Origin of the sequence: Olsenella sp. SW781, assembly GCF_012027725.1 — a bacterium.
Taxonomy (GTDB): domain Bacteria; phylum Actinomycetota; class Coriobacteriia; order Coriobacteriales; family Atopobiaceae; genus Thermophilibacter.
Window position 1 is genome coordinate 1 of record NZ_SJOU01000017.1, and the last position, 54,385, is coordinate 54,385.

Below are 54,385 nucleotides of genomic sequence, written 5' to 3' on the forward strand. Positions count from 1 at the left end.
TACTCACTCCAGAGTGTCGGCAGCCCGCCGAGGCACTCACGCGTCGGACCGCCGGCAGCGTCAGGTGTGTCTAAGAGACGGGTGTCTGGGGGGGGGTTCCAAGGGGGTGCGGACATTTTCTTGTACACATCCTACAGCGGGACCCCCAGCCGCCTGCGCCTCCCCGAGATCGTCTCGTAGCGGCGCCCTCCGCCGGGCTCCTCGAAGCGCTTGAGCCTCCCGTCCCCGTACCACTCCATGTAGCCGTCGATCGCCTCCCTCAGCTCCTCGAGGCCGACGCCCGCCCGGTCGAGGGGCTCGAGGAACTCGGTCCTGAACGTGCCGAAGAGGCCCTCGGCCGGGGCGTTGTCGCCGCTTCGCCCCGGCCGCGACATCGACCGCGTCACGCCGCGCTCCGAGCACAGCGCCTTCCAGGCCGCCGAGCGGTAGGGCCCGCCGCCGTCGGTGTGCACGGTCGGCGCCGACCCGGACGACAGCGAGTCGAGGCAGGAGCGCAGGGACGACGAGCAGAGGGCCGAGTCGGGGTGGAGCGACAGGGACCACGCCGCCGGCATCCCGTCGAAGCAGTCGACCACGGGGCTCAGGTAGCACTTGTAGACGTCCATGGCGAGCTCGGTGACGTCAGTCACGGCCAGCACGCCGGGCGCCGCCGCGGAGAAGTCGTGGTCGGGCGCGTAGCCTTCGCCCGCCGCCCTCCTCGCCTCCGCGCGCTCGCGCGGCAGGTTCGGCGGTCTCTCGTCGGTCTCCCCCTCGTAGGAGCCGAGGCGCCGCCGCCGGGGCCGGCGGGCCTCCAGGCCCTCCTCGCGCATCAGGCGCCGGACCACCTTCTCCGAGACCCTCGTGCCGCGGCGGCGCAGCTCCGCGTGGACGCGGCGGTAGCCGTAGCAGCCCCGCCCCGCCTCGAAGGCGTCCCTCACCTCGGCCCTCAGCGCCGCGTGGCGGTCGCGCCCGAGGCGCGCCCGGCGGCACTCATAGGAGCTCCTCGATATCCTCAAGAAACCGGTGATCGAGCGGAGGGGCAGGCCGGTCGCCAGCCTCAATCTCTCGCCGAGCTCGCACTTGCTCCTGCTCGAGATCGAACCCGGCCCCCAGCCGCCCGCTTTTAGGTCGGCCAACACCGCCCTGAGCAGGATGTTCTCCATCTGCGTCGGCTCCAGGCCGGCGAGCGGCCCCACCGCCGGCGGGTCGTAGACGCCCCTCGGGCACATGCGCGCTCCCTCCGGCCGCCCCACGCCCCCGATTCTAGGCGAGGGGAGGCACGAGTGCGGGAGCCTGCCGGCCGCCCAGTTGCGCACCGCGGTCTCCCCGCAGCCCACCAGCTCGGCGGCCTCCCGCCTGCTCATGCCCTCCCCGACGACGAGGAGGGCGAGCTCGACGTCGTCCTTAGAGTACATGCGGACCTCCAGTCCGGACCCGATGGTCCAACTTTTCGTCCGCACCTCCTGACGCTATGCATTTCTATAATGCGCGCATGTCAGCGCGATTGCTCCATGGCGAGGAAGTGCTCGTAGGCGCCGATGAGGTTGGCGTCGTTGAAGAACCGGCACGCCACGATGTCCGCCTCGGGGAAGGCGTTGTCGAACGAGGCGTTGAAGCGGCGGTGCGCGTCCCGTACGCCCTCCACGAAGAGCGGGTTCTGGCTGATGCCGCCGCCGAGGCAGATGCGCTCTGGGTCGAGCCAGCACTGGATGTTGTGAATCTGCAGGGCAATCTCGTCGCACACCCGACGGAACACGCCGGCAACGACTTCGTCCCCGTCCTCAAGCCAGCCGAACAGCTGCCGCCCGTCGCAGCCGTCAATCCCCTTCGCTCGGGCAACGCGCTCGCACAGGGACTTCGTCGAGCAGGCAGACGACCAGAGCTGATCACTTGTGATGGGGTTCCTGGGGTTCTCGGGCCAGGAGGTGAGGACCTTCGATGCCTCACCGGCAAAGAGGTGCGCCCCCCGCAGGACCTTGCCGCCGGCGATAACCCCGCCACCGATTCCCGTCCCGAACGCGAGCACCACGCCGCAGTCGACGCCCTGAAGGTTGCCACGAGAGAGCTCGGCAATCGCCGAGCAGCGCGCGTCGTTCTCGACCTCGATCGAGACACCGAAGCGCCTCTCCCACTCCGTCACGTCGACGCCGTAGTTGTAGAGAAGCGCCCCGCCCGTCCGAATGTACTTCTGGCGCGCATCGATCTCCCCGGGCATGGAGAGGGCCAGGCCCTCGACGTCTCCCATGCGCTCAAGGATGCCCTCGATGGTCTCGAGGAATGCCTCGGGGTCGTGACTCTCCCCGTCGGGGGTGGGCACCTCCCCCTTGCCCTCGATATCCGTACCGCACATGGTGCAGTACTTGATCGCGGAGCCACCTACGTCGAGAACCGCCAGCTTCTTCATGTCCTTCTCCTGTCCCTGCCTGCTGCCTATATGACGTTCACGTCGCGCAGCTCGGAGCGCATGCCGTTGCTGCGTGCGACGGAGAACTCGAAGGGCGTTCCGTCGTCGAGGAAGCCGACCTGGGAGATCTCGAGCAGGGGGGCGCCCGCGTCGAGCCGCAGGCGCCCGGCCTCCTCCTCGGTCGCGCCCACGGCGCGGATGATGCGGTGGAAGCTCGAGATCTTGAGCCCGAGCGTGTCCTGGACGAACGAGTAGACGGAGTGGTAGAGCTGGTCGCGCTTGAGGCCGGGCGTTACGTCGATCGGCATGTACGTGTACTCGATCGTGATTGGCTCGCCCTCGAGGCAGCGCACCCGGCAGAAGTAGTAGGTGAAGTCGTCGGGGGAGATGCTCAGGTGCCGCGCGACGCTCTCGGGCGGGTTCGTGACCGAGAAGTCATAGACCACCGAGCTCACGCTCCTCCCGCGCGCGCTGTGCGAGGCGGTGAAGCCGATCGGCTGGTCGGACCTGGTGAACCCGAACGTGTCCTCCCGCGTGCCGTCCTCGCCCACGAACAGCGGGTCGACGCTCCCCGTGTCAAAGAGCTCGGTGGTGTTCTTCACGTAGGTGCCCGACCCGCGCTTGCTGGCGATGAGGCCCTTCTCGGTGAGGATCTCGAAGGCGCGCTTGACGGTGATCTTGCTCACGCCGTAGCGGTCGCAGAGGTCGACGACCGTCGGCAGCTTGTCGTTGGGGGCGAGGTCGCCGCTCTCGATGCGGCTCTGGATGTTCTTGGCAATCGTCTCGTACTTGAGCATGGCGGCCTCCCTCGTGCTTCCCGCGGTCCTCGACGCGCTCCGCGAACGGTCTTGTTTCGCCCGCGAGCGGTTTGATTTTACGGTCAGGCAAGAGGGTGCGGGTTCGTGCGCGTTGCGCCCCGTCGGGCTGGTCGGCTGTAAAACCCCAGCTCATCGACGTGGTTCTCGTCTGACGTAATCCATTATCTTCCTTTGTCCCCGTCTTTGTCGGCAATAAATCCGCTACATAGAGAAAATAAAAGCGCTACAATTAAATCAACAAAGCGCGACAAATGGCCGCGCAGGACGACCAAGGAAACGGAGGCGTTATGGCAGAACTGACCCTGCCCGAGAACTTCTTCTTCGGGGCGGCGATGTCCGGTCCGCAGACGGAGGGAGGCTGGAACGTAGGCGGCAAGCTTGAGAACGTGTGGGACACCTGGTCCAACGAGGACATCGAGGCGTTCTACAACCGCGTGGGCTCCTACGTGGGCAACGACTTCATGCACCACTACAAGGAGGACCTTGCCATCCTCAAGGGCCTCGGGCTTGACAGCTTTCGCACGTCGATCCAGTGGAGCCGCCTGCTCGATGCCGACGGCAGCATCAACCCCGAGGGCGCGGCCTGGTACCACGAGCTCTTCCGCGCGGCGCGCGAGGAGGGGCTCGAGCCCTTCGTGACCCTCTACCACTTCGACCTCCCCACCTATCTCTTCCGCCGCGGCGGCTGGGAGAGCCGCGAGACCTGCGAGGCGTACGCGAACTACGTCGAGAAGGCGCTCCACGAGTTCGGCAAGGAGGTCCGGTACTGGTTCACGTTCAACGAGCCGAGCGTCGAGCCCGAGAACCGCTACTGGCACGGTGGCTGGTACCCGCAGCACCACAGCTTCCGCGAGGCCGTGGTGGCGCAGTACAACATCTCGATCGCGCACGCGCTCGGCGTCGCCCGCTACCGCGCGGCGCGCGAGGAGGGCGCGCTCCGTCCGGACGCGCGGATCGGCATCGTGTGCAACTTCAGCCCCTCCTACACCAAGGAGGACCCGAGCGAGGCCGACCTCGAGGCGCTGCGCATGAACGACGGCCTCACCACGCGCTGGTGGCTCGACCTCGCGACCAAGGGCAGCCTGCCTGCGGACGTGCTCGAGACCCTCGCCCGCCTCGGGACGCCCGTCCCGGCGCGCCCCGGCGACGAGGAGGTCCTGCGCTCGGGCGTCGTGGACTGGCTCGGCTGCAACTACTACCAGCCCTGCCGCGTGCAGGCGCCGAGCCGCGACCGCGACGAGTGGGGCAACCCGCTCTTCGCCGAGCCCTACGTCTGGCCCGATCGCGTCATGAACGAGAGCCGCGGCTGGGAGATCTACCCCAAGGGCATCTACGACTTCGGCATGAAGTGCCGCGACGAGTACCCCGACCTCGAGTGGTTCGTGTCCGAGAACGGCATCGGCATCGAGGGCGAGTACAAGAACCGCGACGAGAGCGGCCAGATCCAGGACGACTACCGCGTCGACTTCGTGCGCGACCACCTCGCCTGGATCGCCCGCGCGATCGACGACGGCGCCAAGTGCAAGGGCTACCACTACTGGGGCCTCATCGACAACTGGTCCTGGGCGAACGCCTTCAAGAACCGCTACGGCTTCGTCGAGGTCGACCTCATGGAGAACTACGACCGCAGGCCCAAGAAGTCCGCGGCGTGGCTCAGGGAGGTTGTCGCGACACACGTGGTGAAGTAGGTCCTTGGGCCGGACCGGGGGGAACGGTCCCGGGCTCCCTCCCCTCGGTCCGGCCATCGGATACGCGTCCCCTGGAGAGGGGCGCGATGGCACGGCTAATGTTTCCAACAGTTCAGTTAGGAGTGAAAGACATGGCCAACGGACAAAGCTTCCTCGACAAGTTCGCGGAAGTCTCCGCCAAGGTCGGCAACCAGGTGCACCTGCGCAGCCTGCGCGATGGCTTCGCCACCATCATGCCGATCTTCATCCTCGCCGGCATCGCAGCGCTGCTCAACAACGTTGTCTTCACGTTCCTGTGGAGCGCGGACCCGAGCAGCCCCGGGCTCTTCCCGAACGCCGACGTGCTCGCCACGGCCCAGTACTGGGGCAACTCGCTCACGCAGGGCGCGCTCTCCATCTCGGCCATCCTGCTGTGCGCCATGGTGGGCTACAGCTTCGCGAACAACAAGCGCTTCGACAACCCCGTCTCGTGCGTGGTGGTGGCGCTCGCGGTCTTCTTCATCATGATGCCGCAGACGGTGGCTGCCAACCTTGCTGCGTCATCGCCGCTCTACGTGGCCGAAGAGGTGACCACCGCTCAGGTCTCGAGCGCGTTCATCACCAACTACACGGGCACCAACGGCATGTTCACCGCCATCATCATCGGCCTGTTTGCGCCCACGCTCTTCATCAAGGTCTCGGGCGTCGAGAAGCTGCGCATCAAGATGCCCGAGGGCGTGCCGCCCGCGGTCGAGAAGTCCTTCAACGTCCTGATCCCGATGCTGCTCACCCTGGGCGCCTTCGGCGTGCTCTCGATGGTTCTCCACGCAGGCTTCCAGACTGACGTCACTGCTCTCATCAACACCTTCATCCAGACCCCGCTGCGAGCCCTCACCACCAACCCGATCGGCCTCGTGGTGATCTACTCGCTCGGTGTGTTCCTGTTCACCCTCGGCATCCACCAGTCCACCATCAACGGCGTTCTCGTCGAGCCCGTCCTCACGGTCGTGCTCGTCGAGGCCACGAGCGTGTACAGCTCCGGCGGCATCGACGCCGTGATCGCCCGTCCGGACCTGTGGCTCAACATGAACACCATCAACGTCTACGCGCTCATGGGAGGCTCGGGCTGCACGCTGGCGCTGCTCATCGCAACGTTCATCTGGGGCAAGTGGCGCCCCTCCCGCGAGGTTGCCAAGCTCGGCATCCTGCCCGCCATCTTCAACATCAACGAGCCGGTCATCTACGGCTACCCGATCGTGTTCAACATCCCGCTCATGGTTCCGTTCGTGCTCAACACCATCATCGGCATCCTCGTCGGCTACTTCGCCACGGTCATCGGCCTCGTCAGCCCCACCTGCATCCAGGTGCCCTGGACCACCCCGATCATCGCCTCGGGCATCCTGTCCACGGGCGGCGACATCCGCGCGGGCATTCTCCAGATCGTGCTGCTGGTAATCTTCACGCTGATCTACCTGCCCTTCATGAAGGCATCGGAGACCGCGCAGCGCAAGCAGTTCGAGATAGCTCAGGAGTAGTCGCGTAGTTCCCCCTGCTCTCTGCGGACGGGCCATACCAGCTCGTCCGCAGAGGGTGCCCCCCGGAGGGGTCCCATGTCAAGAAGCGGTGACCGTCATCTGGCGGTCGTCGGATGCAACGGACCGGTATGCCGGTCGGAAAGGACAGATCATGAAGATTATGCTGTGCTGCAACGCGGGCATGTCCACGAGCCTGCTCGTCCAGAAGATGCAGAAGGAGGCCGCGAGCCGCGGCGAGGAGGTCGCAATCGAGGCGCGCCCGATGAACGAGGCCATGGACCACATCAACGAGGCCGACGTCATCCTCCTTGGGCCCCAGATCGGCTACGCGAAGGGCGACTTCGAGAAGGCCGTCGAGGGGCGCATCCCCGTCGCCGTCATCCCGATGGTCGACTACGGTCGCATGAACGCCGCCAAGATTCTCGACGACGTCAAGAAGATGCTCGGCTAGCCAGCGAGGAGGCTGAGATGGAAGACATGGACGAGCTCGAGCAGATCTGCTTCGAGATCATCAGCTACGTGGGCACCGCCAAGTCCTGCTACGTCAACTCGATCGCCAAGGCCAAGGAGGGCGACTTCGACGCGGCGGCCGACCTGGTCAAGCAGGGCGACGAGGCGTACAACGGCGGCCACGAGGTTCACATGAGGCTGCTCCAGGCCGAGGCGTCCGGCGCGGGCAAGAAGACGCTGCCGCTGCTCCTCCTCCACGCCGAGGACCAGATGGCGAGCGCCGAGACCTGCAAGCTCATGGCGCTGAACTTCGCCGACACCTATCGTGAGCTGCTCTCCCTTAAGGAGAAGCTCAACGCGTAGACGCGGCGGGGCGTGACTGACGGGCCGGGGTCGCCGAAGACGGTGCCCCGGCCTATTTCTGTCTGGTAGCCTTTGGCAGGGCAATCCGTTTCCCTGATTGGGGGCCGCCATGGACTTTGCGAATGTCGACAAGCGCCTGCTCTCGCTCGCCGGCGCCACCAAGGCGCTTCACGAGAAGTGGGGCTGGATGGTGTACTGGGTGGGTGGCCGGCAGTTTGCCTGCGAGCTCATGGTCGCGCCCGACGCCAAGGCTCCCTATGCCGGGCGTCACCTGCTCTCGCTCAAGTGCGATCCCGACCGCATCCTGGAGCTGCGTGCCGAGTGGCCGGACGCGGTCCTGCCCGGCTACTACTCCGACGGGCGCACGTGGATCTCGGTGGACCTCGACGCCGACCTGCCTGAGGGGCTCGTGCTCGACCTCTGCGACCTGAGCTACAGGCTCGTTGTTGCCAAGCTGCCCAAGCGCGTGCAGCGTGAGCTTGCCAGGGGGTAGTCCGCGCAACGATCTGTTGCTTGGCTCTTGCGCCGCCCCCCGGACAATGGGGGAGAAGAATCCGGATGAGAGGAGACGTCCCATGCTCATGCTCAAGGACGTGCTGTCCCGCCTGCGGCGCGAGCGAGGGCTCACGCAGGAGGAGCTGGCGCGAAGGCTCTACATCACCCGCCAGGCAGTCAGTCGCTGGGAGACCGGTGCCACTGAGCCCGGCATCGACATGATCAAGCTCATCGCCCGCGAGCTCGACGTGCCCGTGAGCGCCCTTCTGGACATGCCCGAGCACTACTGCCAGAGCTGCGGCATGATGTTCACCGCGCCCGACCAGCACGGCCACGAGGCGGACGGCTCCGAGGTGGGGGACCTCTGCCGGTGGTGCTACGATGACGGCGCATACGTCGAGGACGTCACAATGGACGAGATGATCGAGGACTGCGCCCCGCGCATGGCCAAGGCGATGGGCTGGACGACGGACGAGGCGGCGTCGCTGCTCGGCGCGGTGCTGCCCACGCTGCGCCGCTGGTATGGGGGCGAGGCGCGCTAAGAGGAGGAGCGGGTGGCCCACAGTCGTACCCTCTACATTGACGCCGACGCGTGCCCGGTCACGCGCGAGGCCCTCGCCTGCGCGCGACGGGCGCGGGTGCCGGTGGTCATTGTGGGAAACACCACGCAGAACCTTGAACGGCACGTCCGACGGGATGACCAGCGCGGCCCCGAGCGGGCCCGTGGCCGCGACGCCACGCACGGCGGCTTCTGGGTGGACGTGCTCGACGTGTCCATCGGTGCGGACAGCGCGGACTTTGCCATCGTGGAGCGCCTGCAGCCGGACGACGTGGTGGTCACGCAGGACATCGGCCTCGCGAGCATGGTGCTGGGGCGCGGAGCGGCGGCCATTGGCGTGCGCGGGCGCGTCTACACCAAAGCGACGATCGACATGGACCTCTTCATCCGCCACGAGGAGAAGAAGGTGCGCCGCGCCGGCGGCCGCACGCGCGGGCCGGCGGCCTTCACGGACGACGACCGCGAGCGGTTCACCCGCAACCTCGCCGATCTTCTCGGCAGATGATACGAAGGGACCGTCCCTTCGTATCACGCCACGACGACGCTCTTCTCGCCGTGCGGGACGGCGCGGCCGATGACCGCGGCGGGGAGGCCCTCGCCGCGCAGGGCGGAGACGAGCCGCTCCGCGTCCGACTCGCCCAGCGCGAGGAGCAGGCCGCCTGAGGTCTGCGGGTCAAAGAGCACGTCGGCGAGGTCGAGCGGAAGCGCGTTGTCGAGCGCCACGCGCGGGCCGAAGAAGTCCCTGTTGCGGTAGGCACCGGCGGGGATGAGGCCGAGCGCCGCCATCTCGCGGGCGCGGGCCATGACGGGCACGGCGGCGGCGTCGATCTGGAGCGTGGCGCCCGAGGCCTCGGCCATCTCGCAGGAGTGCCCCATGAGCGAGAAGCCCGTGACGTCGGTGGCCGCGTGCGGCCAGCATCCCAGCTCGCGCGCCAGGCGAATCGGCGCCTCGTTGAGCGTGGTCATGGAGTCCGTTGCCACGCGCACGCCGGCGTCGTCGAGGAGCCCCCCCTTGTGCGCGGTGGTGAGGACGCCCGTGCCAAGCGCCTTGGTGAGAACGAGCGCGTCGCCGACCTGCGCGCCGCCGTTCTCAAGGCGCTCGTCCAGCGCGACGAACCCCGTCACGGCGAGGCCGTACTTGGGCTCGTGGTCGTTGATCGAGTGCCCTCCCGCGACCACGCACCCGGCGCGACGGCACGTCTCGGCGCCGCCGGCCAGAATCTGCCCGGCGACCTCGATGCCCAGGCAGTTGGGGAAGCACAGGAGGTTGAGCGCCATCGCGGGCCGGCCGCCCATCGCATAGACGTCCGAAAGCGCGTTGGTGGCCGCGACCTGGCCAAACAGGAACGGGTCGTCCACCATGGGCGGGAAGAAGTCCGTCGTGGCGATGAGCCCGCGGCCGTCGCCGAGGTCCCACACGCACGCGTCGTCGGAGGCGTCAAAGCCCACCACGAGCTCCGGCGCGTCCAGGTGCGGCAACCCCGCCAGCACGCCCGCAAGCTCGCCCGGCGCGATCTTGGCCGCGCACCCGGCGGCCTCCACGAGCTCCGTGAGCCTCACGCCCGTCATGTCCATCGCAGCCCCCATCCGCTGAAAGCCTGTCCCAAAATCTCTGAGAGAAAAAACACGTCCCCAATTGACAGACGCCCCCGGGAGCGTAGGTCCCGGGGGCGTGCCGAGTCAACGTTCTTATCGCCAGCCGTTAGTTCTCGTCGGCGGCGAGGGAGGAGTCGCACTCCGCGCGCGTGCGCTCGATGCGGCGCAGCAGGGACTCCTTGAGCTCATAGGTGTGCGAGCGCGCGATGTCGCCCGCCTCGTGCGTGATGAAGCGGAAGAAGAAGTGGCCGTCGAAGTCCTCGTAGATGCGGAACTTGGGCGTGGGCTCGCGATCGAAGGCGTCAACGGTGCTGTCCTCGATCTCGGCGTCGGCGGCGGAGGCGCGCACGCACTCGATTCCGTGCAGGCACTCGTCCTTGGACGGGAAGATGATCGAAGACATGAGGATGTGCCCGTTGCTGGCGCAGAGGTTGAAGCAGTAGCGGCCCTCGTTCTCAACCACGACGTACTGACCCATGGAAATCACCACCTAAGTCGGTTTACTTGCGGATTACAAAAGCCTACCCCGCGCGAGCCCCTGCGGGAGCGGCGCGTTCGCGGACGGTCGGATTTGTTCGGGGAGAAGGGCATGACGCAGCGTCGGTGCGGGCGGCAAACGAGTCGTGGGGGAATACGGGCAGGAAAATGGGGTATGATTGCTTTACATCCCCCGAACGCAATGGGTTGGCGTGGTCGGGGGACGCGCCAGCCCACCAGACGAAAAGGGCCCCGGCCTCCCATGCGGGCGGCCGGGGCCACGTCGTTTCTGGCGCCGAGAAGGGCGGGCGCCGAGAAGGGCGGGCGCCGAGAAGGGCGGGCTGCCCCTCCCTCGCTAGCGCGCCTCGCCGCGAAGCGCGGCGTCGCGGCCGGCGTCGAAGGCCGCGAGGTTGGCCTCCACCGTCCTGGGCGGTACGCACGCGCGCACGGCGTCGCACCAGAGCTCGGCGTCGAAGGGCAGCGCCGTCGAGAGCGCGCCCACGAGCACCACGTTGGTGGAGCAGGGGGCGCCGAGGCCGCGCGCGATCACGCCGGCGTCCAGCAGGTGGGCGCCCAGCTCGCGCAGGCGATCGTCCACGCGCTCGGGCATCGTGAAGTTGCCGATGTTCACGGAGACGGGCGTGATCTCCTCGTCGTTGACGAACATCGTGCCGCCCTCGGCGAGGTAGTGCTGGGCGCGCAGGGCCTCCACGGCCTCGAAGGCCACCACCACGTCGGCGCAGCCGTCGTCGCAGACCATGGTGGAGACGTGCTCGCCCAGGCGGATGACCGTGCTCACCGAGCCGCCGCGCTGGCTCATGCCGTGGATCTCGGAGACCTTGACGTCGAGCCCGGCGCCGGCGGCGACCGTCGCCAGCAGCTTGCCCGCGAGGATCGTGCCCTGGCCGCCCACGCCCACAAGGAGGATGGTCTTGGTGCCGTGCAAAAGTGTCTGTCCCCTTTGCACGCTCTTCTCGGTATCAGCCATTGCTTACTCCTTCGTGATGCAGCCGAACGGGCAGGACTGGACGCACTGGTCGCACCCGACGCACTGCGTGGGGTCGATCGCGGCGGTGCCGTCCTTGGCGCGCCCGAGGGCGGGGCAGCCGATCTTGATGCACTGGCCGCACGCGCGGCAGTTGCGGATGGTGGGCAGCTTGCCGCGGCTGCGGTCGATGAGGCGGCACGGCGCCTTGAAGACGATGACGGAGAGGCGGTCGGTCGCGGACGTGGCGGCCTTGAGAGCGGAGCGCACGGCAGCCAGGTCCTGCGCGTTAACCTCGACGACGTCCTCCACGCCCATCGCGCGGCACAGGGCGAGAAGGTCGAGCGCCTTGCCGGTGGGGTTGTCCAGCGGGCCTATTCTGTGCGAGCTGTCCGTGAGGGTGACGCCGTTCACGGGGTTGCCCTGCGTGCCGGTCATGGCCGTGGTGCGGTTGTCCAGGATGCAGAGGGTGCCGGTGCCGCCGTTGTAGATGGTGCCGAGCATGCTCGTAATGCCGGAGTGCGCGAAGGTGGAGTCGCCGATGACGCCCACGACGGGGCGGCCGGTGCGCTCGGGCGCGCCGGCGAGCTCCATGCCGTGCGCCATGGAGAGCGAGGCGCCCATGTCGATGACCGTGTGGCACGCGCCGTAGGGCGCGACGGCGCCGAGCGTGTAGCAGCCGATGTCGCCGGTGACGATGGCCTTGAGCCGGCGCAGCTCGCAGAAGACGAGGCGGTGCGGGCAGCCGGGGCAAAACGCCGGCGGGCGCGGCGGGAGGTCGGTGGCGGGGTCGAGGTGCGCGGGCTGCTCCACGCCGAAGGCGGCGCGGATGAGCTGCGGCTTGAGCTCGCCGGCAACGGGGAGCGGCGCGGCGGGCGGCTCGGCGAGTGCGATGCCGAGGGCGCGGACGCGCGAGGAGAAGTAGTCGCTCGCCTCCTCGATGACGTAGCACGCGTCGACGGACGCGGCAAAGTCCGCGAGCGCGCGGGCGGGCAGCGGCCAGGCGAGGCCGAGCTTGAACGTGGAGGCCTCGGGCAGCGCCTCGCGGACGTGCTGGTAGACGGCACCGGCGCAGATGACGCCGATCTTCTCGTCACGCATCTCCACGTGGTTGAACGGGCAGGTCTCGGCGTACTCCTCGAGTGCCGCCTGGCGCTCGTCCACGACCACGCGGCGCTTGACCGCGTTGGCGGGCATCATGACGTACTTGGGGATGTCGTCCGCGTAGTCGCGCGGGGCCACGGCCTCGCGCGCGCCGTCGGCGGAGACGAGCGTGCGGGTGTGCGCGATGCGCATGGTCTCGTGCAGCATGACCGGCGTGTCAAAGCGTTCGGAGAGCTCGAAGGCCGCGCGGGCCATCTCGTAGCAGTCCTGCGAGTCGGCCACATCGAGGCAGGGGATGCGGCCGAAGGCGGCGTAGAAGCGCGAGTCCTGCTCGTTCTGAGACGAGTAGCAGGACGGGTCGTCCGCGGCCAGGAGCACGAGGCCGGCGTTCACGCCGGTGGACGCGGCAGCCATGAAGGGGTCGGCGGCAACGTTCACGCCCACGTGCTTCATCGTGACGAGCGAGCGCGCGCCGGCGATGGCGGCGCCGAGGCCCACCTCGAAGGCGACCTTCTCGTTGGGGGACCACTCGCAGTAGACGTCGTCCTTGCGCACGAGGGCCTCGAGCGTCTCGGTGGACGGCGTGCCGGGGTAGCCCACGCCCACGGCCACGCCCGCCTCCCAGGCGCCCTGGGCGATGGCCTCGTTCCCGGACATGAGGTGCTTGTCCATGTCTCTCCTTTCCTGCGGATGTGCGGGGGCAGCGGCGTGCAAAGGGCGTGCAAAGGGGACAGTCACTTTTGCACGCTTTCGGTCCTAGCGTGCAAAAGTGACTGTCCCCTTTGCACGCCCTTTGCACGCCGCCGCCCCCCCTGCACGCCTAGTGGCGGGTCTCGCGGGCGACGAGGGCGTCGGCCCCGTACTTCGCGCGAAGCGCCGGCTTCTCTATCTTGCCCGTGGGGTTTCTCGGCACGGGGGCAAAGATGACCCTACGGGGCCGCTTGTAGCGCGGCAGCCCCTTGCAGAACCGGTCGACGTCCTCCTCCGTGAGGGGCGCGGCGTCCGGCTTGAGCTCGATGATGGCGGCGGCGATCTCTCCCAGGCGCTCGTCGGGCAGGCCGATCACGGCCACGTCCTTGATCGCGGGATGGCCCATGAGGTAGTCCTCGATCTGCACCGGGTAGAGGTTCTCGCCGCCCGTGATGATGACGTCCTTCTTGCGGTCGACGAGCCAGTAGAACCCCTCCTCGTCGCGCCGGGCCATGTCGCCGGTGTGGAGCCAGCCGTCGATGAGCGTCTCCGCCGTGGCCTCGGGGTCCTTGTAGTAGCACTCCATGAGGCCGGGCCCCTTGACGCAGAGCTCGCCGACCTCGCCTGCCGCCACCTCGGCGCCGCGCTCGTCCACGATCTTGCACTCCCAGCGGTAGCCGGGCACGCCGATGGCGCCCACGTGGTCGATGTTCTCCACGCCCAGGTGCACGCAGCCGGGGCCCATCGACTCCGAGAGGCCGTAGTTGGTGTCGTAGTCGTGGTGCGGGAAGACCGCGCGCCAGCGCTGGATGAGGCTCGCGGGGACCGGCTGCGCGCCGATGTGCATGAGGCGCCACTGGTCGAGGTGGTAGTCCTCCAGCCTCACCGTCCCCTCCTCGATGGCCACGAGGATGTCCTGCGCCCACGGCACGAGCAGCCACACGATGGTGCACCCCTCGCTGGACGCGGTCTCCAGCACCGTCTTGGGCGAGACGCCGCGCAGCAGCACGCCGCGCCCGCCCACGAGCAGGCTTCCCATCCAGTGCATGCACGCGCCCGTGTGGTAGAGCGGCGGGATGCACAGGAACACGTCGTCGTGGGTCTGGCCGTGGTGGCGCTGCTCCATCTCGGCGGCCTGCGTGAGGCTCTCGTGGTTGTGGAGGATCGCCTTGGGGAAGCCGGTGGTGCCGGAGGAGAAGTAGATGGCCGCGTCCTCGTGCTCGGAGAGGGGCACGCGGGGGTCGGCCGAGGAGCATAAGGAAGCCAGCTCGCGGTAGCTCTCGGCCCAGGTGGGGCAGTCGTCGCCCACGTAGAAGAGCAGGCGACCGGCGTGGATGCGGTCCACGATCTCCTCCACGCGACCGATGAACTCCGGGCCAAAGACGAGGATGTTCACGTCCGCCTTGTCAAGGCAGTACTCGATCTCGTCGGCGGAGTAGCGGAAGTTCAGCGGCACCACCGTGGCGCCCGACTTGAGGACGCCAAAGTAGAGCGGCAGCCACTCGATGCAGTTGTAGAGCAGGATCGCCACCTTGTCGTCCTTGCGCACGCCGCGGCTGAGCAGCAGGTTGGCAAAGCGGTTGGCCTTCTCGTCAAAGACGGACCACGTCATCTCGCGGCGGAACGGCTCGTCGTCGGTGGTCTCCACGAGGTCGTAGTCGCGCCAGGTGATGTGGCGGTTCTCGCGCCGCTCGGGGTTGACCTCCACGAGGGCGACCTCGCTCGGGTACTTCTCGGCGTTGGCGCGCAGCATGTCGACGATGGTCATACGGGGCCTTTCCGGTCTTGTCACACGTAGGGGACATGATAGACGCGGACGCGCCGGGAGGGGCGCGCGACTCCGCGACCGGTAACGTTCATGTGACGTTGCGTTGCGATTTCGGGGGTCGTGGCAGTTTGGGGCGGACGGGCGTTGCGCGGACGGGGGTTATGGCAGCGGCGCGGCTGCCATAACCCCGAAAAGCGCGGCGGGGCGAGAAGAACGCGCAGTTGGCGTCCTGGACCGATTGCCATAACCCCTCTTCCGGCAACGCGCTAGGCGCCGGGATTGCCATAACCCCCGCTCACGCAACGCCCGCCGTCCGCACCTCCGTCCTTCTCGCCGCGCCGTGCCGCTGTGCTACCCTCGTGGCGAGAAGAACCTGCGGACAGGAGGCCCCATGAGACGCCTTTTGGTGGTTGAGGACGACGCTCGGCTGCGCGACGAGCTCTGCGTCCTTCTCGGGCGCAACGGCTACGAGGCCGTGGCGCTCACGGACTTCGCGGACACCGCCGGCCAGATCCTCTCCGTCGCGCCCGACCTCGTGCTCCTGGACCTCAACCTTCCCGGCGTGGACGGCCAGTACGTCTGCCGCGAGGTGCGCCGCAAGAGCGACGTCCCCATCATCGTGGTGACGAGCCGCGACAACGACATGGACGAGCTGCTCACGCTCTCCCTCGGCGCGGACGACTTCGTTCCCAAGCCCTACAACGACCAGGTCCTCCTCGCCCATGTGGCGACGGTCCTCAAGCGCAGCTACGGCGAGGGCGCGGCGGCCGCGGAGATATGCCACGGCGGCGTGACGCTGGACACGGCGCGCTGCCGCGTGAGCGCGGGCGGCCGCACCGCCGAGCTCACGAAGAACGAGCTGCGCATCCTGGCGCTGCTCATGCGCAACGCGGGCGCGGTGGTGAGCCGCCAGCGCATCCAGGAGGAGCTGTGGGCGTCCGACGAGTTCGTCGACGACAACACGCTCACGGTGAACGTCAGCCACCTGCGCTCGACGCTCGCGAAGATCGGCGTGGAGAACTTCGTGCTCACCAAGCGCGGCATGGGGTATCTGGTGGAGTGAGGCAACGTGCCGCCGGCGTCTGCCACTGGCACGCGAGGGAGGACACATGGGCTTTGGCGCGTACATCGCCGACCGGCTGGTCCCGCTGGTCGTAGGCACGGCGGCGCTCGCGTTCGCCGCGCTCGTCATGGGCGTCTACGGCCTCGACCCGGCCGCCGTGGCGTTTGTCTGCGGCGTGCTTGTGCTCGCCGCCGCCGTGGCCCTGCTGCTCGACTGGCTGCACCGCCGCACGTTCTACCAGCGGCTCTCCGACATGCTCGACTCGCTCGACGAGACGTACCTCGCCACGGAGCTCGTCGGGCGGCCGGACTTCCTCGAGGGCGAGCTCTTCTACGACGCGCTCGACCGCGAGTCCCGGGCCATGCGCGACCGCATCGCCGCCGCGCGCCGCCGGCAGCGCGAGTACCGCGAGTACGTGGAGACCTGGGTGCACGAGATCAAGACGCCCATAGCCGCGGCGCACCTCATCGCGAAGAACAACCCCTCTCCCGAGGTGGACGCCCTGGACGCCGAGGTCGACGCCATCGAGGGCTACGTCGAGCAGGCGCTCTACTACTCGCGCGGCACCTCGCTCGAGCGCGACTTCCAGATTCGCGAGGTCCTCCTCGCCGACGTGGTGCGCGACGCGCTGCGCCACAAGGCCCGCACGCTGATTGGCGCCCGCGTGACGCCGGAGCTGGAGGGGCTCGACCTCACGGTGCGCGCCGACCCCAAGTGGCTCTCCTTCGTGATCGGCCAGGTGCTCGTGAACAGCGCGAAGTACCGCAGCGAGAAGGACGGTCGGGGTCGCGTGCGCATCACGGCCACGCGGCGGGAGACGGGCCTCGACGCGTGGGAGACGGTGCTCGCGATCGCCGACGACGGCGTGGGCATGCCGGCCTCCGACGTGGGCCGCGCGTTTGACAAGGGCTTCACGGGCGAGAACGGCCGGCGCTTCGCCCGCTCCACCGGCATGGGCCTCTACCTCGTGCGCGAGCTCTGCGAGAAGATGGGCGTCCGCGCCGCGCTGGAGTCCGAGGAGGGCTCGGGCACCACCGTGTACCTGAGCTTCCCCGACATGGTCGACCGCGCGTGACACAAAGGGGCCGTGCAAAGGGGACCGTGCAAAGGGGACAGTCACTTTTGCACGGTGTTCGCGTGCAAAAGTGACTGTCCCCTTTGCACGGTCCCCTTTGCACGACCGCCCCTTGTCTCACCCTTACGAAACCATAAGGAAGCGATAAGCCCCGCCGATGGCACCGTCCTTCTCGCCGGGCGAGTATGGTCTTGTACCAGAACGCCACACGAGAGGAGCCCCCCATGGCACCCGCTCACATCCGATCCGCCCAGCCTGCCCAGCCGGTCCTTGTCTGCCAGGACGTGGAGAAGCTCTACGGCACCCGCTCCAACGTCACGCGCGCCCTCGACGGCGTGTCCTTCGACGTTGCCGCCGGCGAGTACATCGCCATCATGGGTCCGTCCGGCTCGGGCAAGACCACGCTCCTGAACTGCATCTCCACGATCGACCGGCCTACCTCCGGCCACATCCTCGTGGACGGCCAGGACATCACCGCCCTGCGCCCCGGGCAGCTCTCCCGCTTCCGCCGCGAGCGCCTGGGCTTTGTCTTCCAGGACTCCAACCTGCTGGACACCCTCACCGCGCGCGAGAACATCGCACTTGCGCTCACGATCAACCACGCCCCCGCCAAGGAGGTCGTCGCGCGCGTGACCGGCGTGGCGGAGCGCCTCGGCGTCGCGGACGTCCTCGACAAGTTCCCGCACGAGATGTCCGGCGGCCAGAAGCAGCGCGTGGCCGCGGCCCGCGCCATCGTGACCGACCCCTCGCTCGTGCTCGCCGACGAGCCCACGGGCGCCCTCGACTCCAAGAACTCCCGCCGCCTGCTCGAGAGCCTCGAGGCCCTGAACGCCGACGGCGCCACGATCATCATGGTCACGCACGACTCCTTCGCCGCGAGCTACGCTCGCCGCGCCCTCTTCCTCAAGGACGGCCGCGTCTGGAACGAGATCGTCCGCGGCGACAAGACGCGCAAGGCCTTCTTCGACGAGATCATGGACGTCGTGTCCTTCCTGGGAGGGGAGGGGGCAGATGTACGCTAAGATCGCGCTCGGCAACGTCCGCAAGTCCTTCCGGGACTTCTCGGTCTTCTTCCTGACGCTCGCCGTCGGCGTCTGCGTGTTCTACGCCTTCGGCTCGATCACCGACCAGACTGCCGTCATCCAGATGGCGGCCGACCAGCGCCGCATGGTCCAGGGCCTCGCGGACATCCTCTCCGGCCTCTCCGTGTTCGTCGTCATCATCCTCGGGTTTCTCGTCGTCTATGCCAACCGCTTCCTCATCCGGCGGCGCAAGCGCGAGTTTGGCATCTACCTCACGCTGGGCATGGACATCCGGCACGTCTCGTGGATCGTCGTCATAGAGACGCTCGTCGTGGGCGTGGTCGCGCTGGCGGTGGGCCTGCTGCTGGGCATCGGCCTCTCGCAGGTCATGATGTACGTCACAGCCGGGCTCTTCGAGGCCACGATCAAGGGCTTCGTCTTTGCCTTCTCGCCGTCCGCGTGCCTCTCCACGATGGCGTGCTTCGCGGGCATCTTCCTCGTGACGCTCGTCTTCAACGTGACCACGGTCAGCCGCTACAAGCTCATCGACCTCATCAACGCGGACAAGGTGAGCGAGAAGGTCCGCCTGCGCAGCCTGCCGCTCTCCGTGGTGCTCTTCCTCGTGTCGCTCGCGCTCATCGGCGTGGCGTACAAGGTCCTGCTCGAGCACGGCATGATGGAGGAGGGCCCGTACTTCGCCATCGCCACGGGCCTGGTCACGGTGGGCACCCTGCTCTTCTTCTTCTCGATCTCCGGATTTGCCCTCCGCGCGCTCCAGGCGAGCCCGCGCGCCTACCTCTCTGGCCTCAACATGTTCGTGATGCGCCAGCTCAACAGCCGCATCAACACCGCGTGGCTCTCCGTCTCCCTGGTGTGCGCGATGCTCTTCCTCGCCATCTGCGGCGTGTGCACGGGCTTCTCGGTTGCCACGGGCATGAACGAGAGCCTCAAGGTGGGCACGCGCTACGACATGTCGCTCGTGAGCTACCCCATGGGCATGGCCTCGGCGCTCGTCTCCGCCGACCCCGAGGAGGGCCCCGCCGCTGCGGACGGCTACGACGCCATCGCCCGCCTGCGCGCGGACATCCCCGACTACGACGAGATCTTCTCGGACGCCGTCCAGGTCAACCAGTACACCTACGACGCCGAGGGCAACCTGCTCGTGGACACCACGGTGGAGGAGCTCTTCGCCAACACGGACTTCACGGGCAACGCCACCATGCAGACCATGATGCAGGGCAACACGGACCAGCACCTCGTCATCGTGCCGGTCTCGCAGTACAACGCCCTGGCCCAGATGCTGGGCGAGAAGAACGTGGAGCTCGCGGCCGACGAGTGCCTGCTCTGGAACGACATGTCGTCCCTTGACGAGCTCTGGGAGGCCGTGGTCGCGCAGAACCCCGAGGTCGAGGTCCAGGGTCGGACGCTGCGCTTCGCCGCGGAGCCGCTCGCGCGCCTGCCCTTCTCGGACTCGAGCGCCGGCGGCACGGTGTCGGGCGCGCTCGTCGTCCCCGACGACCTGATTCCGGCTGACGCCGGTCCCACCTCGACCGGGGTGAACCTCATGTACGCGGGCGAGCGCGCGGAGGTTGAGCCCGCTGCCGTCACCGCGATTGACGAGGCCTACGGCGACATCATGGGCCAGGGCTCCACGCTCGACGCCTGGCCGGTCTGGATGCGCACGACCGCCCAAGGCCTGCTCGACCAGGCCTCCGGCACCACCGTCGTGGTCACCTACCTGGCCATCTACATCGGCGTGGTCCTGCTCGTGAGCTGTGCCACGGTGCTCGCCCTGCAGCAGCTCTCCGAGGCGGCGGACAACGTGGGCCGCTACCGCGTCCTCGCCGAGCTCGGCGCCGAGCGGCGCATGATCAACCGCGCGCTTCTCGCCCAGGTGGGGGTGTACTTCCTCTTCCCGCTGGTCGTGGCCGTGGCGCACGCGGCCGTGGCGCTCAGCGTGGTGAACGACATCGTGGCGCTGCTCACGGGCTTTCAGATCGGCACGGCGCTCGTGGGCACGGTGGCCTTCGTGGTGGCGCTCTACGGCGGCTACTTCCTCGTGACCTACCTCACCTCGCGCAGCCTCATCGTGCGGTAGCGCAAAAGGGGGACGGTGAGACAAGGGGGACGGGTTCATTTGTCTCATCGAATTCATGAGACAAATGAACCCGTCCCCCTTGTCTCACCGCGCCCCCCTTGTCTCACCGCCCCCCCTGTCTCGCCCGTCCCCTTTTGCGCCGCTGGCCGAATGAACCTGAAACACGCATGCAACATCGGTACCATGAAGCAATGGAAGGGAAGAGACAGGAGGTACCCATGGGACTGTTCGATAAGATCAAGAGCAAGTTCGTCTCTGACGACGGCACGTTCACGCCCCCCGAGGCGTCGTTCGCCACCCGCCCGGACACCGTGTATGCCCCCGTCTCGGGCGTGCTCATCCCGCTCGAGGAGGTCAACGACGAGATCATCTCCGCCGGCCTCATCGGCAACGGCTACGGGATCCTCCCCACCGGCAACGGCGTGCTCTACTCGCCGGTCAACGGCCGCATCGGGGCCACCACGGTGACCAACCACTCCATCGGCATCGCCACGCACGAGGGCATCGAGGTCCTCATCCACATCGGCATCGGCACGGTCAACATGAAGGGCAAGGGCTTCAAGCGCCTGGTCGAGGCCAACGACGAGGTCCACGCCGGCCAGCCGATCATGCTCTTCGACGTCGACGCCATCAAGCTCGCCGGCTACGACGAGGTCATCGCCTGCGTCATCTCCAACCCGGACGCCTTTGCCAAGATCCGCCACGTCGGCGCGTCGGGCACGCTCATCGGCGACCGCCCGCTCGTCAAGATCGGAGACCCGCTCCTCGTAGCGAAGAAGTAGCGCTACAATCACGCGGTCACGAGGCCCCGCATTCGTGCGGGGCCTCTTTCACGAAGAGAGAGGATCTGGCACATGGCACGTATCTTCATCAGCCCCAGCAAGTACGTTCAGGGCCCCGGCGAGCTGACCCGCCTCGGCGAGTACGTCAAGGCCTACGGCGCCCACGCGCTCGTGGTCATCTCCGAGGGCGGCCTGCGCCGCTCCGGCGACGTCATCACCGCGAGCCTCGAGGCCGCCGGCGTGGCGCGCACCTACGACAACTTCAACGGCGAGTGCTCCCAGGCCGAGATCGACCGCCTTGTCGAGGTCCTGCGCTCGTCCGGCGCCGACGTGGTCGTGGGCGTGGGCGGCGGCAAGATCTTCGACACCGCCAAGGCCGTGGCCGCTGCCGTCGACGTGCCCGTGGTCATCGTGCCCACCATTGCCGCCACGGACGCCCCGTGCTCCGCGCTCTCCGTCATCTACACCGACGACGGTCAGTTCAAGGAGTACCAGTTCTTCAAGCAGAACCCCAACCTCGTCCTCATGGACACCGACGTCATCTCCAAGAGCCCGGTGCGCCTGACGGTCTCTGGCATGGGCGACGCCCTGGCCACCTACTTCGAGGCCCGCGCCTGCAAGCGCTCCGACGCCACCACCTGCGCCGGCGGCCACGTGACCGAGGCCGCCATGGCGCTCGCCCGCCTGTGCTACGAGACGCTCATCTCCGACGGCCTCAAGGCTAAGCTCGCGCTGGAGGCCGGCGCCTGCACCGAGTCCGTCGAGAAGATCATCGAGGCCAACACGCTGCTCTCCGGCCTGGGCTTCGAGTCCGCGGGCCTTGCCGGCGCGCACGCCATCCACAACGGCATGACCGCCATGCCCGAGACCCACGCGTTCTACCACGGCGAGAAGGTCGCCTTCGGCACGCTCACGCAGCTCGTCCTGGAGAACGCCGAGGAGCTCTACGAGGTGCTCGACTTCTGCGTGGAGATCGGCCTGCCGGTGACGTTCGCGCAGCTCGGCGTCGAGGACGCGAGCTGGGAGCGCGTGCTCGAGGTGGCCAAGCTCGCCTGCGCGCCCACCGACACTCTCGGCAACATGCCCTTCGAGGTCACGCCCGAGAAGGTCGCCTCCGCCATGCTCGCGGCCGACGCCTACGGTCGCGCCGCCCTCGGCGAGGAGTAGCTCGACGGCCCGAGGTTCTTCTCGCCCCGGCGTCCGGATGTGCGGAGTCCCGGCTTTCGGCCCCTCCGGCTCCCGGCTTCCGGCTCCGCCGCTCAGGCGTTGGCCTTTCCGGGGTTATGGCAATTAACCCGTCGCCCGCGTTGTCCGATCGGGGGTTGTGGCAGTTTTCGACCTGCCACAACCCCCGATTCCGCAACAGGGCGAGAAGAACGCCCAGTTGACGCTCCGCCGCGACTGCCATAACCCCCATCTCCGCAGCGCGTCGGAGCCCCAAATTGCCATAACCCCCGAACCCGCAACGCGCTCCGCGGCACGTCCCCGCGGCACGTCCCCTCGGCGCAGAAACGGGGCCGGAACCCTGAGGCTCCGGCCCCGTCGCAGGTGCGGGTGACGATTGGTGAGGCGTCAGTCCTTCTCGCCGGAGATGGAGGCGTAGAAGGTCGCGTGATCGAAGACGTCCTTGATGGTCTTGCCGTGGATGAAGGGGAGGGCGAGGAACTCGTCAACGGTGGGGACGAGCTCGGAGCAGTCGACGAAGTGGTCCTTCTCGTTGCGGCGGCTCGTGTCCTGCGCGCGCCAGGACTCGAAGTTGCAGTCAGTCAGGTAATAGATGGCGGAGCCGGTCTTCATGTAGACCGAGTGGTTGCAATGCAGGTACTCGGCCAGCTCGTCGTAGTTGATGTCGAGGGCCTCTGCTGCCTTCTTTCCCATGGCGGTTCCTTTCTCCGGAATACCAAATGGACGATAGACAAACTATAACCCGTCTCGCCGCCTGTTATGCGTCTGTTCCCGAAATGTTAGGTGAGCGTAGCCTCTGCGGTCACTGAGCGCTGGCGAGAAGAACGCGCTCCAGCTCGTCAGGCGTGTCCACGAAGGCGGTCGCCCCCGCCGCCACGAGCTCGTCTCGCCCGCGGAATCCCCACGTACATGAAATGCAGCTGCACCCGACGGCCTCGGCGGTCTGCACGTCGACCTCGGAGTCGCCCACGTACGCCATGCCCTCGTGTGTGACGCCCATGCGCCCGAGCGCGGCCTCAACCATGTCCGGGGAGGGCTTCTTGCGGATGCCGGCCGCCTCGTTCTCCCCGAGCACCGCGTCGAAGGCGCCCGGGAACTGCCGCGCAATCAGCTCCTGCACGGCGAAGTCGCCCTTGTTGGAGACCACGGCCAGGCGCACGCCTGCGGCGCGCAGGTGAGCCAGGAGCTCGGGGATGCCGGGGTAGGGGCCGGTGTGGTCCTCGCAGTGGGCGGCGTAGTGAGCGCAGAAGTCCTCGTAGACGGCCTCCTCCGTGGCGGCGTCCGTGCCGGCGGGCACGGCACGGTGGATGAGCAAGCGAATGCCGTTGCCCACGAAGCGGCGCACGTCGTCGATGGAGTGCGGCGGCATGTCGTGCGTCGCGAGCGCCGCGTTGGTGGAGAGGTGCAGGTCCTCGAGGGTGTTCAGGAGGGTTCCGTCAAGGTCGAAGACGACGGTCTGGTATGCGGGCATGTGCGCTCCTTCGGTTGGCCGGCGCTAGGGTAGCACGTTCGACGGGGGAGCGTCTGAAAACTCCGGGTATTAGGGTACGTTTTCCGCATCCCTACAGCTGCGAGTCCTCGTTGTCATAGTCGATTTTGAGCGATCCAAAGTATTCGAATTCTGTTCTCAAGGAGCAGAAGGAGCGACACGAGTTCTCGGCGCATGTTATCACGCGCTTCTTCATGACGCCGATGAGCATCGAGGAGCGATGGGATCTCATCGAGGAGTACTTCCTTGGAAACGACGACTATGTCGCCGCGCGGCTTGGGCCTGAACCTACTACTGGAGGTTTGCCTGATGATGAGGTAACGACAAAGGTGAGGTTCAGAGGAAAAAGAAGTTTTTTACTGGCCTCTACGCAACGGTGATGAATGAGGGGATGGGCTTTCCGCCACAGCCATACTTCAGGATTTGGAGGAGCCTTATCAAGGGTGATGTCCAGCCTGAGGAACAGGCCGATCTCGACAGGCTGCGGGCTGCCACCAAAGGTGCTCGCTATGAGTATCCGTCTCTGAACCCAGAACTCAGGATAGAGAGCACTGGAGAGACGCTTCATCCGCTGCTCGCCTGGAAGGAGCACCGCGTACTTCTCTTCAGGCTTAGGTCGGCAGCGGAGTATGACCTTGCCAGGAAAACGGATTGGACGCCGTACTTGCTCGGCCAGGGAGAGTCGATCGTCAAACTAGTTGATGACATTCAGACAAGGAAGCATAGGAACAACGAGGAATGACGTGAGCCGACGCCTGAGCCCGCGGTAGAGGCTACGTCGCAGCACCCGCCCGTCCTTCTCGCCAGCAGCTTGACTCCATCGAGGTCGGCGATGTCGTGCGCCACAAGGCGTTCGGCCAAGGTACGGTGGTGAGTCTCGACGAGGGCTACATCGTCGTTCATCTGGGCGGCAAGGACCGCATGTTCGCGTTTCCTGGTGCTTTTGAGCAGGGATTTCTGGGATTGTAGGCCATCTGAGGTGGCAGCGCGTTTGGAGCGCCCCCAGTGTGGTATAAGAGAAGTGGGCCCTTCGGGGTCTTCCAAGCGCCGGGGGCGTTTCCCCCGGCATTTTTTATATCGAGAGGGGACCGAGTTGCGAGAGCTGAGCGTCTTCGTAGACGAGTCTGGAGCCGACGGCCTGGACTCGGACTACTACCTTCTGACGCTTGTGTTCCATGACCAGAGCGCGCCTTTGGCTGACAGCGTTTCTCGATATGAGCGGAGCCTTGTGGCGCGCGGCCTCCCCAATCTGCCCTTTCATGCCTCGCCCCTGATGAACGGGCACGACGACTACTCCTTTATGAGCGTTGAAGATAGGCTGCGGCTTCTTGCGGCGTTTCGCGTCCTGTTCCGATACCTCCCCATCCGCTACAAGACCTTCTCGTACCGGAAGCGTGAGTTTGCGGATGCCGAGCACCTCTCCGAGCGGATGCGTCGGGACGTGGTCAACTTTCTTTTTGATAACCTCGACTACCTTCAGCAGTTCGACCGGGTGAAGGTCTACTACGATGGTGGCCAGCATGCGGTGACGCAGGCGATCCACGACGCGCTCGAATACGCGCTCGCCCGCGAGGCTGTGGTGTTCCGAGCCGCCTCGCCTTCCGAGTACCGACTCTCTCAGGCGGCTGACTATGCCTGCGCGGTTGAGCTGACGGCGCTCAAGTACCAGGCCCACGAGGAGACCGCCACCGATCGTCGCTTCTTCGGCTCGTGGGGTACGTTCAAAAGAAACGTCCTCAAGACGGTGCGCAAGAAGGCGTTTGTCGGCGCTCCGTAGGGTCCTTCTCGGCGCTTCGGTTAAATGGACCGGCCCTGCTCGTTCCCCGGGGCCTTTGAGCAGGGGTTTACGGGCTGAAGCTGAAGGAACGATCGGCGTAGCCTTTCGTCTCCAAGCCCAGGGGGTTGCATGAGGTTCGGTTTTGCTGGCTGCGGTGCGCGGCTGGCGTTCGTGACATGCTCGGTTCTGCTGGCGGTGCCGCCCGCTCTTGCTTTCCCGCGACGGTAGGAGCTACACCTGAGTACGAGCAGTAAGTTCTGAGTCTACTTATCGATTGGCGCATACATTGGCAGCCCAGCTCTGCCAATTTCGCCATAATTGGCAGAGCTGGGCTGCCAATTCTGGAGGCTGCCACGAACGAAGCGATTGCCTCCGCACTCTCCAAGGGTGCGCACCGCTTCTTTGACGAGCTGCATCGTCCGCGTGATTATTGTCGTCCGGTTACGCTCGCGCGCCGCCAGCGTCGCCCGTAGTACAATCACCCCCGCTGTGACGCGCGCCGTTTACGTGCGTCGCGGCCATCCGGAAGGCGCCGCCCGTACGGCACGGGGCGGCAGGACGAGAAAGGCATCACATGGACTCCCACACCATGCACACCCACACCTGCGGCGAGCTGCGCCGCGAGCACATCGGCCAGCAGGTGACGCTCACCGGCTGGGTCTGGCACCGCCGCGACCACGGCGGCCTCATCTTTGTTGACCTGCGCGACCGCGACGGCGTGACGCAGGTCTCCTTTGACCCGGAGCACTCCGGCGGCGAGGCCTTCCACGCGGCCGAGACCATTCGCTCCGAGTGGCCCATCAAGGTCACCGGTGTGGTCCGCGAGCGCCCCGAGGGCATGGAGAACCCCAAGCTCGCCACCGGCGAGATCGAGGTCCTTATCGACGCCATCGAGGTCCTCAACTCCTCCAAGACGCCGCCCTTCCAGATCGAGGACCACGTGGACACCTCCGAGGACGTCCGCCTGCGCTATCGCTACCTGGACCTGCGTCGCCCGCGCATGACGGCCAACCTCAAGATGCGCTCCGACTTCACCTTCGCGCTGCGCCAGGCGCTGCACGACCGCGAGTTCCTCGAGGTGGAGACGCCGGCGCTCTTCAAGTCCACGCCCGAGGGCGCGCGCGACTTCCTCGTGCCGTCCCGCACCCAGCCCGGCCACTTCTACGCGCTGCCGCAGTCCCCGCAGCTCCTGAAGCAGCTCCTCATGGTCGGCGGCGTCGAGCGCTACTACCAGGTCGCCAAGTGCTTCCGCGACGAGGACCTGCGCGCCGACCGCCAGCCCGAGTTCACGCAGGTGGACATCGAGATGAGCTTCGTCGAGCAGGACGACGTCATGGGCGCGCTCGAGGACGTTCTGTCCGACGCCTTCTCCAAGATGGGCGTCGAGATGCCCACGCCGCTGCGCCGCCTGGACTACTGGGACGCGATGGACACCTACGGCTCCGACAAGCCGGACACCCGCTTTGGCATGGAGCTCCACGACGTGACGGGGATCTTCCAGGCCTCCAAGTTCAAGCTCTTCGCGAGCGCCGCCGCGACCGACGGCCAGTACGTCAAGGCCATCAACGCCAAGGGCGCCGGCGCCTGGCCGCGCGCGCAGATCGACAAGCTGGCCAACGTCGCCGCCGAGTTTGGCGCCAAGGGCCTCGCGTGGATCGCGTTCCGCGAGGATGGCTCCGTGAACAGCCCGATCGTCAAGTTCTTCTCCGACGAGGAGATGGAGGCCCTCAAGGCTGAGATGGACGTCGAGCTGGGCGACCTCGTGATGTTCGCCGTGGCCGACCGCAAGACGGCCGACGAGATCCTCGGCGGCATGCGCCTGCACATGGCAAACGCACTCGACGTCCCGCGCGAGGGCCACGACTTCCTCTGGGTGGTCAACTTCCCGCTCTTCCACTGGGACGACGAGGCCAAGCGCTACGAGGCCGAGCACCAGCCCTTCACCCTGCCCACCGAGCTCGACGTCGAGAAGATCAAGGCCGACCCGCTGGCCATCGGCTCCGCGACGTACGACTTCGTCATGGACGGCTGCGAGGCTGGCGGCGGCGGCATGCGTATCCACAACTCCCAGATGCAGCTCGACATGCTCGAGCTCATGGGCTTCACGGTGGAGCGCGCCCGCGAGCAGTTCGGCTTCCTGATGGACGCCCTCGAGTACGGCGCGCCCCCGATGGGCGGCTTCGCCCTCGGCCTCGACCGCGTGTGCATGCTGCTCGCCGGTGAGGACTCCATCCGCGACGTCATGGCGTTCCCCAAGACGTCTTCTGGCAGCGACCTCATGTCCGAGGCCCCCAGCGAGGTCTCCGGCAAGCAGCTCAAGGAGGTCGGCCTCCGCCTCCTGTAAAAGGGGACGGGTTTTCTCTCAGAGAAAACGGGACAGGTCTCAGGGACCGTCCGGCGCCAGCTGGCGAAGGGAACGGCATGAGCGACAAGCGCGAGCAGGTCGAGAAGCTCCAGAAGGGCACCGCCAAGCTCTACGCTGGCATCCTCATCGCGGTGCTGCTGGTCGTGGTGGTATGGGCCGTGGTCTCTAACCTCGGGTAGGCCGTCCTTCTCGCCAGCATCTTTTAGTCTGCGTTCTCACCGAGACAGAGGAACGGGACAAAATGGGCTCTCAAACGACCCCGTTTTGTCCCGTTCCTCTGTCTCGGTGCAAGCGCAATGGGCGAGAAGGGCGTCGGCCGGAGGGCCCGCGCGCGAAAAAGCGGCGCCCGCCGGGAGTGGCGGGCGCCGCAAGGTGGGGGCGTGTGCCGAGAAGGACTACTTCTCGGAGCCGTAGAAGCTCTTGAAGCCCTTGAAGATGACCGCGGCGAGGGCGGCGCCGGCGAGCGGCGCGAAGATGAAGACCCAGACCTGCTCGATGGCGACGGTGTTGCCGGTCACGGCCATGGCGAGCGCGGGGCCGAAGCTGCGGGCGGGGTTCACGGAGGTGCCCGTCAGGGGGATGCCCATGATGTGCACGAAGGTGAGGCAGAGGCCGATCACGAGGCCGCCGAAGTGGCTGGTCTTGACGTCGGCGGTCACGCCGAGGATGGTGAGCACGAAGACGCAGGTGAGGATGACCTCGACGACGAAGGCGCCGATCATGGAGAGGCCGGTCGTGGAGGCGTCGCCGAAGCCGTTGCAGCCGAGGCCGGTCTCGGCCACGCCGCCGAGGGAGCCGCACTGGGTCACGATGAACAGCAGCACGAAGGCGGCCGCGATGGCGCCGACGAACTGGGCGATCCAGTAGCAGTAGAGGTCCTTGAGGGAGATGCGGCCGTCGACGTAGCAGCCGAAGGTCACGGCCGGGTTGATGTGGCAGCCCGAGACGTTGCCGATGACGAAGGCCATGGCGACGATGGACAGGCCAAAGGCCAGGGCGATGCCCACGGTGCCGAGCGTGGTGCCGGCTATGCAGGCGCTGCCGCAGCCGAAGAGCGTGAGCACGAACGTGCCGAGGGCCTCGGCGAGGTACTTCTTGGTGGAATCCAAAACATCCTCCTTCATGAAACGTGCCCGACGGCTGAGGTCCGCCGGGCGACAAAACGCTCGCCATTGTGCCGAAGCGGATGGGCTCCCACAACAGGGCGCGCTCAATTTCAATGGGAAGTTGAACAAATGAACTGCAGGTCAAGAGTTAGCTCAAAGCTAGGTTGAAACTGAAAAAGAATACGATTACCTGCAATTTTGTACGAGATAATGACAAATCGTGTGAATCAGCTGGTTAACGAGAAGTTCAAGGGGGAAGGACGTTGAATTTGACGAGACGGTCCTTCGGCGCGCTGATGCTTGCGGCGCTGCCGGTGGGAATGCTTGCGAGCGGGTGTGACGGCGCGCCCGTCGCGATCGGCGGGTTGAAGGGGACCCTGCGCGCCGGCGTGCGCGCGGACGTGGTGGGGTTCGGCTACCTCAACGAGGGCACCGGCAACTACTACGGCATGGAGATCGACCTCGTCAACCAGCTCGCCGACCGCCTCGGCTACGGCGAGGTCGAGTTCGTCACCGTGCTCCCGGAGAACCGCAAGGAGATGCTCCTCAACGGAGAGATCGACCTCATCGCGGGCTGCTACTCCATCGCCGACTCCCGCCTGGAGAACTTCGACTTCTCTCCCGCGTACTATGACGACCGGGTCATCGCGGTGGTCCAGAACTCCTCCCTCTTCGAGGGCATCGACGACCTGCGCGGATGCACGTTCGGCACCATGTCCGGCGCCAACGCCGCGCCTTTGCTCTCCATCAAGCTCTATGAGATAGGCTTCACGAACGGCGAGGTCGTGACCGCCAACGAGGACAACTCCGACGTCACCTTCGACACCTGGAACCTCGTGCAGTACCCCAGCTACCAGGAGCTCTCCGACGCGCTCGAGTCCGGCGAGGTCGACGCCATGGTGCTCGACGGCGCCATCGCGCATACCTACATGGACGACAAGCGCACCGTGCTCCCCGACTTCGTGGTGGCCGAGCAGTCGTTCGGCGTGGCCACGCAGAAGGGCTCCGAGCTCTCCCAGCCCGTGTCCGAGGCGGTGCAGGAGATGCTCGACGACGGCACCATCGCCGCGCTCGTGGACAAGTGGGACTAGGGGGATAGCGATGCGGATGTCACGTAACCTCAAGATCAAGATCGCGGCCATCGTCATCGCCGCGCTCGCGAGCATCGCCGTCATGGGGGTGCTCCTCTCCAACATGCAGAGCGAGCTCACGCGCGCCAACTATGACGTCGAGATGGAGGAGGAGGCCAGGCAGCTCACCTCCCTGCTCGCCGAGGCGGACGAGGAGAACGCTCAGAACAAGGAGACCTTCGACGCCATCTACCAGTCCAAGGCCCAGAGCGTCTCGTTCCTCGTCGCCAACGACACGGGCTTCGAGGCCACGGACGCCAAGATGCGCGAGTACCAGGAGCTCCTCGGGGTCGACAACGTGCTGCTGGTGAGCGCCGACGGAACCGTGGTCGCCAAGGCGGCCGACACCCGCGCGGACTTTGCCGCCGCGCGCTTCAACTACCTGCGCGAGTCGCTCGCCACGGGCGAGCCGTCGCGCGCCGTGGAGATCGACCTGCCCGAGCAGGACTGGAACGTGCGCTACTACGCCGCGCGGATCGACGAGGGCACCATGGTGGTCATCGAGCAGAGCCCCGCGGAGCTGCACGAGCTCGTCGACTCCACCGGCTCGACCGCGAGCGTGCTCAAGGGCATCCAGATCGGGCAGGACGGCTACGTCTTCGCCCTCTCCGCGCAGACCTACGTGATCGAGTACCACCCCGACGAGCGCCTCATCGGCGCGGACGCCATCGACGAGGGCATCGACGTCGAGGACCTCGAGGACGGCTTCACCGGCTGGATGAGGCTCGACGGCAAGAGCATCTACGGGCGTGTGTGCCTCGTCGACGACATGTATTACATCGAGGCCGTCCCCGCGGCCGACATGAACGCCTCGGGCGACGTCACCGTGGGCGTCATCCTCTTCGCGTTCGCCGTCGTGGCCGCGTCGGTGGCCCTCTACGGCATCTTCGTGCTGCGCGAGGACGAGCGCAACGGCCACGAGGGCGTGGAGGAGATCCGCGCGCTCGGCGGCATCCGCGTCAACCGCCGCATCGCGAGCCGCGCGGCGGTGCTGTCCGTCGTGGGCTTCATCTGCATCGTGGTCATCTCCTTCTACATGCAGACGCTCTTCGCGCTCTCCTCGCAGTCGCTCACGCTCTCCGAGCGCGTGGACCAGGTTGCCTCCACCATCGACCGCAGCCAGGACCGCGCGGCCGAGCTCGAGTCCCAGTACAACGAGCGCTACCTCTCCAAGGCCAACGTCGCGGCCTACGCGCTCGACCACAACCTCGCCCTCGCCACGCGCGAGAAGCTCCAGGAGCTCGCCGACGTCCTGCAGATCCAGTACCTCTTCACCTTTGACATCAACGGCACGATGACGGCCACCAACTCCAACTTCACCAACTTCGTGCTCTCCGAGGACCCCGAGGACCAGTCCTACGACTTCCGCAAGCTCCTCCAGGGCGTTGACTCCGTCGTGCAGGAGGCCGGCCCCGACGAGGTCTCCGGCGAGCTCAGGCAGTACATCGGCGTGACCACGCACGACGAGTCAGGCACCGTGAACGGCTTCGTCCAGCTCGGCATCCGCCCGACGCGCCTCGAGACCCTCCTCGAGAGCGTCCAGATTGAGAACGTGCTCGACGGCGTCCACGTGGGCGCGGACGGCTTCGCCTTCGCCGTCAACAAGTCCGACGGCGCCTTCGCCTACTATCCCGCCGACAACATGGTCGGCAAGCTGGCCACCGACTGCGGCATGACCGACGACCAGCTCAAGGACGGCTACAGCGACTACATCTCCATCAACGGCGAGCAGCTCTACGCCGCGTCCGCCGAGACGAGCGACTACTACGTCTTCGCCGTCGGGCCCGACGGCGCGCTCATGGAGGAGCGCGGCCCGCTGACCATCGCCACCGGCGGCGTGGCCATCGCCTGCCTCGTGGTCGTCTTCTGCATCATGGTCCTCGAGCCCCGGCCCAAGCCGGGCTCCCAGGCCGAGGCTGCCGAGAAGGACGAGGGCGACGACTCGCGCCCCAAGATGGTGAACGTCACCGTGGGTGGCCGCACCATGCGCACCGTGAGCGCAGCGAGCCGCTGGTTCCACCGCTCCTTCAACTGGTACGAGATGTCGCCCGAGCAGAAGCTCGGCACCGTCCTGCGCTGGTTCATGGGCGTGGCCGTCATCATCGTGTGCGTCGCGGTCATCTTCAAGGACGCGATCTTCGAGAAGAGCTCGATCTTCTCGTACATCCTCGGCGGGAGCTGGCAGCACGGCCTCAACATCTTCGCCATCACCGCGTCGATCATGTTCGCCTGCGTGATCGCGACCATCGCCGAGGTCCTGCAGCAGATCCTCATGCTCATCGCCCGCGTCGTCGAGGCGCGCGGCGTGACCATGTGCCGCCTCATCGCGAGCGCGGTGAAGTACGCCTCCGTGATCATCGCGCTGTACTGGTGCCTCGCGCTTCTCGGCGTGGACACGGCGACGCTGCTCGCCTCGGCCGGCCTGCTCACCTTCGCGGTCTCCCTCGGCGCCAAGGACATCGTGACCGACATCATCTCGGGCCTCTTCATCATCTTCGAGGGTGAGTTCCGCGTCGGCGACATCATCCAGGTGAGCGGCCAGCGCGGCACCGTCATGGAGATCGGCGTGCGCACGACCAAGATCAACGACGGCTCCGGCAACATCCTCGTGCTGCGCAACTCCAACATCTCCAACGTGGTCAACATGACCAAGGAGCACTCCTACGCCGCCGTCGAGGTGGGCATCGAGTACGGCGAGAGCCTCGAGCGCGTGGAGAGCATCCTCGCCAAGGAGCTGCCCAACATCAAGAAGCGCCTGCCGGCCATCATCGACGGCCCGTTCTACAAGGGCGTCACGATGCTCGCGGACAACTCGGTCAACATCAAGATCGTGGCGGAGTGCGCCGAGAAGGACCGCGCGCCCCTCACCAACGACCTGAACCGCGAGATGAAGCTCCTCTTCGACCGCTACGACATCTCGATCCCGTTCCCGCAGGTCGTGGTCAACCAGCCGACGGTCTTCAAGAAGGCGACCTTCGCCGAGAAGATGGCCGCCGACAAGTTCAACGCGGAGCAGAAGGAGGCCATCAGGAACATGGTGGACGAGGACGAGGACTTCGACGAGTCCAACGACTCCGAGCGCCGCTAGCCGTGAGCTGGGGGCAGTCCCCAACCCACCCACATAGGTGACACGAGCGCCCGTCTCCGCGTCGCGGGGCGGGCGCTCTGCCGTCGGCCCTTGACACGGCGGCGCCCTGTCGTATTCTTGCATGGTCAACCATTGACGTGTCAAGGAGTCACCATGCCCATTCCGGAGCGGGGGTCCTCGCTCGAGGACTTCCACATGCGCCTCATGCGCGCCTTCCACGCGCAGCGCACCTACCTGAGGCCGCGCGTCGACGAGCTCGGGCTCGGCCCCGGCCAGCCGAAGATGCTCGTCTACCTGGCCGTTCACGGCCCGTCAAGCCAGCGCGAGGTCGCGGACTTCTTCGAGTGCGACCCCGGCGCCGTCTCGCGCATGTTCGACTCCCTCGAGCGCGCGGGCTTCGTGACCTCTGCCCCTGGACGGGACCGCCGCACGAAGGCCCTCGAGCTCACGGAGCGGGGCCGTGCCGCCGCGGACTCCTGGGACGCCATCTGCGCCGATGAGCAGGAGGTCATGCTCGCGGGCTTCTCACCCGAGGAGCGTGCCGCCTTCGCCGACCTTCTCGCCCGCGCCCGCGCCAACCTCTGGCGCGCCATCGACGACGCCGACCCCGCGCGCGACCCCGCCGGCGGCGCGAAGGGGGGCGAGGCCTGATGGACGGCGTCCGCCTCATCGCCCGCTACCTGGGGCCGTATCGTCGCGACTTCCTCATGGCCGTGCTCTGCGTGGCCGTGGAGACCTCGCTCGAGATCTTCATCCCCGTGCTCATGGCCTACGTCCTGGACGAGGGCATCATGGCCGGCAGCCTGCCCACCGTCCTCAGGGGCGGCGCCGGCATGCTCGTCTGCGCGCTCCTCTCGCTCGGGCTGGGCTTTCTCTACGCGCGCTTCTCTGCCCGCGCCGCCATGGGGCTCGGCGCGCGCCTGCGCGAGGCCGAGTACGCGCACCTGCAGGAGTTCTCCTTCGCCAACCTCGACGACTTCGAGAGCTCGTCTCTCGTGACGCGCCTCACCACCGACGTCACGGTGGTCCAAAACGCCCTGGTCTCCGGCACGCGCCCGCTCGTGCGCGGCCCCGTGATCATGGTGATGGGCCTGCTGTGCGCATGGCTCATGTCGGCGGAGCTCGCGGTGGTGTTCTTCGTGGTGATGCCGATGCTCGCGGTGGCGGTCTTTCTCGTGGTGCGTCGCGTGGGACCGCTCTACCGCGTGCTCCAGGGCGTGATGGACAGGCTCAACGACGCCCTGCAGGAGGACCTCGCGGCCATCCGCGTGATCAAGGCCTACGTGCGAGAGGGGCATGTCGCCGAGCGCTTTTCGGACGTGAACGGGGAGCTCGCCTCCACCGCCACGCGCACCTTCCGCACGGCCGTGCTCAACCTCCCGATCTTCCAGGCGACCATGTACACGACCTGCGTGGGCATCATGTGGCTCGGCGGCCAGATGATCCTCGCGGGCACGCTCACGGTGGGCACCTTCACGGGCTTCATGAGCTACGTGCTGCAGATCGTGAACTCGCTCATGATGATCTCAAACGTCTTCCTGCTGCTCGCGCGCGCCGTCACCAGCGTGGAGCGCGTGGGGGAGGTGCTGGACGAGAAGCCCACCATCGCCTCCCCGCATCACGCGGTGCGCGACGTGCGCGACGGCTCGGTCGCCTTTGACCACGTGAGCTTCAAGTACGCGAGCACAGCCGAGAAGAACGTCCTCGAGGACGTCTGCCTCGACTTCCCGGCGGGCTCCACCATCGGCATCCTGGGCGGCACGGGCTCGGGCAAGACCACGCTCGTGCAGCTCATCGCCCGACTCTACGACGTGACCTCGGGCACCGTGCGCGTGGGCGGGCGCGACGTGCGCGACTACGACCTCGCGCGCCTGCGTGACGCCGTGGGCGTGGTGCTGCAGAAGAACGTGCTCTTCTCGGGCACCGTTCGCGAGAACCTGGCCTGGGGAGACGCGGGCGCCTCGGACGAGGACATGCTCGAGGCGTGCCGCCTCGCCTGCGCGGACGAGTTCCTGGACCGCATCGGCGGGCTGGACGGCGACCTCGGCCAGGGCGGCGCGGGCGTCTCGGGCGGGCAGCGCCAGCGCCTCTGCATTGCCCGTGCCCTGCTCAAGCGTCCGCGCGTCCTCATCTTCGACGATTCCACGAGCGCCGTGGACATGGCCACGGACGCCACGATCCGCGCAAACCTCGCCACGCTCACCGACGTCACCAAGATCGTGATCGCCCAGCGCGTGGCCTCCGTGATGGACGCCGACAAGATCGTGGTGCTCGACGACGGGCGCGTCCACGCCTGCGGGACGCACGAGGAGCTTCTCGCCAGCGACCCAATCTACCAGGAGATCTACGAGTCCCAGATAGGCTCTGGGATCAGCGGGGAGGTGGCGTAGATGCCGTCCCGTCAGACCGCGGCGCCCGCGCGCCCCGCAAACATGCTCGCCACGCTGCGGACGCTCCTCTCCTACATGAGCCACGCGCGCTGGATGCTCCTGCTCGTGGCGGTGCTCGTCACCGTGAGCGCGCTCGCCAACCTCTTCGGCACGTACATGATCAAGCCCGTGGTCAACGCGGTGGGGGAGGGCGACTTCGCGTCCTTCTCGTCCGGCGTCGCGCTGACCGCGGTGATCTACCTCCTGGGCGTGGCGTCTGCCGCCGGCTACACGCAGACGATGGTGCGCGCGGCGCAGCGCGTGGTCTTCGACATCCGGCGCGACCTCTTCGACCACATCGAGCGCCTGTCGCTCTCCTTCTTCGACCGCAGCCGGCACGGCGACGTGATGAGCTACTTCACCAACGACGTTGACACGGTCTCCGAGGCGCTCAACAACAGCTTCGCGAGCCTCGTCCAGGCGGGCGTGCAGATCGTGGGCACGCTCACGCTGCTTCTGGTGCTCGACTGGCGCCTCACGCTCGTCACCCTGGCGTGTGACGCGGGCATCGCGCTCTACGTGCGCTTCTCGGGCGGACGGAGCCGGCGGTTCTTCTCGCGCCAGCAGCACGAGCTGGGCGCCCTCGACGGCTACGTGGAGGAGATGATCTCCGGTCAGAAGGTCGTGAAGGTATTCAACCACGAGGCCGCCAACCTCGCCGGCTTCCGCGAGCTCAACGAGCGCCTGCGCGAGGCGGGCACATCGGCGCAGGCGTACGCCTCCACGATGGTGCCCGTGACCGTGTGCGTGGGCTACATCAACTACGCCATCGTCACCATCCTGGGCGCGGTTCTGGCGCTGGGCGGGCAGATGGACGTGGGGTCGCTCGCGAGCTACCTCGTCTTTGTGCGCCAGGCTACGGCGCCGCTCAACCAGTTCACGCAGCAGGGCAACTTCCTGCTCACGGCGCTTGCGGGCGCGGAGCGCATCTTCTCCGTGATGCGCCTTGAGCCCGAGGTGGACGAGGGCGTGGTGCGCCTCGAGCACGCCGACGACGTGGAGGCCGCGCGCGTGGCGGCCGGCGCCGCGGGCTGGGCGTGGCTCATCGACGGCGAGCACGTGCCGCTCCAGGGAGACGTCCGCTTCTACAACGTGGACTTTGGCTACGAGGAGGGCCAGACGGTCCTCAAGGACCTCACCCTCTACGCCAAGCCGGGCCAGAAGATCGCCTTCGTGGGCTCCACGGGTGCGGGCAAGACCACCATCACCAACCTCATCAACCGCTTCTACGAGACGCGCTCCGGCGTGATCACCTACGATGGCATCGACGTGCGCGACATCGAGAAGGCCTCTCTGCGCCGCTCGCTCGGCATCGTGCTGCAGGACACGCACCTCTTCTCGGGGACCATCGCCGAGAACATCCGCTTCGGCAAGCTCGACGCCACGGACGAGGAGGTCCGCGCCGCCGCGCGCGTGGCAAACGCCGACGGCTTCATCTCGCGCCTGCCGCGCGGCTACGACACGCCCGTGGTGGCCGACGGCGCGAACCTCTCGCAGGGGCAGCGGCAGCTCCTGGCCATCGCCCGAGCGGCCGTGGCAAACCCGCCGGTGCTCATTCTCGACGAGGCCACCTCGAGCATCGACACGCGCACCGAGGCGCTCATCCAGCGCGGCATGGACGCGCTCATGGCGGGGCGCACGGTCTTCGTGATCGCGCACCGGTTGAGCACCGTGCGCAACGCAGACGCGATCATGGTGCTCGAGCACGGGCGCATCGTGGAGCGCGGCACGCACGAGGAGCTCCTCGCGCTTCGCGGGGAGTACTGGCAGCTCTGGACCGGCGCCAAGGAGCTCGACTAGACGCTTCGAGGGCCCGCGGGCGGCGGGAGAGGGGATTCGCATGATCGAGCTTGTGGCCGTAGCGCTGGGCGGGGCCGTGGGAAGCGTGGGACGCTGGGGCCTGGGACTGGCACTCTCGTCACTCCTGCCGGGCCTGCCGGCGGGGACCTTCGTCGCCAACGTCCTCGCCGGGCTCATCATCGGCGTTGTGAGCGGCGCGAACGCGGTCTCTCCGCTGCCCGAGTCCGCGCGCCTGCTTCTCACCGTGGGGCTCTGCGGCGGGCTCTCCACGTTCTCGACGTTCTCCAACGAGACGTTTCAGCTGCTCGAGGCGGGCAACGGCCTGGCTGCGGCGATGAACGTCGCGGCGAACGTGGCCACGTGCCTCGTTGCGGTCTGGGCGGGCACGCGCCTCGGCGGCGCGCTCTGCTCCTGAGGCCCCGGGCCCGCGTCGCACAACCCGACAAATCTGAGGAAAAATCGCCCGTTTTGTCGGGTTGTGCGACGCGGGCGCTCTACCCCGCGCCCCCGATGGGGCGAGGCTGCCCGTTCCGACTGTACACATGCCGCGTTTTGATGCCAGAATTGGGTGGAATGCGCGGCACGTGCGCAGTCGGGGACCCTAGGGTCCGGTCAATGAAAGGGGAGTCATGGCGAAGCAGGCCTGGAAGGGCGGAAACATGCTCTACCCGCTTCCCGCGGTGATGGTGAGCTGCGCAAACGAGGCGGGCGAGAGGGACATCGTGACCGTTGCCTGGGCGGGGACCGTCTGCACCAACCCGCCCATGCTCTCCATCTCCCTCAGGCCCGAGCGCCACAGCTATCACATCGTGCGCGAGTCCGGCGAGTTCGTCGTCAACCTCGTGACCACGCGGCTCCAGCGCGCGTGCGACTGGTGCGGCGTCCGCTCCGGCCGCGACTTCGACAAGTGGGCGGAGTGCGGTCTCACCCCCGCCCCGACGGCGACGCTCGAGCTTGCGCCCGCGATCGAGGAGTCGCCGGTGAGCATAGAGTGCCGCGTCCGCGACGTGCTCGAGCTGGGAAGCCATCACCTCTTCCTCGCGGACGTGACCGCCGTCCAGGTGGAGGAGGGCCTCCTCGACGCGCGCGGCAGGCTCGACCTGGGCCGCGCGGGCCTCACCGCGTACAGCCACGGCGAGTACTTCGAGCTGGGAAGGCGCATCGGGTCCTTCGGGTACTCCGTCCGCAAGGGCCGGCCTCGCCAGGGGCCGCGGCGCGGCGGCCGACCGAGGCAGGGCGCCTAGCGCCCTCCCGCCATGCGCTTGCGGATGGTGAAGTACTCCGTCACGAGCAGCACCAGCAGGATGGCCATGGAGACGAGGCTCGAGACCACGGCGCCCGCGAGCCCGGCGAAGTTGACCAGCAGCATCGAGACCGGCACGGCAAAGGCGATGGCGATGAGGTAGAGCCTCGAGACCTGCTCCTGCGCCCGGAGCACCGTGATGATCTGATAGAGGAAGTCGATGCACGCGCAGACGCCGCCCGTCGCCACCATCACGAGGCAGAGGCTGCGGAACTGCTCGAAGTCGATCCCGTACATGAAGCTCATCACCGGGATGCCCACCGTGCCCATCACGAGCGCCATGCCGCCGGAGATGAGCGCGATCACGCCCATCATGGCCAGGACCAGCAGGTCGAAGCGCCGGTGCTTCTCGGGGTCGTCCCAGATGCGGGCCAGGCGGACGAGCTGCGGCTTGTAGATGAAGCCCGCCGCCATGAGGATGGAGTGGGCGGGGAAGTACATGGCGTTGTAGTAGAGCTGGTTGTCGTAGCTGAGCGCGCCCTCCATCGTGAACTTGGGCACGGAGTCGATGAGGTTGTAGAGGAAGAGCGCGAGGAACAGCGGGAAGCACTGGACGAAGAGCTCCCTCACGCCGCGAAAGCTCGCCGGGAGCGACCGCTCCGTCTCGAAGAAGGCAAGCGGCAGGGAGAGCAGCAGCAGCGACGCCACGCCGCCCACGGCGAGCCCCCAGCTCGCCCACGCAAGGTTGCGCGTCACGAGCAGGACCACGAAGAAGACCACGATCCCCAGCACGCAGCGCGCCGCCTGGGAGAGCCCCGCCAGGTAGAGCTTGTCCGCCTGCTGCAGGCGCCCCTCGTAGACGTCGGCCAGGCCGTCGACCGCGCGGAAGACGAGCACGCCCATGCAGATGGAGAACATGTAGCCGTCATATCCGCGGAACTGGCACCACAGCCATCCCACAAGCAGCATGAGCGCGCACGTGATGATGCGGTTGACCTGGTAGTCCAGAAACGTCTGCATCTCGTCGAGGTCGGAGACCTGATAGGTGCGCACCCCGTAGTTGGCGAGGAACAGCAGCAGCGTTCCCACGGTGAAGGCCATCGAGAAGAGGCCTGCCTGCTCGGCGCCCACGAACCACGTGGCGATCATCGTGAGCAGCGGGAACAGCATGCCCCAGGCGGCCTGCCCCAGGGTGTTGCACACGTAGTCGCGCTTGGTCTGGTGGGCGAGGTACTGCTCGGTCTCGCTCGAGAAGGTGCCGCCGAAGACGGCTCCGATGAGGCGGTTCCACCAGTCGTTGGCCACGCGGGCGAGAAACCCGGGCTGCCTGTCGGCCGCCGCCTTGGGCGGGCGCTTCCGCTTGCGGCCCTTCACCACCACGCCATAGCGCGGCGTCTTGGGCGTCTGGTTTGCGGGTCGCACGGGCGTGACCTCGTGGCGCTTGAACGGGTTGCGTGGCATGGACGACTTGTTTCCTTTCAGGGCTCTTCTCGCCCTACGATTGTAGCGTCCTGCCGTGACGGGAATGTAAAGCGCGCCGCGCCGCCGTCTGGCTGACCCCTGCGCTGGCGGGCGGCCCCGATGCCCCCGCGCTCAAATCCGGAACTGCGTACAGCGCGGCGCTCAAATCCGGAACTGCGTGCCAGCCGGGCGCCTGGAGTCGCGGCCGAGCATGGATGTCTGGTCGCAAGCCCAGATTACGCATGCCGAACGGCACTCAAATCCGGAACTGAGCACGGGGCTGTACTCAAATCCGGAACTGAGCACGGGGCTGTACTCAGTTCCGGAACTGCGCACAACCCGAGCAGGCAAGGCCGCGGTCAGGCGAGAGGGGCTAGGCCTCAGCCCGAGCCTCAGGCCCCGATTGTCGCTCAGTTCCGGAACTGAGCGCCAGCCGCCAGCCGCCGACCGCCAGCCGCCACCCCCCCGCGCCCCCGCCCGCCCCGCGTGAACAACGCGTTTCCCCCATGGGTCTTTCTTGCGCGGTCTTCTCGCCGGGCCCCCACTCACGCTATGGTGGATACGCATCGCACGTGTACCGCCCGCCCGTCAAAGGAGACACGTTGGCCGAGAAGAACCTCTCGCCCGAGAGCCCGTCCGCTATCATGCCCGCCTCCCCGGAGCTGGCCGACGCCGTCCGCGCCGCCACCGACTCCGCGCGCCAGGCGCTCTCCGGCGTCGACCTCCCCGAGAGCATCGCGGAGAACATGGCCCTGTTCCTCCGCCTGGTCCGCAAGGTGCTCGAGGAGTTCGACCCCGAGGTGCGCGCCACCTTCGACGTCCTTCTCGCCGACGCGATCCGCGCCAACGCGGACGAGGCGGAGGAGACCGAGGGCGAGCGCGCCGCCTTCTCCGACCTCGAGCGCATCATCGACGGCCTGGACGAGGAGCGCGCCACCATCATCATGCGCGCCTTCACGGCGTACTTCCACCTCGCCAACATCTGCGAGGAGAACTACCGCGTGGAGTCGCTGCGCAGCCGCGAGAGCACTGTGCCCACCACGGCAGACGAGGACCCCATCAACGACATCACCGTCGCCTATCGCCAGCTCGTGGACGAGTGCGGACGCGGCAAGGCCATCGCCCTGCTCAACCGGCTGGAGTTCCGTCCGGTCTTCACCGCGCACCCCACCGAGGCGCGTCGCAAGGCCGTCGAGGGCAAGATCCGCCGCATCGCCGGGCTTCTCGCCGCGCGGCAGGGCCTCGCGGGGATCGCGCTCGCGGAGAACGAGCGCTGTCTCCTGCAGGAGATCGACGCGCTCTTCCGCACCTCGCCGATCGCGCACAAGAAGCCCACGCCCGTCGAGGAGGCCGACACTATCATCGACATCTTCGACAACACGCTCTTCGACATGGTGCCCGAGGTCTATCGCCGCTTCGACGACTGGGAGCTCGGCGAGCGCGCCGGCACCGTGCCGCCCGTCTGCCCGGCGTTCTTCCACCCCGGTAGCTGGATCGGCTCCGACCGCGACGGCAACCCCAACGTCACCGCCCGCGTGAGCCGCCAGGTCGCCGAGAAGTTCCGCGCCCACGTGCTCGAGGCCCTCGCCGAGGCCACGCGCGCGACGGGCCGCAACCTCACGCTCGACGCCGCGTCCACGCCGCCCTCCGACCAGCTCGTCAACCTCTGGAACCACCAGATGGAGATGAGCGAGGCCATCACCGCCCGCGCGCTCGAGGTCTCCGCGAGCGAGCTCCACCGCGCGTGCATGCTCGTCATCGCCGAGCGCCTGCGCGCCACCATCGGGCGCACCGCGGACATCATGTACCCCGACGCGCGCGCCTACATCGCCGACCTGCGCGTGGTCCAGCTCTCGCTCGCCAAGGCGGGTGCCGTCCGCACGGCATACGGGCCCCTGCAGAAGCTCATCTGGCAGGCCGAGACCTTCGGCTTCCACCTCGTTGAGATGGAGTTCCGCCAGCACTCCGTCGTGCACACGCGCGCCCTCGAGGACATCCGCGAGCACGGCCGCTGGGGCGAGCGCGGCGAGCTCCAGCCCATGACGCGCGAGGTGCTGGACACCTTCCGCGCCATCGGGCAGATCCAGCGCAAAAACGGCGTGGACGCCGCGCGCCGCTACATCATCTCCTTCACCAAGTCCGCGCAGAACGTGGCGGACGTCTACCGCCTGGCGCACCTCGCCTTCGCGCACGAGGCCGACGTCCCCGTGCTCGACGTCATCCCGCTCTTCGAGCAGGCCGAGGACCTGGAGAACGCCGTCGCCACGCTCGACGAGATGATCCGCCTCCCCGAGGTCCAGCGCCGCCTGGAGCAGACAGGCCGCCGCCTCGAGGTCATGCTCGGCTACTCCGACTCCTCCAAGGACGCCGGCCCCACCTCCGCCACGCTCGTCCTGCACGCCACGCAGGCCGCCATCGCGCGCTGGGCGGACGAGAACAGCATCGACCTCGTCCTCATGCACGGCCGCGGCGGTGCGGTCGGGCGCGGCGGCGGGCCCGCCAACCGCGCGGTGCTCTCCCAGCCCTCGGGCTCGGTGAACTGCCGCTTCAAGCTCACGGAGCAGGGCGAGGTCATCTTCGCCCGCTACGGCGACCCCACGCTCGCGCGTCGTCACGTGGAGTCCGTCGCGGGCGCCACGCTGCTGCAGTCCGCGCCCTCCATCGACTGGGTCAACACCGAGGCCACCGAGAAGTACGCGGAGCTCGCGCGCACGCTCGACGCCGCCTCGCGCGAGAAGTACCTCGACCTCCTGCACACAGACGGCTTCGCGGAGTGGTTCTCCACGGTGACGCCGCTCACCGAGGTGGGCCTCCTGCCCATCGGGTCGCGCCCCGCGAAGCGCGGCCTCGGCGCCACCTCCCTCGACGACCTGCGCGCCATCCCGTGGATCTTCTCGTGGAGCCAGGCGCGCATCAACCTGGCCGCGTGGTTCGGCCTGGGCACCGCGTGCGAGCGCCTGGGCGACCTCGACCGCCTGCGCGAGGCCTACGCCGAGTGGCCCCTCTTCACCACGTTCGTGGACAACGTCGAGATGTCGCTCTCCAAGACCGACGAGCGCATCGCGCGGCTCTACCTCTCGCTCGGCGACCGCGACGACCTCGCCCAGAAGGTCCTTGACGAGATGGCGCTCACCCGACGCTGGGTGCTCGCCATCGTGGGCGACGAGTGGCCGCTCGAGCACCGGCGCGTGCTGGGCCCCGTCATCCGCATGCGCCTGCCCTTCGTGAACGTGCTCTCCGTGACGCAGGCCCTCGCGCTGCGGCGCCTGCGCGCGGGCGACCTCACGCCCGAGGAGCGCGACGCCCTCACCTACCTCATCCTCTGCACCGTCTCCGGCGTTGCGGCAGGCCTGCAGAACACAGGGTGATCCCTGCCTTGTCGTGTTGGCTCCGCTGAGCTGGCGTGCGGGGGATTTGCGACAGATTGGTCCCGTAGAACGTCGCCGGGGCCCCGCGGAGTGGGTGTGCGGGGCCCCGGCGACGTTTCCGGCCCGCGGTTTGACGCGAAGCCCCCGCACGGCTACCCTGCGGGGCCTCGACGACGTTTCCCCCGCACATTCCGTCGCGAATCCCCCGCACGGCCTTTCCGCGGGGGAAAGACGACGTTCCCGCTCTGCGTTCCGTCGCCAAGCCCCCGCACAAGCGCTCCGCGGGGGAGAGGCGACGCGCCCCACGACGCGGCGAGCCCCCGCATCCCGCCCATCCCCGCATTCCCGCCACCCGCCGAGAAGAACCATGGCTCGCGGTTCCCCAAACCCGCACTGACCTGCGGGCGCAGCAACGCGTCAGCAACTGGGAAGACACCTCTGCCGCCCCGGGTGCTACGCTCGCGCCCTGGGGAGGTGAGATGCCATGCCGAGCAGTGAGAAAAACCAATCAAAGCCTCTGCTTACCGTGAATCAGCAGATAGAGCACCTCAAGTCGAGAGGAGTGACCTTCAACCTCTGTAGCGATGAGGAGGCCGCGGACTATCTTGCCCATGCGAACAATCACCTTCGTGCGGCGTGTTACCGCAAGCTATATCCCATGCGCTCTTCGGGTGAGCGGGCGGGGAGCTACATCGGGATAGACTTCGGAGCACTCGTCAGACTGTCGTCTGCTGATCGCGTTCTTCGCTCTGCACTGCGTGAGATTACCCTTGACGTCGAGCACTTTGCTCGAGTCGAGCTGCTCGATAGGGCAAGCGGGCAAGGGGAGAATGGCTATGACTTAGTTCACGACTATGTCTCTGACCTGAGAGGCCGAGAAAGGCAGAGGGTAAGCTCAGGACTAAGCCGCAGGGCTCGAAAGGGCGCATCCCATGACGAGTATACGGGCGACCTCATCGCTCGCTATGAGAATGGTTACCCGCTCTGGGTTTTCCTTGAGGCGGTTGATTTCGGCATGCTCTGCGACCTGTGGCTGTTCTGCGCTCGCAGGTGGAATGACAATGAGATGTTGGAAGTGCATTATGTCCTCAAGAGCGTGAAGTCCCTCCGGAATGCGGCATGTCATAATAGCTGCATAATTAACGGCTTTCAGACATCCGCTCAGAGGGCAGGATATTCGCCGCCGGCCGTTCTGCTTGCATCCATGGGAGCCCACGGGATAAGAAACACAAAGGCACGGCGGGCTAAGATGCATAACCTGCGAGTTGCCCAGATCGCCGCGTCCCTCTACGCGTCGTACAGATTCTGCGTAAGGAGCTCAACAAGGCATCGACATGCCGCACTGATGATGGACGTGAGGGATGCGTTTTCTCAGGTAGAACCGCTCTGCCCGAAGGATGGGTCTCTCGTGTCGTTTTTCGATTTCATACTGAGGCTAGTTGACATCTGGCTCCCGGCGACAGAGACTGAGAACAGATGAAAAAACCGTCTCGGTTTTGTAAGGGCGTGTCCGCGTAGACGGATGCGCCCTAGTTTTTTTAGCTGTCCATTTGTTCCTGCGATGCCGCTGTGTGTCCGAATTTGTGGACGATGAGAGTGTCCACAAGAGGCGCTCGGACAGGGACGTGGCTTAATGGTACAAGGCGCTTGTAGAACGAATGGGGGATGACATGGCCGAATACAAGCTGGCAAACGGCAAAGTCCTCACGGACGAGGACATCGACCGCATCTGCAAGGAGTTCGAGACCGAGTCCTGGGCGGGCTGCCTCCAGTGCATCCACCAAGGCCCGATAGCCGGCACCCACGCGTCAGACCCCCTCCCCACGAAATGATGACGGTTTGATGGCGCGCCGCGGATTGCGCAACGCCTTGCGCGGACGCGCCCCCGCTCGCCCCGTACACTTTCCGCAATGATTGGAACAATGTGTCTTGCGCGACCAGAGGGCTAGGCTCTGATTGGTCGGGCACGTGACGGGAAGGGCGCAGGATGGCGCGCATAGGGGCGAAAAAAGTGCAGTGGGGGGGGGGTTCCTCACCGGATAAACCCCTGGAGATGACGCCCGGACCCGAGGACGCCACCCAGGCGCGCGGGGCCGCCGACACGCGGAGGCCGCGGGGCGCGCGCGGTGCCAAGCGCATCCGCATGACCGCCGCGGGGCCCGTCCGCCTTACCCCCACTGAGGCAAGGATCATCGAGTTCATCGAGCGGCACGAGGGAAAGCCCTGCTCCAAGGCGCAGATAGCGGCCGTGCTGGGCCGCAACGAGAAGACCGTCGATCGTCTGCTCTCCCGCATGCGCCGGGAGGGCATCGTCATATCCACGCCCGTCCACGCGGAGAACGGCGCGCAGCTCGCCAACGTCTACGAGGTGGTTGAGGAGTCGCAGCCGCTCGACTGACGGGCGGGCGCAGGGCGAGAAGAACGCGTTGGCCGCACGGGGCGAGTCCGCCGCAGCGCGATGCCCCCAGGCACCAAATCCGTGGGATCCGCGTGTGCCGGTCGCCCGCGAGCTGCCCCGATGCAATGTTGCGCAATCTTGCTGCCGCGTTCCCTCCGTAACGTAGGGGGGCGGCGGTCGCCCGGCCTCGTCGTCGACCCGTCGCAAGGTGACAGGTCTTGGGCGGAGGGACGTGGCTCATGGCGCGCATCGGCGCAAGCAAGGTTCAGTGGGGCGGGGCCGCCTCTCGGGGTGGCGTGTCCGACGAGGGCGCTGAGCGCGATGCGGCGAAGGACGCCCGCGACGGCGGGCGCATGAGCGACCGGCTGCGGCGCGAGCGGCGCTCCAAGCGCATCCGCATGACGGCGAACGGGCCCGTCCGACTTACGCCCACGGAGGCGCAGATCATCGAGTTCATCGAGCGGCACGCGGGCAGGCCCTGCTCCAAGGCAAAGATCGCGCTCGCCCTGGGGAGAAACGAGAAGACCGTCGACCGGCTGCTCTCCCGCATGCGCCGCGAGGGCATCGTAATCTCCGAGCCCGTCCACGCGGAGAACGGCGCTCAGCTAGCCAACGTCTACACGGTGGTGGACGAGGTGTGGCCCGAGGACTGACGTCCCTAGGGTCGTAGTTATAACATTTGATAATGCTCTGACCGTAGTGACAATCGCGGTCGTGTAATAATCTCGTGAGTGAAAGAAATACCCCCTCTCAGCAGAATGGTGGAGGTGGCGTGAGGCGAATAACGTGCATGGATGCGTTATTCCAGCTCAGCGCACCCAACCGTTCGCTGGTTCTCGGCGAGAAGAACCAGTCGATATCCACAGCATGAGAATGCTGTTTCGAAATATACGTACCCCCTCCCCATAATATTGCGAATATGATGCGATTTCGGTACCCCCTATCATAAAACAGGAAAAGAGATTAGCCCTCAACCAACCCTAAACTTGCCTACATGTGATTTGAAAATGCGTCTCAGTCTATGGCACGCGACGAAGCATGGACGCATTGGCGCTCCAAAGGCATGGAGGTAGGCGGATGAAGGTACGGAGAAGAACGGCGCTCGGAAGGGTCGCCTCGCTGGTGGCGTTTGCCGCGGTGACACTGTTGCTCGGGCTTGGGGTTGCTCCGGCCGCGGCGTGGGCTGACGCTGCTCAGGACGATGGCATCGTAGTCAACCTCCATGACTACGACCGGTCTGATGGTCGGGGAAAAATCAATGACAACCGCCATGCCATGAAGTTCGGTGACGCGAATGACAATACCTTCAACGAGTACACCCACGGCAATCAGATGTTTGCCGAGATCGTTCAGAGAAAACTGTCAGACGATGGGTACCCGGTCCTTAACAATCTGACGACTCGCTCTACCCAGAGCCTCTCCTATCTGTTTGGGGGAGGAGGATCCAACAGGTTCTATATTCACAACTACCAGAACGTGACCGGCCTTCTCCAGCGCGATGGCGATGGCTACTACTACTTCGACAGCTCGCAGAACTACGCTCGATATAGCGAGCGATCTGAGAGCTTTATCCTGACGGAGGACCCGAGGACGGGCGCGGCGAGCGTCCCCCAGTTCACCCCGTTCGACGATAGGTCGAAGACAAGTAACTTCAACTATTCCTTCGGCCTGGACATCTCCGCGACCTTCTACATGCCCGAGTACGAGGGCGAGGCCGGCGTACTATCCAACGGCGAGGACATGATCTTCGACTTCACCGGAGATGATGATGTCTGGGTCTTCATCGACGACGTGCTCGTGCTCGACCTCGGCGGCATTCATGACGCAACGAGCGGAAAGATCAACTTCCGTACCGGCGCGATATCTTACGATGCCGAGCCGTATCGCGGCGAGAAGGGTCAGCACTGGACTGGGGCAACCGGTGTTACGTATGGCTCCATCGAAGAGGCCTTCGCCGCTGCAGGCAAGACGTGGAACGACGACCCGTACGCCACGCACACCATCAAGTTCTTCTACCTCGAGCGCGGTGACGGCGGGTCCAACTGCCGCATCCGCTTCAACCTCCCGACCATTCCCGACGGCTCGGTCGAGATCGAGAAGGACGTAACCTACTCCAACCTCAACGATGTCTCGGACATCGACTTCACGTTCAACGCTTACGTCGACTATGACGGGGACGGCAAGGACTACCAGCTCTACACCGGCACCTATGACGTGTACGAGGACGGCGAGCGCGTGCAGGATGGGCTCACGGCCGAGAACGGTGTCATCAAGCTCAAGGACGGCCAGACCGCCCGACTCATCACGTCGGACAACCCCGACGGCTCGCGCATCACCCGCCAGAGCCGCTACTACGTCGTGGAGACGGGCGCGACGAGCGACAAGTACGAGGTGGAGATCAACGGCACCTCCGCTTCGTGGGAAGACGGGTCCGTCAACGGGGTCAAGAGCCCTGAGTTCGTCGTGAACCAGACTGCCCACGTGACGTTCGAGAACTCAATCTCCGCGGAGAACTCGTTCAACGTCGAGGTCAAGAAGGACGGCAAGGTGGAGGATGGCGACGTCTTCTACGCCATGGTGATGATTGGCTCTAGGCAGTACGAGGGCGTGTACTACCTCTACGATTCCGATGACGATGCGTCGGGAGAGCAGAGGACGACCAACGGCGGCCTCATCGAGCTCATGGCCGGTCAGCATGCTGAGATTCGGGGGATCGTTGGCGGCAACACGGTCACCGTTTACGAGGTGAACGCGGATGGAATGGCGTTCAGCGATGAGGACTATCTCGAGCCGACGTTCTCTATGGAGAACGGTAATGGCAATCCCCTGAAGGGCGATGCATCAAGTGTGGAGGACGAAGTCGGCCGGAAGGGGATTAAGAGCGAGACGAACGAGGGCAAGGACCTTGGGGCAAATCCTGTCATAAAGGTTGTCATGACAAACACCTTCAATGGCGTTGAGTTCCAGATTCCGGTTCTCAAGGCAATTGACGGGCGCGACTGGAACGAGAGCGACAGCTTTGAATTTGAAATCGAGCCAGTTGCTGTTAAGGATAACAAAACCGGCAAGACCGTCGAGTCGATACCGGCGGATGAGATGCCCATGCCGGAGTGTGACGGCAAGGTTCAGTCAACGCTTGTTATTGACAATGATGATGAGCTGACGCAGAGCGATTTTCCGGAGTTCGATGACGTAGATCCCGAGACGTGGAATATGCTCAGAGGCGGCTACTTCTGCCCGATTACCTTTACTGATGGTGGGGAACTCCAGGAAGGTTATACCTACTACTACCAGATAACTGAGAAGCAGGCCGACGGGGAAACGGACTTGGTCTACGACGAGACGACGTATCTGGTGGGCATTACCGTAGAGCCGCGCAGTGATCCAGATGGACTTTGGTATCCCTTCTATGTCTCGCTGAGGCTCTACAGTCCGTTAAATGACGACAGTGCATCTACGTACGGAATATCAGTTTCGCCTCGTCCGTTCGTAAACCGCTATGTGTCCCTGACATTTGCAGGCCTTCAGGAGACCAAGCAAGTTGTCGGTCATGATGCGGACAAGGGAGATTTCAACTTCACCGTGACGGCGCTTGCCGATGAGGCAACGGGTACTACTGCTGCCCAGGCAGCCGAACTTGCTGGTCTCTCTGTTCTTGCTGGCGAGCTCGGTGGCACGTTTAACGATAATGTTCTGACCTTCAGCAACGCAGATCCGGTTACCACGACTGAAGCTCGTACGGTCCGCTCCGCCAATGAGTTGACGCTGACGGCCGCAAATGTTGGCCACACCTATGTGTACGAGTATGCGGAGGTTCTCGGCGAGGACAGCAAATGGCATCAGGAAGAGGAGACCACTTGGCGCGTCTCTGTTGCCGTGAGCTGGGTCGATGAGAACGCGAAGGACGACATCCAGGCGGTGCTGACGCTTAAGAAGAAGGTTGGCGACGGCGAGTGGAAGGATGCAGGGACTGCGACCTACAAGTCCTCTGACGCAGAGCAAGCTGAGCCGTTAACGGTTTCCTTCACGAACGTGTATAACGTCTATAACCTCGACATCTTCAAGGGTGAGCTTGGTAAGGATGATAGTGGAGATCCCATTGCAGATCCCAACAAGCCTTTGTCAGGCGCCGAGTTCACGCTTTACAGCGATGAGACGTGCAAGAACGAAGTCGCAAAGGGAACCACGAGCAACGGCGAAGATGGCGTGATAAAGGGGCATGTCATTCTCACTGGACTTGAGGAGGGAAGTACCTACTACCTCAAGGAGACAAAGGTTCCCTCGGGCTACCAGCTCCTCGACCAGACGATCAAGATCGAGGTTCAACGAGATCAGGCGATCTTTACCATTCCTGGAGATGAAGACGAGGATCCGATTACCGAGACGGTCCCGCTTAACAAGGACACCGCTACGTTTAGTTTCTCCGTAGCCAACAAGCCCAACCCTGACCTCCCATCATCTGGCTCCTCTGGTGCAATCCTCATGATGTCAGTTGGCATTGCGGCAGTCGTGCTCGGCGGGGCTTACCTAGCGAGAAGGAAAGGCCTGCTCCGAGGCTAGAGGCGACGACTCATCAGCAACTCCCGCTCGGCAATACCGGGTGGTGTTGATAGGGAATTAGTTTAGCAATTTGTGGGCAATGCCGGCGGGGGAGTCGGCGAAAGGAGAAGAGAAATGGCTCACATCAAGAACAGGCTGAGGGGGCTGCTAGCTGCATTCGTGGCGCTCGTTGCCGCTCTCGCCATCGTCCCGGGCGTGGCCCAGGCCGAGCCTACGCCGTGGACTGGCAGCGAGACCAAGACCATCACGGTTAGCAACCTCCAGCCGGGTGACGTGGTGACCCTCTACAAGGTCGCTGACGTTCAGCTCAACGGTGACAACACCACCACACTCGTCATCCAGACCGGCTTCGAGCAGAGCACGGTTGACGCTTACCTCGACGCCGCTGGCTCTGAGACCGCTCAGGACGTCTGGGGGGACCGCGGCGACGCGACTCCGTTCGGTAACGCTGCTACGGTCCAGGACGGCCAGACCTCCGTCACCTTCAGCAACATTGACGCCGGTCTCTATCTCGTCGACGTCGTCCCCGCAGACGAGTCCGTAACCTACCAGCCTACGATCGTCGCCATGAGCCCGGTCGCCGTCGATGGCACCACTGACTGGACCTTCGATGACGCCTATATCGACCTCAAGAAGACTACCGAGACGCTCGACAAGAAGATTACCGGCGGCGCTGTCGAGTTTGAGCAGAATGGCGGTGAGCTCGGTTACGCCATGGTCGGCGACGAGGTCACCTTCCAGGTTACCTTCGAGATCAACGCCAACCAGAGCGAGTTCGTCCTCACCGATACCATGAGCACCGGCCTCACCTTCACCGGTGCTGAGGACGTCGTGCTGTACAAGAACGGCCAGCCCGTCTCCGCCGAAGGTGTCTACGCCGTCACTGGCAACGAGGGCGCCCAGTCCTTCACGGTCACCTTCGATACTGATTGGCTCCAGGAGAAGAACACCAACGGCACTTCGGTCAACGCCGGTACCTACACCATCGAGTACAAGGGCCTCATCACTCCTGCCGCCACGCTCGACGGCGTGACCAACAAGGTCACTTCGACCAATAACACCGAAGGCGACACCGTCACCGTCGACTTCGTCGGCTTCGACATCGTCAAGTACGGTGACGCCAACAAGAACAACACCTACGAGGAGGGCGAGGATCTCCTGACCGGCGCCGAGTTCGCGCTCTACTATGATGAGGAGTGCAAGCATGCCGTCTACAAGAAGGACGGCACGACTCAGGTAACCCTTCAGACCGTCAACGGCGAGGCTTCTACGGACGCCGACACGCTCCTCAAGCCTGGCACCTACTACCTCAAGGAGACCGCTGCCCCGTCCGGCTACCAGATCGTGATCAACCCGATTGAGATTAAGGTCACCACTGAGGGCGGCACCTTCTACATTCCCAACGTCGCCTCCACCGACCACGAGGGCATTGAGCTGCCGACCACCGGCGGCATGGGCACCGTTGCCCTGACTGCCGCCGGCGTTGTTCTTGTTGCCGGCGCGGCCGCCTTCATTGTCCGCTCCCGCAAGGAGAACTAGTCGCTGATTCGCGGCCATTTCGGTCGTGACTAACGAGCTAGGCGACCCGGCTCCCCAGTGAGGGGGCCGGGTCATTGTTGCGCTTGTGCGGCAGCTTACAAAGTGTGTCCCTCGATTGACGATTGATACGTTTTCTGGAACATTAGGAGGCTCTTATGTCCGCGCTTAGGGGAGAGATAAAAAGGGGGCTCCCATCGCGGCGAGGGGTCTTCGTTGCGCTTCTTGCACTTCTCGTTGGGATGGGCTGTATTGCGTATCCGTTCGTGAGCGATGCCCTGAACCAGGCACGGGAAAAAGAGATTGTTGATACTACTATTCAGAGTGTCTACAGCACCGACGAAGCCACCCTCGCTGCCGAGCGCGAGAAGGCCGTCACCTACAACCAGCAGCTCCTCGACGGTCGCGCTGTGGTCACGGACCCCTTCGATCCCGATGCCGAGCGTCCCACGGATGAGGACTACGACAACGTCCTGAACCTCTCCGGCGACGGGGTGATGGCCACCATCAACATCCCGAAGATTCACGTCGAGCTGCCCATCTATCACACCACGGACACCGACGTGCTCGAGCATGGCGTCGGGCATCTCGAGGGCACCTCCGTCCCCATCGGCGGCGAGTCGACGCACTGCGTCCTCTCCGGCCACACCGGCCTCCCCTCGATGAAGATCTTCGACAACCTCGACCAGCTTGAGGTGGGGGACTACTTCGTCATCTCGGTCCTCGGCGAGGATCATGCCTATCGCGTTACCTCCGTCGAGGTGGTCCTCCCCGATGAGACGGACTCCCTCGTCATCGAGCAGGGCCGCGACCTCTGCACGCTCGTCACCTGCACTCCGTACGGCGTTAACACCCACCGCCTGCTCGTCCATGCGGAGCGCTGCGAGCTGCCCGCGGAGTGGCTCGACAAGGGCGACGCCGACTTCCCCTCCGGCTACACCGAGCCGCCCGACAAGGCGCTGCTGCCCTCCGTCCTTCTCGGCCTGCTTCTCGCCGCGCTGGTGATCGGCGCCTACGTGCTCGTGTCCAAGCTTCGGTCCCGCGGGCGCGGCGGCTCGGGAAGCGCCCCGGCTTCCGCGGGTCGTCCCACGCCAAGGCCGACGGGCAGGCACTTCGCCGGCCAGGGTTCCGGAGGCGGCGAATCGGCCGGCCCGGGACGCGCCGTCGGCGTGAGGCCCGTCATCCCGCGTGACGGTCGGAGACGTGACGGGAGGCGCTACCGTGGCTAGGCACCTCGCCCAGGGAACGCCCGGCCCCGAGGGGCCCCGTAGGCGGCGGGGCGGGGTGGCGCCCCTCGTGGCCGCGCTCGTCCTTCTCGCCATTGGCGCGTGCCTGCTCCTGGCGCCGAGCGTCTCGGCGGTCATCGAGCAGGGGCGCGTGGAGCAGGTGGTCGAGGAGTCTCGCACGTCCGCGACCGTGTCCGACGAGGAGGATCCCTCCGCTGCCGCGGAAGACGATGGGGACGCCTTCCGCCCCAAGGAGGGCGACCCCACCTACGAGTCGCTCGTCGAGTACAGCGAGCGGGTCCGCGAGGGCACGGGCGACGAGGTGAACGACCCCTTCGCCTTCTCTGGCGACGAGCTGGCCGCGATGGGCCTGCCTGACGGCATCGTGGGCTCGATCGACATCCCGGCCATGGGCGTCACGCTGCCCATCTACCTCGGGGCGACCGAGGCCAACATGGAGCTCGGCGCGGCGGTGGTCGCCGGGACCTCGATGCCCGTCGGCGGGGAGCCCTCCAACTGCGTGATCGCGGCGCACCGGGGGGTCTGGCACGGCGTGCAGATGTTCCGCGACATCGAGCTTCTCGAGGTGGGGGACACGATTACCATCACGACGGCCTGGGACGAGCTCACCTACCGGGTCTGCGAGATCCGCGTCATCGAGCCGGACGACGTCGACGCGCTGGCCGTCCAGGAGGGCAGGGACCTGGTCACGCTCTTCACCTGCCATCCCTACGCCGTCTCCTCGCACCGCTACCTGGTGTACTGCGAGCGGGTGGAGAACGACGAGGCGCAGGAGGGCCCGGGCGCCGTCGAGCGGGTGGTCGCGGCGTTCATCCCGGCGGAGTCGACCGGCTCGCCCGCGCTCGAGGTTGAGCGCTGGCTGCGCATTGGCGGGCTTGCGCTGCTGGTCGTGGTGCTTGTTCTGCTGGTGGCCACCATCGTCCGGAGGGTACGCGGCCGGGCGGGGCGGTAGCGTCCGCGGGCAGCGCGTTCTTCTCGCCGGGCGGCCTTGACCTGCCCTATTCCCGTCTTTTGGTGAGACGGACGAGAAGATTATATAGTATGACATTGTATTAATGTTGAATCATAACAACCTAAGAACTTCCTTGCATCTTGAGATAGGCTGTGATATAAAGTAACTGGTCGTCTCGTAAGAGGGGGCTATCAAGGGCCGGGGGATCCCCCCGGCATTTTTGTTATTACGGGGCGGTCATCTATCGCGACGCGCGGCCTGACGGGTACCGCATGCTGCAGGTCGCCGACTACGTCTGCGGCGTGGAGCTGGCGGCGCTGA

46 protein-coding genes are annotated in these 54,385 nt (G+C 66.1%); 34 read left to right on the forward strand and 12 right to left on the reverse strand.

Annotated elements, in window-relative coordinates; translation table 11 throughout:
* Positions 1-131: 131 nt before the first annotated feature.
* From E0L17_RS09350 to E0L17_RS09360, 3 genes are all read right to left on the reverse strand, one after another.
* A complete protein-coding gene (locus E0L17_RS09350) occupies positions 132-1,394 on the reverse strand; it encodes an IS3 family transposase (protein ID WP_167930972.1) in 1,263 nt (420 codons plus the stop codon).
* Between the two features lie 80 nt (positions 1,395-1,474).
* Positions 1,475-2,383, reverse strand: a complete 909-nt coding sequence (locus E0L17_RS09355) for an ROK family protein (RefSeq protein WP_167930973.1) — start codon at positions 2,381-2,383, stop codon at positions 1,475-1,477.
* Between the two features lie 26 nt (positions 2,384-2,409).
* Positions 2,410-3,180: a GntR family transcriptional regulator gene (locus tag E0L17_RS09360; RefSeq protein WP_167930974.1), complete on the reverse strand. Its 771-nt coding sequence runs from the start codon at positions 3,178-3,180 to the stop codon at positions 2,410-2,412.
* A 308-nt stretch (positions 3,181-3,488) separates the two neighbouring features.
* Between E0L17_RS09360 and E0L17_RS09365 the strand changes: the two genes are divergently transcribed.
* From E0L17_RS09365 to E0L17_RS09395, 7 genes are all read left to right on the forward strand, one after another.
* Complete coding sequence (locus E0L17_RS09365; RefSeq protein WP_167930975.1) at positions 3,489-4,889, forward strand: glycoside hydrolase family 1 protein; 1,401 nt, start codon at positions 3,489-3,491, stop codon at positions 4,887-4,889.
* A gap of 131 nt (positions 4,890-5,020) precedes the next feature.
* Positions 5,021-6,403, forward strand: coding sequence for a PTS sugar transporter subunit IIC (locus tag E0L17_RS09370; protein ID WP_167930976.1), 1,383 nt, complete (start codon positions 5,021-5,023; stop codon positions 6,401-6,403).
* A gap of 151 nt (positions 6,404-6,554) precedes the next feature.
* Positions 6,555-6,854 carry a PTS sugar transporter subunit IIB gene (locus tag E0L17_RS09375; protein ID WP_206109101.1) on the forward strand — a complete coding sequence of 100 codons (300 nt, stop codon included), beginning with the start codon at positions 6,555-6,557 and terminating at the stop codon, positions 6,852-6,854.
* A gap of 17 nt (positions 6,855-6,871) precedes the next feature.
* Positions 6,872-7,216, forward strand: coding sequence for a PTS sugar transporter subunit IIA (locus tag E0L17_RS09380; RefSeq protein ID WP_200799611.1), 345 nt, complete (start codon positions 6,872-6,874; stop codon positions 7,214-7,216).
* Positions 7,217-7,325: 109 nt separating this feature from the next.
* Positions 7,326-7,709, forward strand: coding sequence for an MmcQ/YjbR family DNA-binding protein (locus E0L17_RS09385; protein WP_167930977.1), 384 nt, complete (start codon positions 7,326-7,328; stop codon positions 7,707-7,709).
* Between the two features lie 82 nt (positions 7,710-7,791).
* Positions 7,792-8,253: a zinc ribbon domain-containing protein gene (locus E0L17_RS09390; RefSeq protein WP_167930978.1), complete on the forward strand. Its 462-nt coding sequence runs from the start codon at positions 7,792-7,794 to the stop codon at positions 8,251-8,253.
* Between the two features lie 12 nt (positions 8,254-8,265).
* Positions 8,266-8,775: a YaiI/YqxD family protein gene (locus tag E0L17_RS09395; RefSeq protein ID WP_167930979.1), complete on the forward strand. Its 510-nt coding sequence runs from the start codon at positions 8,266-8,268 to the stop codon at positions 8,773-8,775.
* Between the two features lie 23 nt (positions 8,776-8,798).
* Here the strand turns inward: E0L17_RS09395 and selD are convergent, their stop codons facing one another.
* The 5 genes from selD to E0L17_RS09420 form a co-directional block, all read right to left on the reverse strand.
* Entirely contained in the window at positions 8,799-9,839 is a 1,041-nt protein-coding gene (selD, locus tag E0L17_RS09400; RefSeq protein ID WP_167931011.1) for a selenide, water dikinase SelD, read from the reverse strand.
* A 133-nt stretch (positions 9,840-9,972) separates the two neighbouring features.
* Positions 9,973-10,344, reverse strand: coding sequence for a YegP family protein (locus E0L17_RS09405; protein WP_167930980.1), 372 nt, complete (start codon positions 10,342-10,344; stop codon positions 9,973-9,975).
* Between the two features lie 354 nt (positions 10,345-10,698).
* On the reverse strand, positions 10,699-11,331 hold the full coding sequence (locus E0L17_RS09410) for an indolepyruvate oxidoreductase subunit beta (RefSeq protein ID WP_167930981.1): 633 nt from the start codon (positions 11,329-11,331) through the stop codon (positions 10,699-10,701).
* Positions 11,332-11,334: 3 nt separating this feature from the next.
* Positions 11,335-13,104: a thiamine pyrophosphate-dependent enzyme gene (locus tag E0L17_RS09415; RefSeq protein ID WP_167930982.1), complete on the reverse strand. Its 1,770-nt coding sequence runs from the start codon at positions 13,102-13,104 to the stop codon at positions 11,335-11,337.
* Positions 13,105-13,252: 148 nt separating this feature from the next.
* Complete coding sequence (locus E0L17_RS09420) at positions 13,253-14,890, reverse strand: class I adenylate-forming enzyme family protein (RefSeq protein ID WP_167930983.1); 1,638 nt, start codon at positions 14,888-14,890, stop codon at positions 13,253-13,255.
* Between the two features lie 391 nt (positions 14,891-15,281).
* On the opposite strand from E0L17_RS09420, the gene E0L17_RS09425 reads away from it, so the two are divergent.
* The 6 genes from E0L17_RS09425 (at position 15,282) to E0L17_RS09450 (ending at position 22,097) form a co-directional block, all read left to right on the forward strand.
* Complete coding sequence (locus E0L17_RS09425; RefSeq protein ID WP_167930984.1) at positions 15,282-15,953, forward strand: response regulator transcription factor; 672 nt, start codon at positions 15,282-15,284, stop codon at positions 15,951-15,953.
* Between the two features lie 46 nt (positions 15,954-15,999).
* Positions 16,000-17,028, forward strand: a complete 1,029-nt coding sequence (locus tag E0L17_RS09430; protein ID WP_167930985.1) for a sensor histidine kinase — start codon at positions 16,000-16,002, stop codon at positions 17,026-17,028.
* A 224-nt stretch (positions 17,029-17,252) separates the two neighbouring features.
* The gene (locus E0L17_RS09435) at positions 17,253-18,050 is read left to right on the forward strand and encodes an ABC transporter ATP-binding protein (protein ID WP_167930986.1); all 798 of its coding nucleotides are present in this window, start codon (positions 17,253-17,255) and stop codon (positions 18,048-18,050) included.
* Positions 18,040-20,148: an ABC transporter permease gene (locus E0L17_RS09440; RefSeq protein WP_167930987.1), complete on the forward strand. Its 2,109-nt coding sequence runs from the start codon at positions 18,040-18,042 to the stop codon at positions 20,146-20,148. Before E0L17_RS09435 ends, E0L17_RS09440 begins: the two co-directional genes overlap by 11 nt.
* 218 nt (positions 20,149-20,366) lie before the next feature.
* On the forward strand, positions 20,367-20,930 hold the full coding sequence (locus tag E0L17_RS09445) for a PTS sugar transporter subunit IIA (RefSeq protein WP_167930988.1): 564 nt from the start codon (positions 20,367-20,369) through the stop codon (positions 20,928-20,930).
* A 72-nt stretch (positions 20,931-21,002) separates the two neighbouring features.
* The gene (locus E0L17_RS09450; RefSeq protein WP_167930989.1) at positions 21,003-22,097 is read left to right on the forward strand and encodes a glycerol dehydrogenase; all 1,095 of its coding nucleotides are present in this window, start codon (positions 21,003-21,005) and stop codon (positions 22,095-22,097) included.
* A 405-nt stretch (positions 22,098-22,502) separates the two neighbouring features.
* Here the strand turns inward: E0L17_RS09450 and E0L17_RS09455 are convergent, their stop codons facing one another.
* Together E0L17_RS09455 and E0L17_RS09460 are read right to left on the reverse strand one after the other, a co-directional pair.
* Positions 22,503-22,808, reverse strand: a complete 306-nt coding sequence (locus tag E0L17_RS09455; RefSeq protein WP_075280645.1) for a CDP-alcohol phosphatidyltransferase — start codon at positions 22,806-22,808, stop codon at positions 22,503-22,505.
* A gap of 109 nt (positions 22,809-22,917) precedes the next feature.
* Positions 22,918-23,586 (reverse strand): HAD family hydrolase, encoded by a 669-nt coding sequence (locus tag E0L17_RS09460; RefSeq protein WP_167930990.1) that lies wholly within the window; start codon positions 23,584-23,586, stop codon positions 22,918-22,920.
* A gap of 212 nt (positions 23,587-23,798) precedes the next feature.
* Here E0L17_RS09460 and E0L17_RS09465 point away from each other — a divergent pair, with 212 nt between their 5' ends.
* The 5 genes from E0L17_RS09465 (at position 23,799) to E0L17_RS11130 (ending at position 27,925) form a co-directional block, all read left to right on the forward strand.
* The gene (locus tag E0L17_RS09465; RefSeq protein ID WP_167930991.1) at positions 23,799-23,984 is read left to right on the forward strand and encodes a hypothetical protein; all 186 of its coding nucleotides are present in this window, start codon (positions 23,799-23,801) and stop codon (positions 23,982-23,984) included.
* Positions 23,984-24,346, forward strand: a complete 363-nt coding sequence (locus E0L17_RS09470) for a hypothetical protein (RefSeq protein WP_167930992.1) — start codon at positions 23,984-23,986, stop codon at positions 24,344-24,346. Before E0L17_RS09465 ends, E0L17_RS09470 begins: the two co-directional genes overlap by 1 nt.
* 351 nt (positions 24,347-24,697) lie before the next feature.
* Positions 24,698-25,381 (forward strand): DUF3800 domain-containing protein, encoded by a 684-nt coding sequence (locus E0L17_RS09475; RefSeq protein ID WP_167930993.1) that lies wholly within the window; start codon positions 24,698-24,700, stop codon positions 25,379-25,381.
* A gap of 574 nt (positions 25,382-25,955) precedes the next feature.
* A complete protein-coding gene (aspS, locus tag E0L17_RS09480) occupies positions 25,956-27,725 on the forward strand; it encodes an aspartate--tRNA ligase (RefSeq protein ID WP_167930994.1) in 1,770 nt (589 codons plus the stop codon).
* A 77-nt stretch (positions 27,726-27,802) separates the two neighbouring features.
* Entirely contained in the window at positions 27,803-27,925 is a 123-nt protein-coding gene (locus E0L17_RS11130) for a hypothetical protein (RefSeq protein WP_286163415.1), read from the forward strand.
* Between the two features lie 216 nt (positions 27,926-28,141).
* Here the strand turns inward: E0L17_RS11130 and E0L17_RS09485 are convergent, their stop codons facing one another.
* Positions 28,142-28,855 (reverse strand): aquaporin, encoded by a 714-nt coding sequence (locus E0L17_RS09485; RefSeq protein ID WP_286163416.1) that lies wholly within the window; start codon positions 28,853-28,855, stop codon positions 28,142-28,144.
* Between the two features lie 266 nt (positions 28,856-29,121).
* Here E0L17_RS09485 and E0L17_RS09490 point away from each other — a divergent pair, with 266 nt between their 5' ends.
* From E0L17_RS09490 to E0L17_RS09520, 7 genes are all read left to right on the forward strand, one after another.
* Entirely contained in the window at positions 29,122-29,943 is an 822-nt protein-coding gene (locus tag E0L17_RS09490; protein WP_286163417.1) for a transporter substrate-binding domain-containing protein, read from the forward strand.
* A gap of 16 nt (positions 29,944-29,959) precedes the next feature.
* The gene (locus E0L17_RS09495; RefSeq protein ID WP_286163418.1) at positions 29,960-33,070 is read left to right on the forward strand and encodes a mechanosensitive ion channel domain-containing protein; all 3,111 of its coding nucleotides are present in this window, start codon (positions 29,960-29,962) and stop codon (positions 33,068-33,070) included.
* Between the two features lie 153 nt (positions 33,071-33,223).
* Positions 33,224-33,721: a MarR family winged helix-turn-helix transcriptional regulator gene (locus tag E0L17_RS09500; RefSeq protein ID WP_206109103.1), complete on the forward strand. Its 498-nt coding sequence runs from the start codon at positions 33,224-33,226 to the stop codon at positions 33,719-33,721.
* Positions 33,721-35,460, forward strand: coding sequence for an ABC transporter ATP-binding protein (locus E0L17_RS09505; RefSeq protein ID WP_167930998.1), 1,740 nt, complete (start codon positions 33,721-33,723; stop codon positions 35,458-35,460). The genes E0L17_RS09500 and E0L17_RS09505 overlap by 1 nt, the downstream gene beginning before the upstream one ends.
* Complete coding sequence (locus E0L17_RS09510) at positions 35,461-37,299, forward strand: ABC transporter ATP-binding protein (RefSeq protein ID WP_167930999.1); 1,839 nt, start codon at positions 35,461-35,463, stop codon at positions 37,297-37,299.
* 40 nt (positions 37,300-37,339) lie between these two features.
* Positions 37,340-37,714, forward strand: coding sequence for a fluoride efflux transporter CrcB (gene crcB / locus E0L17_RS09515; RefSeq protein WP_167931000.1), 375 nt, complete (start codon positions 37,340-37,342; stop codon positions 37,712-37,714).
* A 214-nt stretch (positions 37,715-37,928) separates the two neighbouring features.
* Positions 37,929-38,543, forward strand: coding sequence for a flavin reductase family protein (locus E0L17_RS09520; protein ID WP_167931001.1), 615 nt, complete (start codon positions 37,929-37,931; stop codon positions 38,541-38,543).
* Here E0L17_RS09520 and E0L17_RS09525 read toward each other — a convergent pair.
* A complete protein-coding gene (locus E0L17_RS09525) occupies positions 38,540-40,003 on the reverse strand; it encodes a lipopolysaccharide biosynthesis protein (protein WP_206109104.1) in 1,464 nt (487 codons plus the stop codon). The genes E0L17_RS09520 and E0L17_RS09525 overlap by 4 nt on opposite strands.
* A 644-nt stretch (positions 40,004-40,647) precedes the next feature.
* Between E0L17_RS09525 and E0L17_RS09530 the strand changes: the two genes are divergently transcribed.
* From E0L17_RS09530 to E0L17_RS09570, 9 genes are all read left to right on the forward strand, one after another.
* Complete coding sequence (locus tag E0L17_RS09530; RefSeq protein WP_167931014.1) at positions 40,648-43,371, forward strand: phosphoenolpyruvate carboxylase; 2,724 nt, start codon at positions 40,648-40,650, stop codon at positions 43,369-43,371.
* Between the two features lie 484 nt (positions 43,372-43,855).
* Positions 43,856-44,851 carry an Abi family protein gene (locus E0L17_RS09535; protein ID WP_167931002.1) on the forward strand — a complete coding sequence of 332 codons (996 nt, stop codon included), beginning with the start codon at positions 43,856-43,858 and terminating at the stop codon, positions 44,849-44,851.
* Positions 44,852-45,041: 190 nt separating this feature from the next.
* Positions 45,042-45,203, forward strand: coding sequence for a hypothetical protein (locus tag E0L17_RS09540; RefSeq protein WP_167931003.1), 162 nt, complete (start codon positions 45,042-45,044; stop codon positions 45,201-45,203).
* 221 nt (positions 45,204-45,424) lie between these two features.
* The gene (locus E0L17_RS09545) at positions 45,425-45,769 is read left to right on the forward strand and encodes a MarR family transcriptional regulator (protein WP_167931004.1); all 345 of its coding nucleotides are present in this window, start codon (positions 45,425-45,427) and stop codon (positions 45,767-45,769) included.
* A gap of 218 nt (positions 45,770-45,987) precedes the next feature.
* Entirely contained in the window at positions 45,988-46,422 is a 435-nt protein-coding gene (locus E0L17_RS09550; protein WP_167931005.1) for a helix-turn-helix domain-containing protein, read from the forward strand.
* A 424-nt stretch (positions 46,423-46,846) separates the two neighbouring features.
* The gene (locus E0L17_RS09555; protein WP_167931006.1) at positions 46,847-50,329 is read left to right on the forward strand and encodes a SpaA isopeptide-forming pilin-related protein; all 3,483 of its coding nucleotides are present in this window, start codon (positions 46,847-46,849) and stop codon (positions 50,327-50,329) included.
* Between the two features lie 114 nt (positions 50,330-50,443).
* Positions 50,444-51,868: a SpaH/EbpB family LPXTG-anchored major pilin gene (locus tag E0L17_RS09560; RefSeq protein ID WP_167931007.1), complete on the forward strand. Its 1,425-nt coding sequence runs from the start codon at positions 50,444-50,446 to the stop codon at positions 51,866-51,868.
* A 155-nt stretch (positions 51,869-52,023) separates the two neighbouring features.
* Positions 52,024-53,094 carry a class C sortase gene (locus E0L17_RS09565; RefSeq protein ID WP_167931008.1) on the forward strand — a complete coding sequence of 357 codons (1,071 nt, stop codon included), beginning with the start codon at positions 52,024-52,026 and terminating at the stop codon, positions 53,092-53,094.
* Positions 53,087-54,064 (forward strand): class C sortase, encoded by a 978-nt coding sequence (locus tag E0L17_RS09570; RefSeq protein WP_167931009.1) that lies wholly within the window; start codon positions 53,087-53,089, stop codon positions 54,062-54,064. The genes E0L17_RS09565 and E0L17_RS09570 overlap by 8 nt, the downstream gene beginning before the upstream one ends.
* Positions 54,065-54,385: the final 321 nt, after the last annotated feature.

Coding starts and splice junctions, on each gene's coding strand:
- E0L17_RS09350 (WP_167930972.1), bottom strand. CDS start 1,394: ATGTACTCTAAGGACGACGTCGAGCTCGCCCTCCTCGTCGTCGGGGAG.
- E0L17_RS09355 (WP_167930973.1), bottom strand. CDS start 2,383: ATGAAGAAGCTGGCGGTTCTCGACGTAGGTGGCTCCGCGATCAAGTAC.
- E0L17_RS09360 (WP_167930974.1), bottom strand. CDS start 3,180: ATGCTCAAGTACGAGACGATTGCCAAGAACATCCAGAGCCGCATCGAG.
- E0L17_RS09365 (WP_167930975.1), top strand. CDS start 3,489: ATGGCAGAACTGACCCTGCCCGAGAACTTCTTCTTCGGGGCGGCGATG.
- E0L17_RS09370 (WP_167930976.1), top strand. CDS start 5,021: ATGGCCAACGGACAAAGCTTCCTCGACAAGTTCGCGGAAGTCTCCGCC.
- E0L17_RS09375 (WP_206109101.1), top strand. CDS start 6,555: ATGAAGATTATGCTGTGCTGCAACGCGGGCATGTCCACGAGCCTGCTC.
- E0L17_RS09380 (WP_200799611.1), top strand. CDS start 6,872: ATGGAAGACATGGACGAGCTCGAGCAGATCTGCTTCGAGATCATCAGC.
- E0L17_RS09385 (WP_167930977.1), top strand. CDS start 7,326: ATGGACTTTGCGAATGTCGACAAGCGCCTGCTCTCGCTCGCCGGCGCC.
- E0L17_RS09390 (WP_167930978.1), top strand. CDS start 7,792: ATGCTCATGCTCAAGGACGTGCTGTCCCGCCTGCGGCGCGAGCGAGGG.
- selD (WP_167931011.1), bottom strand. CDS start 9,839: ATGACGGGCGTGAGGCTCACGGAGCTCGTGGAGGCCGCCGGGTGCGCG.
- E0L17_RS09405 (WP_167930980.1), bottom strand. CDS start 10,344: ATGGGTCAGTACGTCGTGGTTGAGAACGAGGGCCGCTACTGCTTCAAC.
- E0L17_RS09410 (WP_167930981.1), bottom strand. CDS start 11,331: ATGGCTGATACCGAGAAGAGCGTGCAAAGGGGACAGACACTTTTGCAC.
- E0L17_RS09415 (WP_167930982.1), bottom strand. CDS start 13,104: ATGGACAAGCACCTCATGTCCGGGAACGAGGCCATCGCCCAGGGCGCC.
- E0L17_RS09420 (WP_167930983.1), bottom strand. CDS start 14,890: ATGACCATCGTCGACATGCTGCGCGCCAACGCCGAGAAGTACCCGAGC.
- E0L17_RS09425 (WP_167930984.1), top strand. CDS start 15,282: ATGAGACGCCTTTTGGTGGTTGAGGACGACGCTCGGCTGCGCGACGAG.
- E0L17_RS09430 (WP_167930985.1), top strand. CDS start 16,000: ATGGGCTTTGGCGCGTACATCGCCGACCGGCTGGTCCCGCTGGTCGTA.
- E0L17_RS09435 (WP_167930986.1), top strand. CDS start 17,253: ATGGCACCCGCTCACATCCGATCCGCCCAGCCTGCCCAGCCGGTCCTT.
- E0L17_RS09440 (WP_167930987.1), top strand. CDS start 18,040: ATGTACGCTAAGATCGCGCTCGGCAACGTCCGCAAGTCCTTCCGGGAC.
- E0L17_RS09445 (WP_167930988.1), top strand. CDS start 20,367: ATGGGACTGTTCGATAAGATCAAGAGCAAGTTCGTCTCTGACGACGGC.
- E0L17_RS09450 (WP_167930989.1), top strand. CDS start 21,003: ATGGCACGTATCTTCATCAGCCCCAGCAAGTACGTTCAGGGCCCCGGC.
- E0L17_RS09455 (WP_075280645.1), bottom strand. CDS start 22,808: ATGGGAAAGAAGGCAGCAGAGGCCCTCGACATCAACTACGACGAGCTG.
- E0L17_RS09460 (WP_167930990.1), bottom strand. CDS start 23,586: ATGCCCGCATACCAGACCGTCGTCTTCGACCTTGACGGAACCCTCCTG.
- E0L17_RS09465 (WP_167930991.1), top strand. CDS start 23,799: ATGACGCCGATGAGCATCGAGGAGCGATGGGATCTCATCGAGGAGTAC.
- E0L17_RS09470 (WP_167930992.1), top strand. CDS start 23,984: ATGAATGAGGGGATGGGCTTTCCGCCACAGCCATACTTCAGGATTTGG.
- aspS (WP_167930994.1), top strand. CDS start 25,956: ATGGACTCCCACACCATGCACACCCACACCTGCGGCGAGCTGCGCCGC.
- E0L17_RS11130 (WP_286163415.1), top strand. CDS start 27,803: ATGAGCGACAAGCGCGAGCAGGTCGAGAAGCTCCAGAAGGGCACCGCC.
- E0L17_RS09495 (WP_286163418.1), top strand. CDS start 29,960: ATGTCACGTAACCTCAAGATCAAGATCGCGGCCATCGTCATCGCCGCG.
- E0L17_RS09500 (WP_206109103.1), top strand. CDS start 33,224: ATGCCCATTCCGGAGCGGGGGTCCTCGCTCGAGGACTTCCACATGCGC.
- E0L17_RS09505 (WP_167930998.1), top strand. CDS start 33,721: ATGGACGGCGTCCGCCTCATCGCCCGCTACCTGGGGCCGTATCGTCGC.
- E0L17_RS09510 (WP_167930999.1), top strand. CDS start 35,461: ATGCCGTCCCGTCAGACCGCGGCGCCCGCGCGCCCCGCAAACATGCTC.
- crcB (WP_167931000.1), top strand. CDS start 37,340: ATGATCGAGCTTGTGGCCGTAGCGCTGGGCGGGGCCGTGGGAAGCGTG.
- E0L17_RS09520 (WP_167931001.1), top strand. CDS start 37,929: ATGGCGAAGCAGGCCTGGAAGGGCGGAAACATGCTCTACCCGCTTCCC.
- E0L17_RS09525 (WP_206109104.1), bottom strand. CDS start 40,003: ATGCCACGCAACCCGTTCAAGCGCCACGAGGTCACGCCCGTGCGACCC.
- E0L17_RS09530 (WP_167931014.1), top strand. CDS start 40,648: ATGCCCGCCTCCCCGGAGCTGGCCGACGCCGTCCGCGCCGCCACCGAC.
- E0L17_RS09535 (WP_167931002.1), top strand. CDS start 43,856: ATGCCGAGCAGTGAGAAAAACCAATCAAAGCCTCTGCTTACCGTGAAT.
- E0L17_RS09540 (WP_167931003.1), top strand. CDS start 45,042: ATGGCCGAATACAAGCTGGCAAACGGCAAAGTCCTCACGGACGAGGAC.
- E0L17_RS09545 (WP_167931004.1), top strand. CDS start 45,425: ATGACGCCCGGACCCGAGGACGCCACCCAGGCGCGCGGGGCCGCCGAC.
- E0L17_RS09555 (WP_167931006.1), top strand. CDS start 46,847: ATGAAGGTACGGAGAAGAACGGCGCTCGGAAGGGTCGCCTCGCTGGTG.
- E0L17_RS09560 (WP_167931007.1), top strand. CDS start 50,444: ATGGCTCACATCAAGAACAGGCTGAGGGGGCTGCTAGCTGCATTCGTG.
- E0L17_RS09565 (WP_167931008.1), top strand. CDS start 52,024: ATGTCCGCGCTTAGGGGAGAGATAAAAAGGGGGCTCCCATCGCGGCGA.